46 protein-coding genes (2 of these 46 cut by a window edge) are annotated in these 57,671 nt (G+C 44.9%); 32 read left to right on the forward strand and 14 right to left on the reverse strand.

What is annotated here, in order from left to right; translation table 11 throughout:
- A protein-coding gene (locus MJ612_RS07200; protein ID WP_187032815.1) for a hypothetical protein crosses the window boundary here: on the forward strand, positions 1-109 show its final stretch. The gene continues 326 nt to the left of window position 1, outside the view; only the last 109 of its 435 coding nucleotides appear in the window; its start codon lies beyond the left edge, outside the window; it ends in the stop codon at positions 107-109.
- A 111-nt stretch (positions 110-220) separates the two neighbouring features.
- Positions 221-430 carry a response regulator transcription factor gene (locus MJ612_RS07205; RefSeq protein ID WP_187032818.1) on the forward strand — a complete coding sequence of 70 codons (210 nt, stop codon included), beginning with the start codon at positions 221-223 and terminating at the stop codon, positions 428-430.
- Positions 431-470: 40 nt separating this feature from the next.
- Here the strand turns inward: MJ612_RS07205 and MJ612_RS07210 are convergent, their stop codons facing one another.
- On the reverse strand, positions 471-1,184 hold the full coding sequence (locus MJ612_RS07210; protein WP_187032820.1) for a response regulator transcription factor: 714 nt from the start codon (positions 1,182-1,184) through the stop codon (positions 471-473).
- Between the two features lie 335 nt (positions 1,185-1,519).
- On the opposite strand from MJ612_RS07210, the gene MJ612_RS07215 reads away from it, so the two are divergent.
- The 3 genes from MJ612_RS07215 to MJ612_RS07225 all read left to right on the forward strand — a co-directional run bounded on the left by MJ612_RS07215 (position 1,520) and on the right by MJ612_RS07225 (position 5,848).
- Entirely contained in the window at positions 1,520-2,410 is an 891-nt protein-coding gene (locus MJ612_RS07215) for a DUF3575 domain-containing protein (RefSeq protein WP_250419086.1), read from the forward strand.
- Positions 2,411-2,806: 396 nt separating this feature from the next.
- Positions 2,807-5,245 (forward strand): TonB-dependent receptor domain-containing protein, encoded by a 2,439-nt coding sequence (locus MJ612_RS07220; protein WP_187032822.1) that lies wholly within the window; start codon positions 2,807-2,809, stop codon positions 5,243-5,245.
- A 411-nt stretch (positions 5,246-5,656) separates the two neighbouring features.
- On the forward strand, positions 5,657-5,848 hold the full coding sequence (locus MJ612_RS07225) for a cold-shock protein (RefSeq protein ID WP_187032824.1): 192 nt from the start codon (positions 5,657-5,659) through the stop codon (positions 5,846-5,848).
- Between the two features lie 75 nt (positions 5,849-5,923).
- Here MJ612_RS07225 and MJ612_RS07230 read toward each other — a convergent pair whose 3' ends face one another.
- The 3 genes from MJ612_RS07230 to MJ612_RS07240 all read right to left on the reverse strand — a co-directional run bounded on the left by MJ612_RS07230 (position 5,924) and on the right by MJ612_RS07240 (position 8,230).
- Positions 5,924-6,727 (reverse strand): RHS repeat domain-containing protein, encoded by an 804-nt coding sequence (locus MJ612_RS07230; protein WP_187032826.1) that lies wholly within the window; start codon positions 6,725-6,727, stop codon positions 5,924-5,926.
- Positions 6,728-6,799: 72 nt separating this feature from the next.
- Complete coding sequence (locus MJ612_RS07235; protein ID WP_187032828.1) at positions 6,800-7,213, reverse strand: hypothetical protein; 414 nt, start codon at positions 7,211-7,213, stop codon at positions 6,800-6,802.
- Positions 7,214-7,423: 210 nt separating this feature from the next.
- Positions 7,424-8,230: a M57 family metalloprotease gene (locus tag MJ612_RS07240; RefSeq protein WP_187032830.1), complete on the reverse strand. Its 807-nt coding sequence runs from the start codon at positions 8,228-8,230 to the stop codon at positions 7,424-7,426.
- An 842-nt stretch (positions 8,231-9,072) separates the two neighbouring features.
- Here MJ612_RS07240 and MJ612_RS07245 point away from each other — a divergent pair.
- Entirely contained in the window at positions 9,073-9,984 is a 912-nt protein-coding gene (locus MJ612_RS07245; protein WP_187032832.1) for a polysaccharide deacetylase family protein, read from the forward strand.
- Between the two features lie 37 nt (positions 9,985-10,021).
- On the opposite strand, the gene MJ612_RS07250 is transcribed toward MJ612_RS07245, so the two are convergent.
- Positions 10,022-11,245 carry a glycoside hydrolase family 2 TIM barrel-domain containing protein gene (locus MJ612_RS07250; protein WP_250419087.1) on the reverse strand — a complete coding sequence of 408 codons (1,224 nt, stop codon included), beginning with the start codon at positions 11,243-11,245 and terminating at the stop codon, positions 10,022-10,024.
- A 245-nt stretch (positions 11,246-11,490) separates the two neighbouring features.
- Between MJ612_RS07250 and MJ612_RS07255 the strand changes: the two genes are divergently transcribed.
- Both MJ612_RS07255 and MJ612_RS07260 read left to right on the forward strand, forming a co-directional pair.
- Positions 11,491-13,284 carry a glycosyltransferase family 2 protein gene (locus MJ612_RS07255; RefSeq protein ID WP_187032835.1) on the forward strand — a complete coding sequence of 598 codons (1,794 nt, stop codon included), beginning with the start codon at positions 11,491-11,493 and terminating at the stop codon, positions 13,282-13,284.
- Between the two features lie 168 nt (positions 13,285-13,452).
- Positions 13,453-17,991, forward strand: a complete 4,539-nt coding sequence (locus MJ612_RS07260; protein WP_187032837.1) for a DUF7619 domain-containing protein — start codon at positions 13,453-13,455, stop codon at positions 17,989-17,991.
- 42 nt (positions 17,992-18,033) lie between these two features.
- Here the strand turns inward: MJ612_RS07260 and MJ612_RS07265 are convergent, their stop codons facing one another.
- Both MJ612_RS07265 and MJ612_RS07270 read right to left on the reverse strand, forming a co-directional pair.
- Entirely contained in the window at positions 18,034-18,633 is a 600-nt protein-coding gene (locus MJ612_RS07265) for a hypothetical protein (protein ID WP_187032839.1), read from the reverse strand.
- 155 nt (positions 18,634-18,788) lie between these two features.
- Entirely contained in the window at positions 18,789-20,648 is a 1,860-nt protein-coding gene (locus MJ612_RS07270; protein WP_187032841.1) for a vWA domain-containing protein, read from the reverse strand.
- Positions 20,649-20,766: 118 nt separating this feature from the next.
- Here MJ612_RS07270 and MJ612_RS07275 point away from each other — a divergent pair, with 118 nt between their 5' ends.
- The 6 genes from MJ612_RS07275 to MJ612_RS07300 all read left to right on the forward strand — a co-directional run bounded on the left by MJ612_RS07275 (position 20,767) and on the right by MJ612_RS07300 (position 25,979).
- On the forward strand, positions 20,767-21,354 hold the full coding sequence (locus MJ612_RS07275) for an RNA polymerase sigma factor (protein ID WP_187032843.1): 588 nt from the start codon (positions 20,767-20,769) through the stop codon (positions 21,352-21,354).
- Entirely contained in the window at positions 21,341-22,669 is a 1,329-nt protein-coding gene (locus tag MJ612_RS07280; RefSeq protein ID WP_187032844.1) for a TonB family protein, read from the forward strand. Before MJ612_RS07275 ends, MJ612_RS07280 begins: the two co-directional genes overlap by 14 nt.
- Before the next feature lie 18 nt (positions 22,670-22,687).
- Positions 22,688-23,320: an HD domain-containing protein gene (locus tag MJ612_RS07285; protein ID WP_222619716.1), complete on the forward strand. Its 633-nt coding sequence runs from the start codon at positions 22,688-22,690 to the stop codon at positions 23,318-23,320.
- An 82-nt stretch (positions 23,321-23,402) separates the two neighbouring features.
- Positions 23,403-23,687: a GNAT family N-acetyltransferase gene (locus MJ612_RS07290; RefSeq protein WP_187032845.1), complete on the forward strand. Its 285-nt coding sequence runs from the start codon at positions 23,403-23,405 to the stop codon at positions 23,685-23,687.
- A 121-nt stretch (positions 23,688-23,808) separates the two neighbouring features.
- Positions 23,809-25,272: an aminoacyl-histidine dipeptidase gene (locus MJ612_RS07295; protein WP_187032846.1), complete on the forward strand. Its 1,464-nt coding sequence runs from the start codon at positions 23,809-23,811 to the stop codon at positions 25,270-25,272.
- A 68-nt stretch (positions 25,273-25,340) separates the two neighbouring features.
- Positions 25,341-25,979 carry a YczE/YyaS/YitT family protein gene (locus tag MJ612_RS07300; protein ID WP_187032847.1) on the forward strand — a complete coding sequence of 213 codons (639 nt, stop codon included), beginning with the start codon at positions 25,341-25,343 and terminating at the stop codon, positions 25,977-25,979.
- 62 nt (positions 25,980-26,041) lie between these two features.
- Here MJ612_RS07300 and glgP read toward each other — a convergent pair whose 3' ends face one another.
- Positions 26,042-27,712 (reverse strand): alpha-glucan family phosphorylase, encoded by a 1,671-nt coding sequence (glgP, locus tag MJ612_RS07305; RefSeq protein ID WP_187032848.1) that lies wholly within the window; start codon positions 27,710-27,712, stop codon positions 26,042-26,044.
- Positions 27,713-27,973: 261 nt separating this feature from the next.
- On the opposite strand from glgP, the gene MJ612_RS07310 reads away from it, so the two are divergent.
- The 3 genes from MJ612_RS07310 to namA all read left to right on the forward strand — a co-directional run bounded on the left by MJ612_RS07310 (position 27,974) and on the right by namA (position 32,844).
- Positions 27,974-29,110, forward strand: a complete 1,137-nt coding sequence (locus MJ612_RS07310; protein WP_187032849.1) for a transglutaminase domain-containing protein — start codon at positions 27,974-27,976, stop codon at positions 29,108-29,110.
- A gap of 560 nt (positions 29,111-29,670) precedes the next feature.
- The gene (locus tag MJ612_RS07315; protein WP_250419152.1) at positions 29,671-31,602 is read left to right on the forward strand and encodes a M13 family metallopeptidase; all 1,932 of its coding nucleotides are present in this window, start codon (positions 29,671-29,673) and stop codon (positions 31,600-31,602) included.
- Between the two features lie 168 nt (positions 31,603-31,770).
- The gene (namA, locus tag MJ612_RS07320) at positions 31,771-32,844 is read left to right on the forward strand and encodes an NADPH dehydrogenase NamA (RefSeq protein ID WP_187032850.1); all 1,074 of its coding nucleotides are present in this window, start codon (positions 31,771-31,773) and stop codon (positions 32,842-32,844) included.
- A gap of 60 nt (positions 32,845-32,904) precedes the next feature.
- Here the strand turns inward: namA and ligD are convergent, their stop codons facing one another.
- Genes ligD through MJ612_RS07335 form a run of 3 tightly spaced genes read right to left on the reverse strand, consistent with a single transcriptional unit; the run spans position 32,905 to position 36,617 of the window.
- On the reverse strand, positions 32,905-35,442 hold the full coding sequence (gene ligD, locus MJ612_RS07325; RefSeq protein ID WP_187032851.1) for a DNA ligase D: 2,538 nt from the start codon (positions 35,440-35,442) through the stop codon (positions 32,905-32,907).
- A 26-nt stretch (positions 35,443-35,468) separates the two neighbouring features.
- The gene (ku, locus tag MJ612_RS07330) at positions 35,469-36,254 is read right to left on the reverse strand and encodes a non-homologous end joining protein Ku (RefSeq protein WP_187032852.1); all 786 of its coding nucleotides are present in this window, start codon (positions 36,252-36,254) and stop codon (positions 35,469-35,471) included.
- Positions 36,255-36,281: 27 nt separating this feature from the next.
- Positions 36,282-36,617 (reverse strand): hypothetical protein, encoded by a 336-nt coding sequence (locus MJ612_RS07335; protein WP_187032853.1) that lies wholly within the window; start codon positions 36,615-36,617, stop codon positions 36,282-36,284.
- A gap of 192 nt (positions 36,618-36,809) precedes the next feature.
- Between MJ612_RS07335 and MJ612_RS07340 the strand changes: the two genes are divergently transcribed.
- Entirely contained in the window at positions 36,810-38,108 is a 1,299-nt protein-coding gene (locus MJ612_RS07340; RefSeq protein WP_187032854.1) for an NCS2 family permease, read from the forward strand.
- 4 nt (positions 38,109-38,112) lie between these two features.
- Here MJ612_RS07340 and MJ612_RS07345 read toward each other — a convergent pair whose 3' ends face one another.
- Positions 38,113-38,853, reverse strand: coding sequence for a Mut7-C RNAse domain-containing protein (locus MJ612_RS07345; protein WP_187032855.1), 741 nt, complete (start codon positions 38,851-38,853; stop codon positions 38,113-38,115).
- A 259-nt stretch (positions 38,854-39,112) separates the two neighbouring features.
- Between MJ612_RS07345 and MJ612_RS07350 the strand changes: the two genes are divergently transcribed.
- Positions 39,113-41,584 (forward strand): penicillin-binding protein 1A, encoded by a 2,472-nt coding sequence (locus tag MJ612_RS07350; protein WP_187032856.1) that lies wholly within the window; start codon positions 39,113-39,115, stop codon positions 41,582-41,584.
- A gap of 649 nt (positions 41,585-42,233) precedes the next feature.
- Here MJ612_RS07350 and MJ612_RS07355 read toward each other — a convergent pair.
- Entirely contained in the window at positions 42,234-42,695 is a 462-nt protein-coding gene (locus MJ612_RS07355; protein ID WP_187032857.1) for a DUF4268 domain-containing protein, read from the reverse strand.
- A gap of 56 nt (positions 42,696-42,751) precedes the next feature.
- Positions 42,752-44,926 (reverse strand): glycogen debranching protein GlgX, encoded by a 2,175-nt coding sequence (glgX, locus tag MJ612_RS07360; protein ID WP_187032858.1) that lies wholly within the window; start codon positions 44,924-44,926, stop codon positions 42,752-42,754.
- 444 nt (positions 44,927-45,370) lie between these two features.
- Here glgX and MJ612_RS07365 point away from each other — a divergent pair, with 444 nt between their 5' ends.
- From MJ612_RS07365 to nuoL, 13 genes are all read left to right on the forward strand, one after another.
- Complete coding sequence (locus MJ612_RS07365) at positions 45,371-45,808, forward strand: CBS domain-containing protein (protein WP_187032859.1); 438 nt, start codon at positions 45,371-45,373, stop codon at positions 45,806-45,808.
- Positions 45,809-45,851: 43 nt separating this feature from the next.
- Entirely contained in the window at positions 45,852-46,280 is a 429-nt protein-coding gene (locus MJ612_RS07370; protein WP_187032860.1) for an NADH-quinone oxidoreductase subunit A, read from the forward strand.
- Positions 46,281-46,407: 127 nt separating this feature from the next.
- Positions 46,408-47,046, forward strand: coding sequence for an NADH-quinone oxidoreductase subunit B (locus MJ612_RS07375; protein ID WP_187032861.1), 639 nt, complete (start codon positions 46,408-46,410; stop codon positions 47,044-47,046).
- 94 nt (positions 47,047-47,140) lie between these two features.
- On the forward strand, positions 47,141-47,413 hold the full coding sequence (locus MJ612_RS07380) for a DUF4242 domain-containing protein (protein ID WP_187032862.1): 273 nt from the start codon (positions 47,141-47,143) through the stop codon (positions 47,411-47,413).
- Between the two features lie 95 nt (positions 47,414-47,508).
- Entirely contained in the window at positions 47,509-49,260 is a 1,752-nt protein-coding gene (nuoC, locus tag MJ612_RS07385) for an NADH-quinone oxidoreductase subunit C/D (protein WP_187032863.1), read from the forward strand.
- 221 nt (positions 49,261-49,481) lie between these two features.
- Positions 49,482-49,946 (forward strand): NADH-quinone oxidoreductase subunit NuoE, encoded by a 465-nt coding sequence (gene nuoE / locus MJ612_RS07390; protein ID WP_187032864.1) that lies wholly within the window; start codon positions 49,482-49,484, stop codon positions 49,944-49,946.
- Positions 49,947-49,963: 17 nt separating this feature from the next.
- Positions 49,964-51,265: an NADH-quinone oxidoreductase subunit NuoF gene (gene nuoF / locus MJ612_RS07395; protein ID WP_187032865.1), complete on the forward strand. Its 1,302-nt coding sequence runs from the start codon at positions 49,964-49,966 to the stop codon at positions 51,263-51,265.
- On the forward strand, positions 51,247-53,982 hold the full coding sequence (gene nuoG, locus MJ612_RS07400; protein ID WP_187032866.1) for an NADH-quinone oxidoreductase subunit NuoG: 2,736 nt from the start codon (positions 51,247-51,249) through the stop codon (positions 53,980-53,982). Before nuoF ends, nuoG begins: the two co-directional genes overlap by 19 nt.
- The gene (gene nuoH / locus MJ612_RS07405; RefSeq protein ID WP_187032867.1) at positions 53,952-54,914 is read left to right on the forward strand and encodes an NADH-quinone oxidoreductase subunit NuoH; all 963 of its coding nucleotides are present in this window, start codon (positions 53,952-53,954) and stop codon (positions 54,912-54,914) included. Before nuoG ends, nuoH begins: the two co-directional genes overlap by 31 nt.
- 306 nt (positions 54,915-55,220) lie before the next feature.
- On the forward strand, positions 55,221-55,736 hold the full coding sequence (gene nuoI, locus MJ612_RS07410; RefSeq protein ID WP_187032868.1) for an NADH-quinone oxidoreductase subunit NuoI: 516 nt from the start codon (positions 55,221-55,223) through the stop codon (positions 55,734-55,736).
- A gap of 4 nt (positions 55,737-55,740) precedes the next feature.
- The gene (gene nuoJ, locus MJ612_RS07415) at positions 55,741-56,286 is read left to right on the forward strand and encodes an NADH-quinone oxidoreductase subunit J (RefSeq protein ID WP_187032869.1); all 546 of its coding nucleotides are present in this window, start codon (positions 55,741-55,743) and stop codon (positions 56,284-56,286) included.
- Positions 56,283-56,591, forward strand: a complete 309-nt coding sequence (gene nuoK / locus MJ612_RS07420) for an NADH-quinone oxidoreductase subunit NuoK (RefSeq protein ID WP_187032870.1) — start codon at positions 56,283-56,285, stop codon at positions 56,589-56,591. Before nuoJ ends, nuoK begins: the two co-directional genes overlap by 4 nt.
- Before the next feature lie 6 nt (positions 56,592-56,597).
- Positions 56,598-57,671 carry the 5' portion of an NADH-quinone oxidoreductase subunit L gene (nuoL, locus tag MJ612_RS07425; RefSeq protein ID WP_187032871.1) on the forward strand. Its footprint extends 813 nt past the window's final position, so the window shows 1,074 of its 1,887 coding nt (coding positions 1-1,074); it begins with the start codon at positions 56,598-56,600; the stop codon falls past the right edge of the window.

Genomic DNA, 57,671 nt, shown 5'->3' on the forward strand with positions numbered 1-57,671 from the left:
TTTTGGCAAAACAAAACAAGTAGAATTATTCGAAACAAATGAAGCCGCACTTAAGTGGCTCACACCTCATTTACTATTCTACCGCCTTCCGGCCGCAACTATAAGCTAGCAAAAGGAGCGAAAAATCATTAGAAGTGAGTATTGCGCTTTAGCTGTAGAGTTTACATATTTCCTGCTATACTAAAATAGCCGATGATGTAAACTTTTTACTGCTACTTGTATGTACAAGAACACACCAATTTTAAGCACTCGCGAACGCAGAATTATTGAGCTTATGGCTGAAGGCTGTACAGCTGAAACGATAGGAAACCAGATGAACCTTTCTACCTCTGAAGTGCAGCAACGTATCCAGAAGATGCTTCAAAAACAAGGGTTTGAAAGTACGTATCAGCTTATCAGCTGGGCTTTCCGGGAGGCTATTATTACCTAATCCTGCACTTGCTTGCGGTAAGCTATAGTTTATACTTGAGTTAAATAAGATCAAAAGCCCGTGCGTACTGGCTCAGCTCAAAGAAGGAACTGGTTTCCAGTTTTCTTTTTATGTTACGCCGGTGCGTTTCTACAGTAGTAGCAGAAATACACAACTCATCGGCACTCTCTGCGGCACTCTTTCCTAAAGCAATATGCCGTAACACTTCCCGCTCTCTTCCAGATAACTTACTAAACCGGTTATAGTTCTTCCGCAAAAAATTATTCTCATCCAGTAACCGGGATACTTTTGATGTAACGTGGTGGAGCGGGTCGATCGGGAAAGCAAGGCCTATGGTCAGAAGCGGTTTTCCTTCATCATCCCACATCAGGATCTTTAAAGTTGTGAGGTACCATTTCCAGGGGTGATTCTCTGATGCCCGAACCTGCTGAAAAAGAGAAACAATCATCTCCTTGTTGTTCTGCTCAATTAATTCCGAAGCTTTTGCCAGATAGTCTGGTACATCTTCCTGGTTAAAGAACTTATAATGATACTCTTCTCCCAGGTTGCGGATTTCCTCTAAGGTAAAGCCCAGCAGCTTTGCCCCGTATGGCGACATGTATTCGACAGTAAATCCCTTTTGAAAATTATGAATGATCACTACAGCAGGCAGATCCTGCACCACCGCATCAATTTCTGCTATCTTCTGCTGCATACGCTCCTCCAGCGATCGACGGGCATCTTTTGTAGTTATTTCAGGATCATTTTGATTCATAGCTTTCAGATTATACTTTAAATATATAAAAAAGTATATCTTTGAGAAAGTCGTTAGCTAAATAATCCGCTACGAACACTTAATTTATTAAATACTCAGAAGTAGGTATTCCGATTATCGGATTATGTACTGACCTTTGAATCCTCTCTGGGAGCCATCCCGATGTTAGGAGAAAATAACCAAATCCAGATGTTTTAACCTCTTAGTTTAACTACTAAGCTTTAAAAGCATCTAATAAAATAGCGTTTTTGCTATATAAATTTTTTATTATATTTTTGCAGATACACAGGTTTTAGAACCGCAGACACTTTAAATACACCACATACCCTGACCACATGAAACACCTGTTTACCACTCTTATACTTTGCTGCTCCGTCGGAATTTGTTTAGCCCAGACTGATACTACTGCAGTTCCGGTACTATCTGTTGATTCAACCACTACTATACAAACAACAACACTTCAGACAACAGCACCTGTTACTACAACAGCACCTGTTATGAATGAGGTATTTCGCAGGAACAGTGTTAAAATGAATTTGACTTCTCTAGCATTTAGCAACTATAGCTTCAGCTACGAACGTGCAATTGCTCGCAAAATAACATTGGTTGGTGGTTACAGCTTTACTCCGGAAACGGAAGCCGGCTCTATTCCATTCATCAGCAAAGCACTGGAAATGGGAGAAGCAGCCACAGAAGATGACAGTGAAGAAGCTCAGGAAATAACAGACATTTTAGAGGATGCCACGGTTTCTTCCAATGCTTTTACTGGTGAGATCAGGTTTTATACCGGTAAAAAGCCTGGTGCCAGAGGCTTTTATGCTTCTGTTTACGGTCGTTATGCTACCTTTAATTTATCTCATATGTATGTGTATGAAGATGATTTAGACTTTGAATACGACCTGCCAATAACAGCAAAAATGAGCGGCTTTGGCGGGGGCGTAATGCTTGGTGCACAGTGGCTTATTGCAAAGAGAGTAACTTTTGACTGGTACATAGTGGGAGGCCACTACGGCAAGCTAACCGGAGACTTCTCGGCTAAAACCGACCTGACGATGATGCCGGAAGGAGACAGAGCAGATCTGGAAGCTGATATTGAAGAGGTATTTACAATCGGAGATAAAAAGTACGTGGATGCCACTGTAAAAGATAACGGTATGTTTGGTAAAATGAACGGCCCGTTTGCTGGTATCCGCGGACTTGGATTTAATATTGGTATAGCATTTTAAAGTAGTAAAGGGACCCCAAACTTTTATACTTTAAGGCTATACATTTGCGCTAACCCAAAACTTTAAACCCTGTAAGCTAAAGGCCACCCATAGAGGTGGCCTTTACTTTTTATGCGTTTTTTACGTAGCAAGCTGCTTTTATAAACTGAAGGCAGATCAGCTATACTATACTTCAGTGTTTATTTGTAGCCTAATCAGGCATTAACAGAACACCTGAGCCTTTGGTTTGCCTCCCTCCTTTTATGCAGCTGTTTATCCTGAAACTTTATGGGTTAGCAGTAGAAATAGATAGGTTCATCTAAAAGATAGTGTACAGGCCCAACAGTACCTTGCATAACAAAGTACCTTACTATATATTTGCAGTGTTCATTTAGTACACATTCCTAAAATAAAACTATGAAAAAGATCTACCACCTCCTGCTACTTATACTGTTCAGCAGCTTTACAGTAAAGACTTATGCTCAGTCTGAAGGTATGCTGACTGGCACCATAGCAGATGACAAGAATCTGAATGTTGGCTTTGCCAATGTGGCTGTGCTGGATGCAGTTACCTCTGCTGTTGTTACCGGAGCTATTGCTGATATGGATGGTAACTTTAAGATCAAGACTCCGGCAAAAGGCACTTACCTGCTTAAAGTAAACAGCCTGGGGTACGTTACTTATCAGAGTGCCGTATTCGAAGTATCTGGTCCGTCTGCCTCTAAAGACTTTGGTAAACTACAGCTCAAGTCTGATGCTAAAGTTCTGAAAGAGGTAACCGTACAGGCACTACGGCCAACTATACTTAACGAAGCCGATAAAATGGTAGTAAGTGTTGAAGGCACAGCACTGGCTACAGGAAGTACAGCTTATGAGGTTCTTGAAAAATCGCCTGGTGTTTGGGTCGATCAGGATGGCAATATAACACTGAACGGCAAAGGGGGCGTACAGATTCTGCTCAACGGGAAACCATCTTATCTCACTGGTAAAGACCTTCAGAATCTGCTGCAGGGCATGTCTGCCGAAAACCTGAAGGACCTGGAGATCATAACCAACCCATCCTCTAAGTATGATGCCGAAGGAACATCTGGTATCATCAACATCAACCTGAAAAAGAACCAGCTTTTCGGCCTGAATGGTGGCGTATATGCCGGCTACCAGTATAACCAGTTACACGCTTATACTTCAGGTGGTAACATCAACCTGAAAAACGGGAAATGGAATACATCTGTAAATGCTGATTTTGCGCGCCGACCACGATTCCGTGATGTTGAAACTGCCCGCATTGTTAACAGCAGCACAGGTAAAAAATCACTTACTCAGACAGGCCGTGAAGAGGGCCGCAGAGTCTCTCCATCCTTACGCCTGGCAACAGATTATGATATAAACGACAACCATAGCGTTGGTATGGTAGCAAACCTGCAGTATTCCGACAACTCTAACAGCTTTTATACCAAGGGCTTGTTACGCGATAATACCGCTGCAAACGATACGCTTATAACATCTACAAACACAGCAGGCGGCACTTACTATAACAGCACCATTAACCTGCACTATTCTGGTAAGTTAGGAGCAACTGGAACCACTCTTACAGCCGATGTTGATTATGCTACTATCGCTAATGATGATGAAACAGGGTTTAGCCACAGCTTTGAGCGCATAAACAGCGATGAGCCTACTCAGCTGAACCATTTTGCCACCGAAAATCCGACACATTACGACATTTATTCCGCTAAAACAGACTTCGCTAAACAGATCGGTAAAAACGGAAGACTGGAACTGGGGACCAAAATAAGCCACGTGGTATCGGATAACGAATTACGTTTTTATGAGATCAGCGACGGCGTACGCACAATAGCCCCGGAGCGCAGCAGCCACTTTATTTTTACGGAAGATATACTGGCAGCTTATACAAACTTCTCAACCAGCATCGGCGAAACATGGAAAATTCAGGCAGGGCTACGTGCTGAACAGACACAAGCCGAAGGGGATGCCAAAACCCTGAACCAAATAAACGACAGAAGCTACCTGAACTTTTTCCCAAGTCTGTTTATACAGCAGCAGGTAAGCGAGAACTACCAGATCGGGTATAAGTATAGCCGTCGTATAAACAGGCCACATTATGGTCACCTGAACCCTTTCGTTTTCTACATCGACCCGAATACACTGGCAACAGGCAACCCCCACCTGAAACCACAATATACCAACTCTTTTGAGGTGACACAGATGTTCAGAAAGACATATAACCTGGTGTTAGGTTACGCTGTTACCAAAGACTTTATTGGTGAAGTTCCGGTGTACCACAGAGAGAAGAATCTGACCATCTTCGAGCGCCGCAACATGGATGACTTTACCAATATAAATGCAACATTAGTAGCTCCAATCCGTGTGAAGCCAGGGAAATGGGAAATAAATAACAATGCTACATTGGCATACCAACACTTTACGGTAAAGGTAAACGAGATAACAGAAACTAGCGAGCAGTTAAATTTCAGCGCCCAGAGCAGCCACAACATACTGCTTCCGAAAGGTATGCGCCTTGAACTTACAGGTGCGTACCAAGGGCCAGGGGTTTACGGATTGTTTGAATTTGCTGATCAGTGGTGGTTAGATGCCGGTTTAAAGCGCTCTTTCCTGGAAGATAAGTTAACAGTAACCATGAACGTTACTGACATTTTCAGAAGCCGTGACCTGCGCATAGATACTATGGTTGATGGTAACTCTAATAAAATCAATCAGTACCACGGTATGCAAAGTGTTCGTCTGCACCTGCGCTATAACTTTAACAAAGGCAAAGCTTTCGAAAGTAAGAAACGTAATGTTAATCTCGAAGAACTAAACCGCACAGGTAACTAAAAGTCCGGCTTATATTAAACTTTAAAACCTGACCTTATATGAGAACAAGTATAAGGTCAGTTTTTTTTGCGCCAATAGCTCAGTTTTGTTTCTGAAGTATAAAGCTTTGAACTCTGTTCTCGCTACTAATAAAAAATAAAATTTTAAGAGTATCAGAAATCTGATTGCACTTCGTTCTAATAAACAACTTCCTGTTTAAAGTATAAGCCATTAAAAGATAACCATATTTAATACTAACATTATACTACACCTTTTCAACCTCTATGTAATCAAACTTAGAATGTGGATAAATAAAAAGGCGGTTTAAACATATTTTAGCCCACATTTGTACACTTCAATTAAAATATTTTAAAATTTTGTGAACATTTTGGAAAGACTTGGTGTAGTAGGTGTATAATAACAAATCACAATATGAATAACGGAACAGTAAAATTCTTCAACAACGAGAAAGGTTTTGGTTTTATCAAGGATGAAAATTCAGACAAAGAGTATTTTGTACACGTAACTGGATTAGTTGATGAGGTCAGAGAAAATGACAGAGTAACATTTGAATTGCAGGAAGGTAGAAAAGGACTAAACGCTGTAAATGTAAAGCGTGCTTAGTGTAAAATATAAGTGCAAGCATCAACAAAAAAGGCTTACCAACTGGTAAGCCTTTTTTGTTTTATATGAGTTATGTTATTCGCAACTATAAGTATAGGTGGAGTTCTCGGTTGCGCCGTTTGCATACTCTCTGGTAACAGCTGTTGGGTAACCGGCATCGTTATAAGTTATACTTGCATTAAATGATTTGAAACCTGCCTGAAATTCGCCTTCCGTAACATTAAAACTGGTCAGGTTACCTGTTAGTAAACCCATCATAGGTAATGTTTCGTCGCGGAATAAATAAAGCATATGCATAGCCTGTGTAGGTGTTGGCACTTTTTTGTCGTCTGTAACGAAAGTGGCTTTGTGATGACTCAGGGAATATCCTGATATTTTCTCAACACCGCTCATTTTGCCATTGCTGTAAGAATACCGGAAAGTATAGCCTAAAACATCTCCCTCTTCATTTGGTAAATAATGTCTTGTTTCCTCTAACAGCCCTGTATTGTTATACTGATGAACCAGATAATAAACTTCATACCTGCCCGGCGCAAATTCAAACGTATGGGTCTGTTTTACAACTTGATCTAATGCGTTGTATTCACTGGTCCAGGTAGTTTGGTCTAATCTCTCCGAAATTAGTCTCCCCTGAGCATCGTAAGTAAACCGGATGTTCAAAGAATTGGTGTCAGGAGCTGCTATACTTGCTAAGCGACCATCTTCATTGTAAGTATAATTTAGTTTATAACTAAAAACACTGCCTTCACTGTTTTTAACTGTAGTAGTGCTAGAAGCCAACCTGCAATCTTCTTTCGGTTCGGCATCATCAGAACCGAGCTCTAAACAACTTGTAAGGCAAAGAAACAGGGCAAGCAGGTAAAGTAAATTTATTCTCATGTAAAATAATGGATAAGGCAGAAGCTGATTTCTAAAGTATAGTTTCCGTTATAAATATGTGGCCGAAGAAAATCAATTCTCACAAAGCCATTTATAAGCAGATAGTTCGTCAGAAAAGTTCCGGAATTGATACTGTATACCCAGATTATGGATAGCTTCTTCAGCTGTTTGCACTACTACCGTTTCCCGTGCATTATCTTTAGTTTCGATACGGGCCATTTTTTCGAGCCGGGTACTCATTAGCTTCTTCGCGAAGTTAAAAATTATAGCTTGGTGATCTTCTCTGCTAATGTCAGCTACGCTGCTACCACGAGAGTCTACCATCAATCTCTTGATATCGAAATGGCGTAGCGTGTCGATGAGTTTTTTTAAAGAATAGTTGATCTCAGGCATTGTTGCTCCCGTCAGATCAGGCCAGTTAACTTTTAAGATATCGTGAACAACATCGTAATTCAGTTCAATCAAACCGTCCTTGTGCAGTAACATATAGATGACCTTTATAACAATAGGTGTAAGTAAAGGTATGAAATAGAATTTACCTGTCAGTTATTTCCGCTGTATTTTCGAAGCATTATACGATACGCATTAACATTGTTTAAAGTATAGTTACTACAATTATACTTAGCGTAAAAAACTATAAAATAAAAAGCCCCGGCAAGATAAACCTGCCGGGGCTTTTTCTATACTAATAGTGGATTAGTACAGGTAGTTAAGAGCAGTTCTGTCGTTCGAGTTGAAGTAACGGTTCACACCAGATCCGATACAAGCCAACATCCAAGAGTTAGGATCAGCAGTTGTTGGAGTACCTGGGATATGAATTGCACCTACAGTAGAAGCACCTTCGTTAGTGTAACCACCACCGCAAGAGTAAGAGCGGTCCATGTAGTCAGTGTGACGGAAACCGATGCAGTGACCAAGCTCGTGAGCCAGGATAGTTGCCAGGTAATTGGTACCAGGGTTTGAGCCTAAGTAAGAAGAGTTAACCTGAACTCTGTTGTAAGGGTTACCACCTGATGGGAAACCAGCTGAAGCCAGGTAAGTAGAACCAGCCGGAGCAGCTGTGAACAATATGTTGTAACCTGAAGATACACGCTGGAAACGCAGGCGCAGGTTTTCAGCATTGTAACGACGAACAGCTTCATCCACAGCAGCTACATAAGTTGAAGGAAGGCTTGTAGATACTGCTACATAGATCGTACGTGTAGTAGAACCTACAGTAACAAGGTTTGTTGTACGGTACTGCTCCGACTCACCAACACGTAAAGCCTGTACCATCGTGTTTTCATTCAGGTCTTTGTCAGTTAGTAGGATATCACCCTCCACCAGGTAACCACCGTCTACTTTTTGTACATTGTTTTTGCTGAAACCAAGCTGCGCGATCTGTGCAAGTGTCATTTCTGATACTTCGTTTTTAGCTACAGCTGTTTCTTCTTTCTGCTCGCATGAAGAGAAGAATAAGGTTGCTACCAATGCTGGCAACACGAGTAAATTTTTGATTTTCATAAATGTTTAGGTGTTAAAGTGAAAAAAATATTAAAAGTGAAACAAATTCCGGTCGTCTCACCTTCGGCTAAGCAAGGTGTTTGTTCTAAGCAGAAGCTTAACTGGCTAAAAAGGTGTGCTTAAGTATCTGCAAATTTGTAGGAGCAGCTGCTACAGGTTTACTGGTATAAATGGGCGTAAAACAATAGCTACAGATTTTCTACTAAACAAACTTATAGGTAATGTAATACTCTGGAAAGGAAGGTTTTAATACAAAGGTAACATCGTGTTCGAGGCTCTTATAGAGGGTATTAAAGTAACTTTACAAATAAAGGAATAACACCAATGTTTTAACTTTATAATTCTATAACGTCTAAGTTTTATCCATTCATTAAATGAAAAGGTTTATTTATTCGGCTTTCAGCCAATAAAAGGGCAACAGTATCATAAACCTAAGATGTATTGTTGTTATACCATTGATTCACAGGGCCTAATCTAGAAGCTTACAATTGTTAAGGAAGAATCGCATAGAAAAGTAACATGCTAACATCGGGTATTAAAAAAAATAAATTAAACAGGAGCATAAATTCACTCCAAAAAGTAGCTCCGGCTTCTCTTTGCTGCTAAAATATTATCTAAGCCTATAAGGAGCTAAGTTAATTAGACTACTACCCACCATCAGGCATAGCTAACAGTTGTTTGATAATGCTATCAAAATGTGGTTAAGCTATACTTTCTAACTGAATACTTTAACCTGAAGAAGATGTAAATCAGTGCATAAGCAGATATAAAAAATCTGGGCTCCCTAAGCTTTGGTTATCGAGGGAATTGCGTAATATTAGATAGCTTTTATACTTACCCTTATGCTTACCTTTTTACGCCAGCCACTAGTGCTGTTTACCCTGTTTACAGTTGCAGTCTTATCCATCGTGCTTTTACTTTATTCAGTCGCTGCTTCTGCCCCGGATGCTCCTGATAATCAGTTAAAAGTAACCACCGGCAACTCATTACCAGGTACAGCTGCCCGACTTGCCGAATTAGTTCCTGCCAGAGATACCTCAGCTGCTATACCCGCAGATGCCGCTACTATACTTGCCCGTAAACAAATACCTATACTTTGCTACCACCAGCTCCGTAACTGGCGTACCCGTGACTCTGAAATGGCGAAGACATATATTGTAGAAGAAGAGAATTTCCGAAACCAGATAAAGATGCTCGCCGACAGTGGCTACCATACCATACTACCGGATGAGCTGTACGATTACCTGGTACATAATAAGCCTTTACCTGAGAAACCTGTTATGCTTACTTTTGATGACACTAACCTGGATCATTACAAAGTAGCTGCACCGGTACTGGAACAATATGGTTTTAAAGGTGTCTTTTTTGTGATGACGGTATCGCTGGGGAGACCCAACTACATGAGCAAAGCGCAGGTAAAAGCCCTCTCCGATTCCGGCCACATCATAGGTTCACATACCTGGGATCACCAGAATGTGAAGAAATATGAGCCTAAGGATTGGATTACGCAGATAGAAAATCCTTCGCGGCAACTGCAGGAAATTACTGGTAAGCCTGTGCAGTACTTCGCTTACCCTTTTGGTCTTTGGAATGAGCAGGCTATCCCTGAGCTCAAGAAGCGAAATTTTAAGGCCGCTTTCCAGTTGGCTACTTCCCGTGATGCTTCTGAGCCACTATTTACTATCCGCCGCATTATTGCCAGTGGCTACTGGTCGCCAAGGCAGCTGCATAACAGCATGATAAATAGCTTTTAATGAAAGTATAGCTTGCAGTTTAAAGTCGTATGATAAATTACTTTTTTACAAAGTATGGAAAATTGGCAGTTGCTACATTTCCGTCTCCATCATATAAATACACATACAGCCGATAAGCACCTTCCTGCTGCGGTGTAAGCGTAATTGTATGATCAGCTGGTTTACCCAGTATACCCTTTACCGGTACCGGAGTCTTTTCTTTGTCTGCACTACCATCCTTCATCTCAGTTTCGGGCAGCACTTCCCAGTGCAGACGCAGTGGTTTACCTTCGGGATCGAAAGCGTATACTTTGGCCATTGCAGCCCTGCCGGGTTCTAAGTATACATTATCTTTGGCGTGTTTCTCGTTTAAGGTTAAGTAAGCCACATATGGTGCCTGGTTTATTTTTGTTTCCTTACCAGTCCAAAGTTCATTCATCACTTTTACCAGCTGTGTTTCTTCGCCTTTATCGTTAATCAAACTAAACCAGGTGGGGGTAGTCTCGTGCTTACTGCCCCATAAAAAAACATAACTACCTAAACAACGCCCACTATCTGCAGCCACTGTTAACTTGTAGCGTTCCCGGCTATACTCCGCTTTTTCTGAACTGGTCTGCTCTATGGGAGCCAGCCATTCTGTAAAGAAAGCCTCCCAGTAACCACGTGCCCCAAACTCCGACACAATGTAAGGTCCTTTCCAGTCGCTGCGCGCCAATGCTCCTTTCAGGTCGTGCATTGCGCCAAATGAGTTAATAGACAGTACATCCAATGCCGGGCAGCGCTTGGCTATCAGGTTTACTACTTTTTCCGGCACGTTCATTACTGTAGTTGTGGTAGGATGATTCGAGTCTATCTCATGAATCATTTCAGCAATATCATTTACAGCATTCCATACTTTAATATTGGAGCTCTCAGCATAGAGTTCGTTGCCAATACCCCACATAAGCAATGCAGGATGATCTTTATACTTCTCTACAATTTTACGAATAGCCTCCTTTTGCTGCGCCACCGATTCTTTATCGTAGTAGTTAAAGCCTTCACGCTCCCGACCCAGCCATAAGCCCAATGTTACCGTCAGGCCATTTGCATGGGCTTCATCCAGTATTTGTCCGGCATCTTCTGCATGCCATACGCGCACCGAGTTACCCCCATAAGCTTTAATTTTATCAAAGTGCTCATATCCTGCTGCTCCTTTTATGAAATATGGTTTTCCATGGCGATACAACGTGTAATTTCCATTACTGCCTACTATTTCTACTGTTCGTCCTTTGGCTATATACACGCGCTCACCAGGATTATCAGGCTGGCAACTGCAGCATAAGCACAGTAAAAGAAAGTAACTCAGTATAAGATAAGGGTGCCGAAAAGACATTATGAAGGATTTTTTAGGTACAGGGTAAAGGAAACCCTGCTTTAGTAAAAACATATATCCGAAAATACGAGTATACGATGGTTAGGTTTATTCGTGCATCTGAATATTCTTTTACTGAGCTGATAACTACCACAATACCCTTATTACGTTAATTTATGCTTACGACACCTCTACAGCATACTCCCCCACCCAAACTTAATAAACCAATACAGGAAGATGTAAGAGCTATACGCTTCATGATCGTGCTGGGGCTGTTCTGTATGGTTTCCTTTTTATTCTGGTTCATCGACGAAGATCATATAGGTTACGCTCCTCTGTTCTGGCTGCTTACCACGGCACTTGGCTTTAAACTGCTGCGCACCCTACACGAGTGGTATCATTATTTTGCGGTAAGTGTGCCTAAGCGGCCCGTATTACAAACACCATTTACAGTAGATGTGTTTACAACAGCTTGTCCTGGTGAACCTCACAGCATGATCATCCAGACGTTGGAAGCTATACAGAACATCCGTTACCCGCACACTACTTATTTATGTGATGAAGGCGACGACCCTGTACTTAAAGCTGCCTGTGAGAGATTAGGAGTAAAACATATCACACGAAGTATAAAAGTAAATGCCAAGGCAGGTAACATAAATAATGCCCTGCAGTATGCTACCGGCGATATTTGCCTAATCCTGGACCCTGATCACGTACCAGCCCCCGAGTTTCTGGATGAAGTACTGCCATTTTTTGAGAACCCGGAGATTGGATTTGTGCAGGTAGTGCAGGCCTATAGTAACCGTAAGGAAAGTCTGGTGGCCTATGGCGCTGCCGAGCAAACTTATAGTTTTTATGGCCCTATGATGATGGGGATGAACAGCTATGGCACAGTACAGGCCATTGGCGCGAATTGTACCTTCCGTAGAGAGGCTTTAGATAGCATAGGCGGGCATGCAGCCGGCTTAGCCGAAGACATGCATACAGCTATGCAATTACATGCCAAAGGCTGGAAATCGGTGTATGTCCCTAAAATACTGACACGTGGGTTAGTACCTGCTACAATGTCTGCATACTATAAGCAGCAGATAAAATGGGCACGGGGTACATTTGAGCTTCTTTTTGCTGTGTATCCAAAGCTGTTCAGTAAGTTTACCTGGCGCCAGAAGATCCATTATTTTACACTACCACTTTATTACCTGTTCGGGGTGTTTAACCTCGTAGATTTTGCTATTCCTATACTTGCACTGGTGCTGGCTGAGTTCCCATGGTATGTGCCTCTAGGCGAATTTGTGGTGATGTTTGCTCCATTTTTCTGTATATCTATCTGTATAAGGCATTTTGCGCAGCGCTGGCTACACGAGAAGAATGAAAGCGGTTTCCATATGTTTGGCGGTATTCTCCGCACCGGTACGTGGTGGGTCTTCAGCCTCGGATTGATCTATTCGATATTCAGAATAAAAGTGCCTTACATCCCTACGCCAAAAGACGATAAACCTCAAAACAATTACCTCCTGAACCTGCCGAACATCACGGTTTGCGTTATCAGCATTTGGGCAATTTATTACAGCCAGTTAGAGTACGGGCATTTATACGACAACCCGTATGTACAGATGATGGCGCTCTTCTCGCTGGTAAACGTTTCCATTCTGGGAGGTATCATCCTGATAGGGCAGGAAAAGTGGATGCACTGGATCAGGGTGAACTTTATACAGGCCTCTGTGCTGCAGCCCGTTTTAATGCCGCTCCGCTTACTTATCTGGCGTGCCCGCCATAGCTTTTATGGTAGCATCCGGTACTTTGCACTTACTTTTACAATGCTGGCAGCTATACTATCTTTCAGCTTCATCATCGCAAAGTATAATCAAATCGACTTATTAGATTTTGATCAACAGGTTAAAAAAGAAACTCACCCGCCAGTAAAAGACAAAGACGCAGTGAACGCCCTCATCGGGAAGTTTACACAATAGCGCTATAGTAACTATAGCGTACGTAAGTTTATACTCCTTTTGAAAGCATAGATTATATCTTATTTTATTTTACAAGCTATAGCTCACATTAAGCTTAAGTATAGTTAAATTTTTATAGTTTAATTTATAGATTTACAGTGCGATAGCATGAATCTATACTTTAAGCCTATGAGAACAGCTTTACTCACCTTTATACTTATTCTCTCTTTCTTTTCTTCTTTTGCCCAACCTTCTTTGTATAAATCAAAATCTACTATTGGGGATTTACCCAATCTTAGCGTAGCGAATATGACCATGGACAAAGAAGGTAATGTCTATGTAGTTGACTCATCAAGCGTTTATAAACTGAAGGATGGACAGATCCTGTCTAAAACGACTTTCAACATTACTGACTATGCAGGGAAGAGTGCTAATCCTTCCGATGTCGTCGTTGATAATGATTTAAATATTTATCTCTCTGATGTATTTAAGTCTCAAATTTTAAAATATGATAAGAATGGAAATCTCTCTAAAGTAATAGATATAAAAGATGATACTAGCAATGTAAAGATATTTCCCTTTCAAATACTTGTTGATAGTGAATCCAATTTGTATGCTTTCGATAGTTATAAAAGAAGACTTTATGTATATAATAAAAGTGGAGATCTTACAAGAAAGATCAATATTCTAGATGTTGAACCAACGTACGGTACCTCAGATATTATTTTAGCATTCGATAAGCAGGAAAATTTACATATAGCTGAAAATAAAAGAATTCCTTATTACGGAGATGTACTTACTTCATTACCTGTATATTTCATTCAAAGTAAAGAAAGTGAATTATTAAGGAGATTTAATAAAGAAGTCTTTGATGAAGCAGGGAATCTAGTAGAACCTGTAGATATAGTGTTTGATTCTAGTGGGAATATCTACATTTCTGATTTTGCTTCAGCAGTTAAGGTTTTCTCACCAGATGGGCGCTTCTTACGCCGACTCTCTACCTATACAACATCTTTAGCAAATAGCAGAAGAAGATATAAGTTAGGAATTGATAGTAAAGACAACTTATACCTTGGCAGTTATTCAGAATTTGGTAGTGCTATCAATATTTATAACCAAGCATTTGAACAAATTGGTAATTGGGGCGGTGAACGTCGCCCTCAGGAGCTAGCTTTTGATAATCAGGACAACCTCTATATCCTGGATTTTAATACATATGAAATAATAAAGGTAGACACTCAGGGAAAAGAACTTCTGGTATTTGGAGGCACAGAATCGGGCATTACAGAACCTTTAGCTATTACTGTAGATGATAAAAACTATACTTATGTTTTAAATGCAAAATTCAAAAATTCCTTTATCTTAAAATTTGACCCTAAAGGTAAACTTGTAGCTAAAATCGAAGGAATAAACCTGGAGGTTTCTAAAAGTGATGTTTATATTAACAATGCAGGCTTAGCAGTAGACTTTTGGGGTAATATATATATATCAACGTGGGTTAATCAAAATACTACTTTCCCATTAGCTAAATATGACCCCCAAGGTAAATTTATTATGTCCTTTGCATCAGTTGGAAAAGAGAAAGGACAGCTTTGGAATGTACAGGATGTTACAGTAGATGCTGCAGGTTTTGTATATACAAATGATTTAAACGGTCGCCGGATCCAAAAATTCTCATCAACTGGTAAATTTATACATCAGTATGGTTCTTTTGATACTTCCGAAACACATTGGCCAATGCGAAGCAGATTATCATCCGACGCATTTGGCAATATTGTATTGGCGTATGGTAATAACAGGTATGATTTTGCAGCACAGCATAGTGCCAAAATTTATGATATCAGAGGTAATTTATTGCAGACATTACCTAATGGTACCCCTAGCGTAGCTATTAGTAGAAGTGGTAAATACATTGCTGCAGCCGATAGCAGAAAGGATTTTATTACTATCTATGAAAATACAGCTCTTCCTGAACGTAATGTAATATCAGGTAAAATATATCGTAAAGCAGCTAATGATTGTATCACAGAACCCCAAGAATCCGGACTAGAAGCTATAGTTATAAAAGCAGAACCTGGACCTTTTTATGGAATATCAGACGCTGCTGGTAATTATACTATAACAGTTGAAAAGGGCAGCTATACAATTGAGCCTGTAGTTCAAAACAAGATTGGGATGCATATTAATAATATTTGTTATTCTGGTCCTAATCCACAAGGTATTACATTCGATAACTATGGAATTAACTCCTCAGGAAATGACTTTGGTATTAATGTCACCCTCTCCCCTTACCTAACCACTAATGTATCCTCAACACGCCGTCGTCGCTGTTTTGAGAGTACAACCAAAGTAACTTATTCTAACTCAGGTTTTGCCCCTGCTAACAATGCCAAAGTATACGTTAAGCTACCAAAAGAAGTAGAGCTACTTTCAGCTGATAAAACCTTTACCCGCCTGCCAAATGGCACCTATGTTTTTGAGGTAGGCACTGTAGCTGCTGGCGAGACCAAGACTATTACAATTCAGGATAAAGTTATTTGCGGAGATGAAAGTATACGAGGATTAACGGTATGTACCAAAGCCTGGATGACACACGATGGTCAGACGCAGCCAAAAGGACCAGTTACAACTGTTACTGGCAAATGCGACTATAATACCGGAAAGGTGCGCGTTGTATTGAAAAATACAGGACAGGCCGATATGGAAACCGGTGAAGTTTTCAGGGTATACCTCGACGGGCAACTGGCAACAGTAGAAGAATACAAACTGGCAGCCAGCGACAGCCTGGTGCTTTGGATTCCAGCAAACGGTAAAACAATAAGAGTTGATGCCGTTCAGCCAGATGGTAATGGCGAAAACACGTTAGCCAGCACTACTGTAGAAGCTTGCACAACTTTTGCTACCCGCATGGTTTTCAGTGCCGGCTTTGTTAATGCCCTGCCTCCCGACGATGAAGAGCCCGAGGTAGCAGAAGAGTGTTTACCAATCATCGACTCATTTGACCCGAACGACAAGCAGGTAGTACCAACTGGCTTAACAGAAGAAAAGTATACACCAACCGGAGCAGAGCTAAAGTATAAAATACGATTTCAGAACACTGGCACCGATGTGGCTTACCGTGTGGTGGTGGTAGATACCTTGTCAGAGCACCTAGACTTAAGTACACTGCAGATTGGATCAGCATCACATGCCTACCGTTTTGATGTAAGTGGCAAGGGCAAACCTGTACTTACCTGGACCTTCGATAACATCATGCTGCCAGATAGCAATAGCAACGAGCCGGGCAGCCACGGCTACATCCAGTTCAGCATAAAGCCTAAGACAGACCTGCCTGAGAAAACAGCAGTGGAGAATTTTGCCGATATCTTCTTCGACTATAACTCACCGGTGCGTACAAACCTGACGGTAAACCGCATTTACGACATGCCGCCTGTCATACATGAAACAGAGCGACTAGACCCGGAGCAACTTATTGCTACGCCTGGTATTGAGAGCTTCTCCCCTTCAGCTGGCAAATTCAGTGAAGAAGTTACCATTTCCGGAAAAAAATTCTCTACGGAGGCAGCACAAAACAAAGTATACTTTAATGGCAAGCTTGCAACGGTAGTAGCGGCAACTGAAACCGAGTTAAAAGTACTTGTACCAGCCAATGCAACTGCCGGAAGTATAAAAGTACAGACGCCGGATGGCGTAACTCAAAGTATAACTGGTTTTGAAGTATACCAGCCACCTGTTTTAACTAGTTTTTCACCTGCCGAAGGTATAGCTGGTACCACCGTAACCATACAAGGGCAGCACTTAACAGAACAATGGCTGCAAAGTATAACTTTAGGGAATCAGCCTTGTGAGGTTATAAATATAACAGGGAACAGCGCAGTGGTGAAAGTACCGGCAGGTGCAGTTACAGGCACTTTTGGTGTTACGAGCAAAGGTGGCGAAGCGAGCAGCAACAGTGCTTTTGTAGTATGGCATCAGCCTGAGATCAGCAACCTTAGCAAGCAGTTAGATAAAGTTGGCGCAACCATAACTATTTCAGGAATTAACTTTGCACCTTCCGCAGCCCGAAATAAAGTAATGTTTTCAGGTGTGGTTGCTCAGGTACTTGAGGCTACATCTACCAGGCTTTCAGTGAAAGTACCTGAAGGTGCAAAATCAGGAATAGTTACCGTTGAGACTCCAGGCGGAACAGCTGTCAGCACTACACTCTTTGAAGTGATACCTGCGCCAATAGTTACCAGTTTTACACCTGTTGCCGGCACTGTAGGCACCGACGTAGAACTAACAGGTCAGCATTTCCTGACCTTAGGAGAGCAGGACACCATCTTGTTTAACGGGGAGAAGGCCATAGTTCTGGAAGCAACACCAACCACATTTATAGTACGCGTGCCACGCGGGGCAACTTCGGGCAAAATAAAAGTGGCAGGTGCAGGCGGTCAGGCTATTACAGCTGCTGATTTTACAATAGAAGAACTGACACCTGAGCAAGCAATTGAAGTTTACCCGAACCCAACAACCGGCAATTTTACCATTGGTTTGGTGCACGCCGATTTTGAAGTACAGGAGGTACAACTATTTTCTGCACTAGGTCAAATAGTCTATTCCGGGAAAATAAATAGCCCACGACCTGATAAACTTGATGTAAAGCTTACAACGCCCAAATCCGGTATCTATATATTGCATATTAAAACAGAGCGCGGATTAATTGTTAAAAAGCTGAACATACTATAGTTAAACAAAAGAGCCACCGTTTATAGTGGCTCTTTTGTTTAACTATAGTATGTTCAGCACGTTTTCCTGCAGGTAGTTCTTGTTGTTTTCAGGATGAGCGGGCTTAAGAGAAGTAAATTGCTGTACTTGTTTTGTATAAGTGTTTATTCGCCATATGGCCGGGTATAAGTTCTTATGATCAAACCCCTGTATCAAGCCCACAACTATTATCTCTTCCGGGCTACGCCACCAGCTATCATGAAACTGGCAAACTGTACTGCAAAACATCAATCTGGTTCGTTTCTTTTCTTCCAGATCAACTATGGCTACTTCGTTGTCCGGGAGGGCTGCTGTAAGTTTATCCCTGCGCCCGCGCTTATGCAAAAAGGTATGGCCATAAGTATAGATATCGAGCACTCTTGTATCATCGGGTGCCTCAGTAAAAAGTGTTGGGTGCTCCTTGTATAACAGTTGCCAGTCAGAAGTAACCGGGAAAGTCAACATACTGGTATCCCAGATCTCACAAAGCCTGAAAAGGGTGTCTGCGTCATCATCCAAACCATAGAATTCAAACCAATCATTCAGCTCTTCACGGGTATCGGTAATTAACTGTAGCCTGATATGAGCCTCCTCGGAGAGTTTTGCTACAGTTCCGTTTTCCATAACAGGTTCGTCCCCCTTACAGGACATTAAAGAAACTGATAGCAAACTGATGTAGATTATATTTCTGGCTATACTTATACCTGCCCCCATTTTATAGTTATTTCCTGTAAGTACGCACAGGTTGGGGGCAGGTATAAGAAATTTAAAAGCTATAGTTATTTCTTGCTGGCCCGCATATCCATCAGCTGCACAGCTTTTACAAGCTTCACAAACTCACCGCGGTTACCGTCTTCATCTTTGCCACGGGCCTGTTGAGCCAGCTCCAGCACCTGGTTATAGTTGGCCGAGCCTTTGAATTTAGAGTCGCGGAGCAACATACCATAGGCCGCCACTGCCGCCGAGAATTTATAGTTGTCGGATAGTTTTTCAGGGGCTATGGTTTGGGTGGTAACTATAGTTTGCAGCAGTTTACTCTGGCTGCCAGCCGGTTCTTTGTAGCGCAGTTTCAGAGTCAGCAGTTCGTTAGTAGTGGCAGCTTTCTTGTTCAGTTGCGTTTGCTGGTATTTCAGGTCATCTACTTTCTGCAGTTCTGTCTTATTGTTTTTACTATTAGCAGGCACTATCTCGTAAAGCGCTGTTACGCTATGGCCGCTGCCCATGTCGCCGGCATCTTTCTTGTCGTTATTAAAGTCTTCGTTCTGCAGCGCGCGGTTCTCGTAACCGATCAAACGGTAAGCTTGTACATGAGCCGGGTTAAACTCCAGTTGCAGCTTCACGTCTTTTGCAATGGTAAACAACGTGCCACCAAACTCATTTACAAATACTTTTTTGGCTTCCAGAATATTATCGATGTAGGCATAGTTTCCGTTGCCTTTGTCAGCTAGTTGCTCCATACGCGAGTCTTTCAGGTTGCCTGTTCCGAAGCCAAGTACAGTCAGGAAAACACCGGTTTCCCGTTTCTTCTCGATCAGTCTTTCCAGTTCTCCAGAGCTCGACACGCCCACGTTAAAATCGCCGTCTGTAGCAAGTATTACCCGGTTGTTTCCGCCTTTAATAAAATGTTTTTCCGCTTCTTTGTAAGCCAGGTTTATACCTGCTGCACCGGCTGTACTTCCGCCTGCTTCCAGGGCTTCAATAGCAGTTAGCATTTCAGCTTTTTTATTGGTTGATGGCAGTACCAGTCCGGCGGCCCCGGCATAGACAACTATAGCTACCTTATCCTGAGGACGCAACTGATCTACCAGCATCTTAAATCCTGACTTTACCAATGGCAACTTATCTTCACTCATCATCGAACCCGACACATCTATCAAAAACACGATGTTAGAAGCAGGCAGGTTATCGGTCGGGATTTCTTTGCCCTGTAAGCCAATGTGCAACAGTAAATTCTCTTTGTTCCAGGGGCAGGCAGCCAGCTCTGTCGTTACTGAAAAAGGATGTTCTTTGATTGGTTGCGGATAGTCATAATCAAAGTAATTGATCATTTCTTCGATGCGCACGGCATCAGCAGGCGGTAGTTGCCCATCATTTATAAAGCGGCGCACGTTGCTGTACGAAGCATTGTCCACGTCTATAGAGAAGGTTGAAAGCGGGTTATTTTTGGCCTCCAGGAAAATGCTTTCCTGGATATTCTGATATTCTTCGGTGTTGAAGACTGGGGGCGCGTAACTGAATGTAGCCTGATCAGCAACTGCAGTTACCCCAATAACTTTACCGGCTAGCGCTCTGTTTATTCGTTTACTATAGCCAGTTACCACTACTTCTTCCAATTGTCGTCCATCAACTTCCAGGGCAACGTTGATAACCGAATCTTTTTTTATAGTTACGTCTTTGCTCTTGTACCCTATGTAGCGGAATGTAAGTGTCTTGTCAGAGTTAGAAACCAGCAATTTGTAGTTACCGGTGGCATCGGTTGCTGTGCCTTTGGTCGTTCCTTTTATAGTTATTGTTACTCCAGGTAAACCTTGAGCAGAGGCGGCATCAGTTACTTTACCGGTTATAGTTCTGTCCTGAGCTAAAGTGGTGCAGGCGATCAGCAGGAGGCTGAATAAGAGAATGTAGATGTGCTTTTTCATGGCTGTTTGTGTTTGGTTTCTATGATGATGCAGCACTCCACACGATTCCATAAATAAATATTAAAAATTTTTAATTGATCGATTTTGTGTTTCTTTAAATCAGCAATCCAACTATAGTATGTTCCTCAAATTCTTTAAAAAGGCCGACCCACCCGACGACCTGCAACTGGTGCAACAGTACCGGGCGACAGGCGATATGGATTGCCTTGGCGAGCTTTTTGAGCGACATACCGAAATGGTATACCTGGTTTGCCTGAAGTACCTGCGCGACGAAGAAGAAAGCAAAGACGCTACCATGCAGGTTTTCGAAAGCCTGACCGACCTACTGCTGAAACACGACATCGCTAATTTTAAAAGCTGGCTACACGTAATTACAAAAAACCATTGCCTGATGCAGCTTCGGGCTAAAAAAGGGAAAGAACAGGTAAGCTTAGAAGATGCTTCGCCGCCATTTATGGAAAACAGCGATCTTTTTCATCTTAGTGATGCTGAACGGAAAGACCAGGACGAAAAGCTACTGGCACAAGGGCTGGAAACACTGCCGCCAGAGCAACGGACTTGTGTAGAGCTGTTTTACCTGCAGCAAAAGAGTTATAAAGAGATTGCCGTGCAAACCGGCTGCGACCTGAACAAAGTAAAAAGTTACATACAGAACGGTAAACGGAACCTGAAACTATACATGGAGAAACACCATGAACCACGCTAACTACCCCATACACTTCGGTGCAGACGGGCACCCGACCCTGGAATTGCTGCGGCAGTCCCAGGAAGGCTTACTGTCGCCTGCGCTGAGCCATCAGCTGGAACGCCACCTGCTGGACTGTGAACTATGCGCGGACATAGCCGAAGGCATGACTTTATCAGATGCAACTCAAACTAATGCCGCCATTGCTGACATTAAGCAGCGTATGGCAGCAAAAGAAGAGAAACGCACTGCCGCTTTCTGGTTTTCCGATTGGCGTGCTGTGGCCGCAGTATTTGTGTTGATGTGCTCTGTCGTAATGGTGGTTTATTACCAATATACTAACCTAAAAACTACTTCAGAAACTATAGCTGTTGAAAAAACTGAAACGAAGCAGCCCGAAACTATAGTTAAATTCTCACCGCCAGCACCTATAGTTCATGAGGAAACGATTGAAGAGGCACAAACCATAGTTAAACCAAAGCTAAATGCAGCTAAACCAGTAATTGCTGCTGATAGTTATGCTTATGCTGAGACTGAAGATGAAGTTTTTCTGGATGTAGAAACCTTAACTGAAATAGCAGATGCAGAAATAACTGAATCAGTAGCTTTGGAAGAACTTACACTAGACCTAAAAAAGGACAGCGTGGCAAGTATAGCTACTGCTAAAACAAAAGCCAGGATTGCCGCTGCAGCTCCGCAAATGAGTTTTGAAAGAGCCTTGGAAGGCCGGGTAGCAGGAGTAGCATTACAACGGAAGTCAGGCACATCAAATGTAGTGCAAGGTAAGGTTACTGATGCTACCGGTAATCCGTTGCCGGGCGTAATGGTGCAGGTAAAAGGTACGATGCAAGGTGTATCAACTGATGCTGATGGTAATTTCTCAATTCAAATGCCTGAAGGTAAAAACGTATTGAGCTTCCGCTACATTGGCTATGAAACAAAAGAGCAACCGATTGACAGTGCCACCAATTTATTAGCTATAAACCTGCAGCCAGACAACAGGCAGCTATCGGAAGTTGTAGTTACTGGTTATAGCAAACCTACTGCGGCTCCGATTATCGAAAAACCCAAACCAACTATAGGCACCCGCGCTTACAAACTATACATAAAAAACGAGCAGCGAATATTACCTGTATCAGTCAAAGGTCGAGTTATAGTTGGTTTTACTGTCTCTGAAAAAGGGCAGTTGGAGAATGTGCGTGTGCTGCGAAGCCTGAACCCGGAAGCGGATGCAGAAGCTATGAGATTGATTCAACAAGGTCCGGCCTGGGAGCCTGCTATGCAAAATGAAAATCCTATGGCGCAGCAGGTGAAGGTGGTGGTTAGGTTTAGGTAAAACTATAAATTCATACAAGTGACTTCAACAAATGCTGTAAAATCAATATGGGAAAAACTGGTTTTGAAGTATACTTCAGACTTATTCCTGATTGAAGAACTTTGGCTTGAACTAAAAGAGTCCTATACTTCAGTCGATCGTTATTATCACAATTTTGAGCATATTAACTTGATGCTAGAACTGGCGGAGAAGTATAGCCAACTTATAAGCCAACAGCATCAGTTAATTTTCGCTATCTTTTATCATGATGTAATCTATAAGGCTACCAGGTCAGATAATGAAGAGAAAAGTGCAGCTTTAGCAGTTAAAAGGTTACGGGAGTTAGGCTTCCCTGAAGAAGCGACTGCTGAAGTGCATGAAATGATTTTGGCGACAAAAAAGCATTTACAAAGCAATAAATCTGATACCAACTTAATTTTGGATTTTGACCTGGCTATACTTGGTTCGGATTGGGAAAGCTACCATAATTATACACAGCAGATACGGAAAGAATACAGCTTTTATCCTGATATGCTTTACCGTCCTGGCCGGGCAAAAGTACTGAAGCACTTTCTTCAGCAACCGTGTATCTACAAAACTGCTGTATTCCGTGATGCGCTTGAACTCAAAGCCCGTGAAAATCTAACAAAAGAACTGAATCTTTTAAGATAAAAAGTAAGATTCATACCCCTCACCTAAGTTACTAAACCCCGCACCTACCGTATACCTGCAAGTATAAAACTGACTAAAACCTATGGAACACGAAGTAAAGCATGACCAGGAAGACCTGCGTTTTTATATAGTTATTGGCGACGAAGAAGCGGAACTTACCTATAGTTACACTGAAGAAGAAGATATGGATTTTGACCATACCTTTGTACCTGAAAGTGCCCGCGGTCAAGGTATAGCCCATAAACTGGCTCGTCACGGCCTGGATTTTGCCCGTGAAAACAACTGTAAAGCTATCGCCTCCTGCCCTGCTGTAGAAGCTTTTGTTAAGCGCCATCCCGAGTACAACGACATTATGCTGTGGCCTTAGCCGGTCAACTATAAAACCTGCAATTAATACCGTTTCTGTATTCAAAATTTCAGATATTTGTCTGTAACCAAATGCAAACATGCGCTGCACACTTGCTGGTGCTAGCCGCTAAAACCATACTATGAACGAAGAAATAAGAGAACTTGAGCCAAAAGCGCTCTGGAACTACTTCACCGACCTGAATGCTGTACCGCGCCCGTCTAAAAAAGAAGAACGCGTGATCCAGTTCATGAAAGATTTCGGCAACAGCCTGGGTCTGGAAACAATAGTGGATGAGATTGGCAACGTAATCATTAAAAAGCCAGCCACCCCAGGCATGGAAAACCGCCAGACTGTGCTGCTGCAAAGCCACCTGGACATGGTGCATCAGAAAAACGCTGATACAACTTTTGATTTTGAAACCCAAGGCATTGAGATGTATGTGGAAGAAGATTGGGTAAAGGCAAGAGGCACCACGCTGGGCGCTGATAACGGTATCGGTGTGGCAACCATTATGGCCCTACTGGCATCTAACGACATTCCACACCCGCCACTGGAAGCATTGTTTACCATTGACGAAGAAACCGGTATGACGGGCGCTTTGGGTTTGAAAGGCGGTATGCTGGAAGCCTCCATCATGCTGAACCTGGATACCGAAGACGATACCGAATTAACGATAGGTTGTGCAGGCGGCGTAGACGTAACGGCAACCGGAACTTATACTTCTGAAAATGCTGCTCCCAACACAACTGGCTACCGCTTAAGTATAAAAGGTTTGACAGGCGGTCACTCAGGGATGGACATACACCTGGGCCGTGGTAATGCCAATAAGCTGATAAACCGTGTGCTGGCACAGGCTGCTGAGCAGTTTGGCGTGCAGGTTGCTGAGATTGATGGCGGTAGTTTGCGTAATGCGATCCCTAGAGAGTCATTTGCTATTGTTGCTGTGGCGCAGGATCAGGCAAAGACTTTTGAAGAATTTGTAGCTGCACAAAAAGATATCCTGAAAAAGGAATACAACACCACAGATTCGAACCTGGATATAACTGTTGAAACTATAGCTACCCCTGCGCAGGTGCTGACCAAGGATTTCCAGTATAAGTTGTTGCGCAGCATTTACGCCTGCCCGAACGGCATTTACCGCCTGAGCCCTGATATTGAGAACCTGGTGCAGACATCGAACAACGTGGCGCGCGTGCTGGTGAAAAATGGCGAATACAGCATTCAGTGCTTAACCCGCAGCTCTGTTGACTCAGAGAAAATGGATCTGGCAAATGCGATCAAATCAACTTTCGAACTGGCTGGTGCTGATGTTACTTTTAAAGGCCAATACCCAGGCTGGACACCGCTACCAGGTGCCGCTATAGTTAAAGTTATGAGCGACCTGTACCGCGAGCTGTTTGACGGCGAGCCGCATGTAAACGCCTGCCACGCCGGCCTTGAGTGCGGTATAGTTGGTGGTAATTACCCGGGTATGGAGATGATCTCTTTCGGACCAAACATCCGTGGAGCCCACTCCCCTGACGAGAAAGTACAGATCAGCTCGGTACAGAAATACTGGGGCTTCTTACTTGAAACACTGGAGCGCATTCCTGTTAAAGTATAAAACTTATCTACATAAATTACCTTGAAAGCACCTGCCATAACAGGTGCTTTCTTTTTATCTTTGCCGCCATGAAAAACTGGATCATCCGTTATAGTTTCTTTTTTGCTGGGTTGTTGCTGTTTGGGTTTGCTAACGCGATGGCTGTGAAAGTTAAATACCTGGGCCTGCACCCCTGGGAGGTACTGAATGTGTCGCTTTTCCAGAAATTCGGCTTTAGTATTGGAACCTGGAGCGTGCTCGTTGGTCTGGCGGTGATTGCAGTTGCGTGGTTTGTGAACCGCAAGTATATCAATGTGGGTACTTTCCTGAACACACTGCTCATCGGCCCGTTCATGGACTTCTTCCTTTGGCTTGATTTTATACCTGAAGCTACTAACGGCTGGCAAGACTATGCACAGCTTTTCACGGCTATACTTATCTCCAGTATTGCAGGCGGACTTTATGTAGCAGGCGGTGTTGGTGCGGGTCCGCGGGATGGATTCATGCTTTCGCTGTCAGAGCGTACCCGTTTATCCGTTAGCCAGGCACGGATTGTAGTAGAGTGTATAGTGTTGATTATAGGTTACATGCTGGGTGGCCCGGTTGGTGTTGTTACGTTTCTTTATACTTTCATACAAAGTCCATTATTCCAGGTTACATTGTGCTGGTTCCAGAGATTGCGCATCTTTTTAACAGAAGACACCGCTCAGGTTCCTGTTGAGAAATAATTTGTAGCTAGCTGCTATAAAACAAAAAAGCCGCTCCAGTTATCTGGAGCGGCTTTTTTGTTTTAGTATACCATTACAGTCTGATAACTATACAGCTTCTCGTAATACTCATGTGCCATACGATCAGAACTGAAGAATGGAAGTACATCATACATACCCTGCTTCATGATACTTAACCACTTGCCCCTATCATAGTAATAGGTCGGGATGATCTCATTCTCCAGAATGTCCAGCATATTCTTATGATCTTCTGAGTCCTGAAGTTGGTCTGGCAGAGTAGTATCCACAATCGGAAGTATAAAACTGTTTTCTCCATGGCGGGCAAATTCAGGCAACCAGCCATCCTGCACCGAAAAGTTTACAGAACCGTTCATTGCTGCCGTCATACCACTGGTACCAGATGCTTCACGTGGCCTGCGCGGCGTGTTCAGCCAGATATCAGAACCATGTTTTAACTTACGTGACAGCTCCATCTCATAGCCGGTAAGCACCGCAAAGTTTGGTTGCTTAATAGATAGTTTTACCAGCCTGTTAAAAGTAGCTACAGCACCTTCGTCAAACGGATACGGCTTACCTGCCCAGATTACCTGAACCGGTCTCTCCGAATTATTGATGATTTTCAGGAAGCGTTCATAATCGCGAATCAACAGGTCAGCACGCTTATAGGCAGCAAAACGGCGAGCCCATACTATCGTCAGCACTTCCGGGTTAAATAACTTACCAGTCTGGTCTGCAACTGTGCGGAACAACTGGTGCTTCATTTCTTTTTTACGCTGCACAAAAGCCTGGTCGTTGCCAGATTGCAGCGCACCCCAAAGATATTCATCTGACCAATAACGGGCATGCTGGGCATTCGTGATCGCTTTTATTTCGCAGATGCCTTCGTTTTCGCACCACATCTGGTTAGCTACTTCGCCATGCAACTGTGACACACCATTCGATACTTTAGATAAACGTAAGGCAGCCAGCGTATGGTTAAACATGTGGCCATCCGTCAGGGTCAGCTTTCGCACTTCTTCCAGTGGCGTACCGTTAAAGAAACTCATACGATCCAGGAAGTTGATATCATGCTCTTCGTTACCGGCTTTCTCAGGTGTATGGGTCGTAAATACCATATGCTCACGTACTTCCTCTGCACTTCCGTACTTCTCCAGTAAGTAGAATGCCAGTGGCAGCGCATGGCCTTCATTCAAATGGTAAAGGTCTGCACCACCAAGTGCTTCTACCACTTTACCGCCACCTATACCTAAAACTATACTTTGCGCAATTCGTGTACTTACTTCAGGGTCGTACAAACGATGTGTAATAGTACGGGCCAGGTAATCATTCTCAGGTATATCCGTTGTCAGGAAATACATTGGTATAGTTCCGAAAACCTCCGGCTTTAATACCAGCGCCTTTACTTTTACCGGGTGATTGTTGACTTGTATCGTAACAGTGATGTTGGTTTCTTCCAGAAAAGTGTAGAATTTCTTCTGAAACTGCGCACGCATGGTTTGGTCATCGTTGCGCACCTGGTCGTAGTAGCCATACTTCCAAAGTATACCAATACCGATCATGTTCTGTCGCAGGTCGTGGGCACTGCGCATATGCGATCCTGCCAAAAACCCTAAACCTCCAGAGTATATTTTAAATGCCTGGTCTATGCCATACTCCATGCTGAAGTAGGCTACCCGCTTATTGTATTTTTCGTCAATATCGTAAGGATGATACCACCTGTTATATAGTTCCATATGCTAAAAGTTTTAACCTAAACCGACAAAAAAGTGCTATAGTTTCTTTATGCCAACTAAACCCAAAATGTTACTTTTTAGACTTTATAAAATTCTAAAAGGCATAATTCATTATGTTTTAAGGGGTTGCAAGAATACTACCTCTACAGCACCTATGCAAGTAATTCACAAAATACGTGCCTGTAATTCACTCAGTATCTTTACATTTTAGCAAATGGCTCTCCGAATAGTATACTTTAACATCATATTAACCCGTTATACTTGAACCTAATTAACCTTATTATAATTGTATCTCCGGTAACCCGAACAAAGCTTAACATGCGCCCTACAGTACATCGCCCTAATTTTACGGACCGGCCAAAATTTATGGCCTCCTTCTTAGTATTTCATGTTCTTTTATACCTGGCTTTTGCTTTTCCGGCACTGGCAGGCTCACTTGATAAGACACCTAATCCACAGCGACTACAGGAACTGGATCAGTTTGCTTTTAATACGGATGTTCGCTATACCAAGGATGTAAAAACACTGGCTTCTTACCTTAACACAGGAGCTACTACAGACTATGAGCGCGCCCGTATCATCTTTGCCTGGGTAGCCAGGAATATCCGTTACAATGATTATGGTTACAACTCCGGTAATTTGGGCAACTCTTCAGTAGAACACGTTCTTAAAACACGCCTGTCAGTTTGTGATGGATATGCCCGCTTATACAAAGCCCTGGGCGAAGAAATGGGTCTGAAAGTAGAAAAAGTAAGTGGCTACGCAAAAGGATACGGTTATGCTCCCGGTAAGCGTTTTTACCAGACAAATCATGCCTGGAACAGCGTGTACCTGAACGGTAAATGGCGGCTTGTTGATGCTACCTGGGGGTCGGGAGCAGCAGAAATGGTGAACGGTAAACTGAAAACTAAATTCAGATACTCTCCTTACTGGTTTGATACGGATCCGCATGAATTTCTATTCAGCCACTTGCCAAAGGAACCGAAATGGCAACATATTAATACCCCTATTACGCTGGCACAATATGAGAGATTAACTTCTGTTGATGAGTCACTATTCAGGCTGGGGGCAGATGCTGCAGAACTTTTACAGGATCTTACTAGTGGTAAACTTAAAACGATAGCCACCACCTGGAATACTGACCTGAATGTGCAGATAACCAAAGCACCCTTAGAAGGTAAATTGATGCCCGGAAAACCTTATACTTTATCCTTTAAAGCGACGAATGATGTTGAACTGATTGTACTGAACAACAAGAAGTGGCTATACTTTACTACAGCCGGAGAAACACATACACTTAAAGTAAATCCGTCTCAGGGGAACTTGGCGGTAATGGCCCGTAAAAAAGGCAGCAAAGGAAATTACTCTTATTTTATGGAATATAAAGTCGGAAGTTAGATAACAAGTTCTTCAAAAGTAAGGGGTTACTGATAAAGTAGTCCCTTTTTTGTTATGTCTAGAGACCAGTTTACCATCAGGCTTTAGTGTTGTTAAGCTTTATTATAGTGTAGCATCACTTGTAATGCTTCACTAGTCGGGCTTAAAAGAGCGCAACGCAAAACAAGGCGTTTGATATTCTTAATATATAACAAGAGACTCCGGTTCAATTCATCCTGCTGTTAAACCCTTCAGGCAAGTTCAAGTCAAAGCAAAAGAAAGTTCAGCTGACAACTAAAAAAAGCTGCATTTTAAATCAGAAATACTATTTTTAAGAAGTTTTATGTGGTAGCTCTCACCGGCTATACTTTTAAAACTTAGTTACTATTTTTTCAAAAATTAAAACAATCTAACTAAACACTATGCAATTAAATTACTCTGGAGAGCGCAAGGTTAAACTGAAGGCTCAGTTTAAATACCTTGTACTTGGAGCGGCTTTTATGTTTGCGTTTGATGCTTCTGCACAGCATGGCATCAAAGGTGGCGCTAAAAAAGCTACACCATTCATTAATAAAGCTAACATGGATCTGAGCGTGAAGCCGGGCGATGACTTTTATACTTACGCTAACGGCGCCTGGTTAAAAGCGAATCCGGTTCCAGCCAAAGAAACACGTTGGGGTAGCTTTAACGAGTTGCGTGACTTCAACATTAAAGCCGTTCGTACTATTCTGAACGATGCAGCAGCTGCTAAAAATGCGAAAGCAGGCTCTGTTGAAAAGCGTGTAGGCGATTTCTACGCTGCCGCTATGGACAGCGCCGCTATCGACAAGCTGGGTTATACGCCTATAAAAGGGGATCTGGAGCGAATTAAAGGTATAAAAGATGTAAACGGTATACTTAATGAGGTAGCCTACCTGCGCACAACCGGCGCTGCATCTCCTATGTTCGGTTTCTATGTGGGCCAGGATCGTAAGAACGTAGAGAACATGGTACCGCAACTGAGCCAGGGCGGTACTACACTTCCTGACCGTGACTATTACCTGAAAAACGATGCGCGCAGCACCAAAATCCAGGAGGCTTACAAAACTTACATCACGAAGCTGTTTACCTTAACAGGTGCAGATAAGGCTACGGCAGAGAAAAATGCGGAGACCATCTTCAACCTGGAGAAGAAAATGGCAGAAGCGCAGATGGCACGTGTAGAAATGCGTGACCCGTACAAAACCTACAACAAATTTGCCGTTGCCGATTTCAGCAAGACCACTCCGAACATGGATTGGAAAGTGTTAATGGCAAAAATGAAAGTAACAGGCCAGGATACTGTACTGGTAAGCTCACCTAAGTTCTTTACTGAGCTGAATAGTTTACTAACTAGCACTCCGGTTGCTGACTGGAAAACATACCTGCAGTGGAATGTAATGAAATCGGCTGCTCCATACTTGAGCTCCGATTTTGTGAATGCTAACTTTGCTTACACGCAAGCATTGACCGGCCAGAAAGTTCAGACGCCACGTTGGCAGCGTATGTCTTCTCTGACAGACGGCACGATTGGTGAATTGCTGGGCCAGCTTTATGTTGCCAAGCACTTTAAGCCGGAGGCAAAAGCCCGTATGGACGAGATGATCGCTAATCTGATCAAAGCATACGAGATCCGCATTAAAGGCCTTGACTGGATGAGTGCTGAGACAAAAGAAAAAGCCTTGGCTAAACTTCATGCTTTCAGACCAAAAGTTGGTTATCCGAATAAATGGGAAACTTATGAAGGTCTGGCAATTTCGCGCGATGCTTTCTTCCAGAACGTGCGCAACTCAGGTGAGTGGGGCTACAACAAAATGGTAAGCCAGCTGGGCAAGCCTGTTGACCGCGAGCGTTGGGGTATGACACCTCCGACTGTAAACGCTTACTACAGCCCGGTTATGAACGAGATCGTGTTCCCGGCAGGTATCCTGCAGTTCCCGTTCTTCGATCCGAATGCGGATGATGCGGTTAACTATGGTGGTATAGGTGCCGTAATCGGTCACGAGATATCTCACGGCTTTGATGACTCTGGTAGCCAGTACGACAAAGACGGTACCCTGCGCAACTGGTGGACTGCTGAAGACTTAGCTAAATTTAAAGAGAAAGCAGCTGCTCTTTCCAAGCAATATGATGCTTATACAGTACTGGATACCATACACGTAAATGGTAAACTTACACTTGGTGAAAACATTGGTGACTTGGGTGGCCTGAATGCTGCTTACGAAGCTTTTAAAATGACGAAGCAGGGTAAGTCTAAGAAGAAGATCGATGGGTTTACACCGGACCAGCGTTTCTTCCTGTCGTGGGCACAGGTTTGGAGAGCTAACACGCTTCCTGAAACTGCAGCACAGCTTATCGTAACAGATCCGCACTCTCCTGGCCAGTACCGTACCATCGGTGCTCCGGTTAACATGGATGCCTGGTACAAAGCATTTAACGTGAAGCCTGGCGACAAGCTTTACATTAAACCTGAAGATCGTAACAGAATCTGGTAAGTATAATCGGATAAGTTTTATACTTCTAAAAGCCGCTCAGACTATAGTTTGAGCGGCTTTTATTTTATATTTAATCTGCATTACCCCTTCCAGAAAATGGAGCCTGGTTTAAACCTTCAGTTAAGTTTATAGTTGAAAGATATTGTAACTTTAAAATCAGACCACAACATGGCGAATTTATTTTCCCCGCTAACAATAAAAGGAATCACGCTTAAAAACAGGATTGCTGTATCACCAATGTGCCAGTACTCCAGCCAGGATGGTTTTGCAAACGACTGGCATTTAGTACACTTAGGTAGCCGTGCCGTTGGTGGCGCCGGACTGGTAATTGCCGAAGCTACTGCCGTGTCGCCGGAAGGCAGAATTACACCGGATGATATTGGTCTCTGGAAAGATGAGCATATTCCGATGTGGCAACGCATCAATACTTTTATTGAGGAACATGGTGCTGTTCCGGGCGTGCAACTGGCGCATGCAGGTCGTAAGGCCAGCCACAAAAGTCCGTGGAAAGGGGCAACAGCATTAACGCCAGAGGAAGGAGCCTGGCAAACGGTAGCTCCTAGTGCAATCCCTTTTTCAGAAGCAGAACCTGCCCCACTTGCCTTAGATAAAGAAGGTATACAAAAAGTAATTTCAGATTTCAGAGCTGCGGCGGTAAGAGCTGTAGAGGCCGGATTTAAGGTGATCGAAATTCATGCGGCACATGGGTATCTGTTACACGAATTCTACTCCCCGCTCAGCAACAAACGCACCGATGAATATGGCGGCTCTTTTGAGAACCGCATCCGTCTGCTGCTGGAAGTGACCGAAACTATAAAAGAAGTATGGCCTTCTGACTATCCGCTATTTGTACGCATCTCTGCTACAGACTGGACCGAGGGTGGCTGGACAGGCGAAGACTCTATAGCGCTGGCAAGAATATTAAAAGATAAAGGAATTGACCTGATTGATTGTTCTACAGGCGGAAATGTACCAGCTGCTAAAATTCCGGTTGGCCCGTGCTACCAAGTAGAATTTGCTGAAAGTATAAAAAGAGAAACAGGCATTTTGACGGGCGCCGTAGGCATGATCACAACAGCACAGGAAGCAGAAACTATAGTTACTACCAGTCAAGCTGATATTGTATTACTGGCAAGAGAACTGCTACGAGATCCATACTTCCCGATGCATGCTGCCTTTGAGCTTGGTTATGAACATGCCTGGCCATCGCAGTACGAACGGGCAAAGCCACGTAAAGTATAGGGGCTATACTTTCATATAAATAAAAAGGGCAGACGATGAGCTGCCCTTTTTATTTATACTTCAGCTTAGCTTTTCTAGGCATTTCTCTAAATCAATTCCTTCTCCCAGCACACCTTTAAACAGATCACCTTCTTGCTTGATGCGGTCTGGTACGTTGTGGATAGTAAATGCTTCAGGGGTTAAGCCTGGTTTTACTTCATCCCAGCTTAATGGCGTAGAAACAGTGGCTCCCGGTTTAGGGCGAACAGTATAAGCTGAGGCGATAGTTTGTCCGATAGAGTTCTGCAGAAAATCCAGGTATACTTGTTTGCGACGTTCTTTTGGGCTTCGTTCCAGGCTGGTTAATTTAGGAAGCTTCTCGTGTACCAGTTGCGCAACCAGGTGGGCAAAATCCCGGGCTTGATCAAACGTATACTTAGCACCTAGCGGCATAAAAATATGCATGCCTGTTGCGCCGGATGTTTTACAGAAAGTGGTTGCGCCTGCCTTATCCAGCACTTCTTTGGTTGCCAGCGCCACCTCCACCACATCATCATAAGTGTTCTCTCCCGGGTCAAGATCTATTACCATGTAATCCGGCTTCTCTAAGCTGGCAATGCGGGAGTTCCAGGGGTTAAGCTGAATGCAGCCCAGGTTGTTCATGTAGGCCAGGGTAGCTTGGTTATCACACACCAGGTACTCCACATCTTCACCTGTGCTCTCTGCTCTCAGTTTTATAGTTCTAACCCAATCTGGAGTGTGCGTAATATCTTTCTGAAAAAAACCTGGTTTGGTTATGCCTTCCGGGTTTCGGAATAGCGACTGTGGCCGGTCTTTTAAGTACGGAACTATAACGTCGGCTATACTTTGGTAATAATTGATCAGGTCGCCCTTTGTAATATTTTCTTCAGGCCAGTATAGCTTATCCAGACTGCTGAATGCTACTTCCTGACCATCTATAGTTTGTGTGACGCGGTTTTTATGTTTTGATGCTGAGGCTGATTTCATTATGTTAGCTTTTGTTGCACTGGGTTGATGTTCTGCTTCTTCCACTGCTTCGGTTGTATGGATGGCATTCTCCCGAACCACGTCTGTCACTTTTTTGTCTTCGCGAAGCCCTTCATAAATTGCCTGGCGCATTATTCCTTCATTGGTCCATTCAGCAAAAGAGATCTCGGCAACCAGTTCAGGTTTTACCCAGGTGGCCGGCGCATTGGGTTTTACTTTCCCAGAAAAAGGAGATTCATTCTGTACCAGTTTATCGAGCCTGACTTTAAGTGCATCCAGCGATTTAGTGTTGAAGCCGCTACCACTCTGCCCTACATAAGTCAGCTTTCCGTTCTCATATACCCCTAGCAGCAAAGCGCCAATGTGCTTCCGTTTACCTTTTGGTTCTGTAAATCCGGCTATTACAGCTTCCTGGCGCATATGCGTTTTAATTTTGAGCCACTCGGTGCTGCGCTGGCCGGTGCGGTACGGGCTATCCGCTTTTTTAGCCATAATGCCTTCCACATTGTTGCGCTGCGCTTCCTTAAAGAACGCTATACCGTTACCCACCACATGGTCAGAATAACGCACTGCCGGCAACTCATCAGCCAATAACTCTTCCAGGCGCTTTTTCCGCTCCAGCAAGGGCAGGTCACGCAGGTCTTCACCGTTCAGGTATAGCAAGTCGAACACATAAAAGTATAAATGCTGCGAAGGTGTGTTCTGGTAATTCTGCAACTGCTGAAAAGTAGCATAGCCTTTGTCGTTCAGCACTACAATTTCCCCATCCAGCACTGCATCCTGCCCCAGTTGCTTCAGGCTATCAAGTATAGGCTTATAGGTTTCGCCGTAAGATTTACCGTTTCGGGAGTATAACTCCACCTTTCCATCCTCAACTTCAGCCACAGCCCTGAAACCGTCCCATTTTATCTCATAGATCCAGTCGTCTCCATCAAAAGGGCCATCCGTAAGTTTGGCCATCATAGGCACAATTTTTCGCAGAATTTCTGAAGATTTAGCGCTCGGTTTAGCTTTGGCTGCCTTAGCTTTCGTGCTCTTCTTTACAGTTTTAGTTGATGAGGATTTAGCAATTTTACCCAGGTGCTCTTCACTGTCATAAGGTTCTGAAACAGCAGCTTCATCTTTCTTTTTCACCAGCAACCAGGCTCCTTCCTGACGCCCTTTCATCTTTACAAGCGAGAAAGCGCCCTGCAGTTTTTTCCCATCCAGCACAAAGCTTATACTTCCGTTTTCCAGCCCCTGTAGCAGCAGTTCCTCCCCTTCTTTCGGGTCGTCGGTCTCAACAGAACTATAAAAGCCTTCGTCCCAGATATCGACGTGGCCAGCGCCATAGTTACCCTCCGGGATGTCGCCTTCAAAGGTTCGGTATGAAAAAGGATGGTCTTCTACCTGCATCGCAAGCCGTTTGTCGGTAGGGTTCATGGATGGCCCTTTCGGAACAGCCCAGCTTTTAAGCACCCCTTCCATCTCCAACCTGAAATCGTAATGCAAGGTAGATGCCTGGTGGCGTTGCACCACAAATCGTAACTGTCCTTCGTGTTTCTGCTGCTTTCCTTCCGGCTCAGGTGTTTCGCTGAAGTTGCGTTTCTGGTTATACTTCTGTAAGCCCATATGGTGAAACTATAGTTTATACCTGTTTAGGATGCCCGCATGCGAGGCTGGTTAGAACTTAAACTTGCCTTGAGCTGGGCCATCAGGTCCTTGGTTTTAGTCGGGATGGTTTCCACTTTTTTTGGCGTCGGTTTCTTCTTACCTTTTGCCTTGGCCTCAATGGTTTTCATCAGCTTTTCGGTATAAGTATCGCGGTAATCGTGAATATCAAATTCAGTTGTGAACTGGTTGATCAGCTCTACAGCCATATCTAATTGCGCTCCACCGATATCCACTTTATGCGGTAGTTCCAGATCGTCGGTTTTGTTAACCTCCTCCATAAAGCGTAATTTCTGCAACACCAGCGCATCGCCCATTGGCCTGATCACGGCCAGTTCTTCCTGCCCGCGCATTACTATGGTAGCAATACCAACTTTACCTGTTTTGCGCATCGCATCGCGTAGCAAACCATAACCCGTTTTATTGCCTTTCTCGGGGCTCAGGTAGTAAGGCTTTTTAAAGTATATTTCGTCTATTTCTTCTTCCTCTACAAAAGAGTCGAGTTGTATAATAGTGTTCTTTTCTTCTTCGGCGCGTTCCAGTTCTTCATCAGTCAGCTCCACATACTTGCCTTCATACTTATAAGCTTTCACTATTTCGTTGTAGGGTACTTCTTCACCGGTTTTCTCGTTCACGCGTTTGTTGCGCACGCGGGCATGGTTGCGTCTGTCGATCAGGTCAAAATCCAGACGGCGGTCTTTGGTGGCGCTGTACATTTTTATCGGGATATTCACCAGGCCAAAACCCAGCGATCCTTTCCATATAGTTCTCATAGTTTTATAGTTTATGTCGTATATAGTTTAGCTGTGTCGATCCAGATCTTTACCCAAATCTTCCACTTGTTTCATAAATGCTTCTACAGCTGTGTCTGAGTACGTACCGTAAGCATCTGAGATTGTACCTTTTAAGCCGTTTTTGGTTTCCAGTACATAAAGTATAGCCATATCATCCGGGTTACTTTCACCTTCGAAGCGGTAGAAATTAACGATACGTAACTGATCGGGCGTAAATTTCATTTTACCATCCATCGTGTGCAGCAGACCATCTGCTCCAAGTGTGAAGTCCAGTTTATATCCCTCTTTCCGTACCCCTGCAAGCACTTTAATAAGGGTTGTTAATTCTTCTTTGTCTTCCATAGGTTCAGCATTTTGTAATTGTATAGACTTTAACGCTGAAAGCCGCAGCAGGTATAAACATGAAGTATAAGTTAAGCTTTTAAGCAAGAGTAAATCCGTGTTTATAATTACTGATGTTTTGCTTTTTTAAATAACTTCACGCGTTTCCCGTATCAGGTTTTATACCTGGTTAATCCTATACAACCCGCGCATATGCAGACATACTTTGAGCTGAAGAAAAACAACACAACAGTACATACAGAGGTAATTGCCGGAATCTCGTCTTTTCTGGCTACTTCATATATTATAGTGGTAAACCCAAGTATACTGAGCCAGGCTGGGCTGCCCTTTTCGGGAGTGCTTACAGCTACGGTGTTGGTGTGTTTTTTCAGTAGTGTGATGATGGGGGTTTATGCCCGTAACCCGATATTGGTTGCGCCGGGCATGGGGCTGAATGCTTTCTTTACTTACTCTGCCGTTATTGGTATGCAGGTGCCATGGCCTGTGGCGTTGGGGGCTGTATTCTGGTCGGGTATTATTTTTCTGCTGCTTTCCGTGTTCAACATCCGGACCTACATTGTAAAGGCTATCCCTAAGCCGTTGCGTTATGCCATTGCAGCTGGTATAGGTCTGTTTATCACGCTTATCGGTTTGGCCAATGCTAAGTTTATAGTGCAGGCACAGGGTACTATAGTTGGTGTAAATCAGCTGACCCCGGCTATACTTACTTTTATTGCTGGTTTATTACTTACAGCTATACTTCTGGTGCGCAATGTAAAAGGAGCCATTTTAATAGGCATAGTTGTGACAACGCTGCTGGCTTACCCACTGGGTCGCTGGTGGGGCACTGAAGCTATTGTAAACTGGCAAGGCGTTTTTTCTGCACCCGACTTCAGCCTGCTTTTTAAACTGGACTTGATAAACTCGCTGCAGTTTGCTGTCTGGCCGGTTATTTTTGCTTTTGTATTTACCGACCTTTTCGATAGCCTTTCTACGCTGGTAGGTCTGGCCGAAGCGGCTGAACTTTTAGATGAGCATGGCGAACCACGAAACATTAAACGCTCTTTACTGACTGATGCCGTGGCTACAACTATGGCTGGTTTGGTAGGCTCAAGCCCAGGCACCGCTTATATCGAATCAGCGGTTGGGATTGATGCCGGTGGACGTACGGGTTTGACTGCTGTAGTAGGTGGATTGCTTTTTCTGCCTTTCCTTTTCCTGGCACCGCTGCTATCTGTAGTTCCTGCCATTGCTACTGCCCCGGCGCTGGTATTGGTTGGCGCATTTATGATCCGGCCTGTTATCCGGGTAAACTGGCTTGCGCTGGATGACGCTATACCTGCATTTCTGGCAATGGTACTTATTCCCTTCACTTACTCTATCACGCAAGGTATTATCTGGGGTTTCCTGAGCTATACTTTATTAAAGGTGGTAAGTGGCAAGTATAAAAAGATAACTCCAGCGCTCTGGATCATCGATATCTTCTGTATACTGGCGCTGTTCATGCATTAAGCCTTTACTGGAGTAGTTTGGAGATAAATTCCTGCATCCGTTCGTAATGGGAGCCTTTCCAGTACACGCGCTGGCAGCTCTGGCATTGGTAGAATTCGTGGAAGTATAATCTCGTTTTGGGAGGGAGTAATTCCCAGATCTGCTCTTTTGGCACAGCTTTTATGTTACCGTTGCAAACCATGCAGCGCGAAAACAGCTTAAATTCCGGGGCAAGTTTATAGTAGCTGACCACTTCCTGTACCTGCATTTCAGGGTGTTGCGAACGTAGCCAATAGTCTCGGGTTATGCTCTTCAGTTTCAGCAGACCTACACTACGGGTCAGTAATATGCGATTCTCTGATACACTTATACCTGCAATTTCCTTGTCTGTTAACCCCGCATCAAAAATAGTATCGAAACCCAGCAAACGGAGCAGCCTTGCCAATTTACCCAGGTGCACATCCAGCACAAACCTATAAGGCAAGGTACTTTTCGGGATGAGCTTTGCCTTTTCAGGCCACATGGTATAAGGGCTCGCCGGGTATACTTCCACCTGGTCATTAGGCTGTAGTTTATAATTAAAATCAACTATGGCACAGTTCACAACAATGATATCTACTTCCGGATGTGGCACTCCCAACGCCTCAATGGCATCTTTTACAGCGGGTTCATCCCTGAAACTATACTTTACCCAAGCATTACGATCTGCCAGAGCCAGAAAGTCGTTGAGCGTGAAGTGAAACCGGAAGGTGGCCGTAATAAGCATAGCAGTTAAATCCTAAACTATAACCTACGCAAACTAAAACGCCTGAGTAAAATCAGAATTAATTAAGTATAAACGCACAAAAATGTAACAGAATACGTTACAGGTCGGGTCGGGAAGTGGCGCAATATTTGTGCAATGCCCGGCAACTACATACTTTTACTTTAACTATTACAGATACCGTGCAACCACCCGCTGCAAATGCAGGTAAAGCAGCTAATCGGATCGGAAACGCTGCTCAGGCCGCGTACTTACTTTATACATGAAGCGAGCGCTTTTAAAATTAATCAGACTTATAGTTTACGGCATACTGGAGCCACTTTTCAACTTCATGAAGGCGGAGTTATCTGCCTTTTACAGAAGCCAGAAACCAAAACTTACCTCAGCTTACTGGAATCAGAAATGGGCCAGGCTGCGCACCTTTAACTGGAGCCGCGACCGCAAATCTGTGCTGCGAATTGCTTACCGTTCCAGCTTATACTTTATTCTGATCTGTACTATTTTTTACTTGCTGGTATACATGGGCGCTATGGGTAGCATGCCATCCCATAGCGAGTTGAAATCGGTGCAGAACAATACTGCGTCGGAAGTATATTCTGCTGATGGTGAGTTGCTGGGCCGTTATTTTATACAGGACCGTACCAATGTAAAGTATAATGACATTGCTCCTGCCGCCATTCAGGCGCTGATTGCGACCGAAGATGCCCGTTTTTATGAACATGCTGGTGTGGATGTGCGAAGCCTGGGTCGGGTTATAGTTAAGTCTATCCTAATGCAGGACCAGAGCGCCGGTGGCGGTAGTACGTTAAGTCAGCAGTTGGCCAAAAACCTGTACCCGCGCCGCCATTACTGGTTCTGGGATATGCCCGTTAACAAGCTTCGCGAGATCATCATCGCCCGAAAGCTGGAAGGCATCTATAGCAAAGAAGAGTTGCTGGAACTATACTTAAATACGGTGCCAATGGGTGGCAACCTGTATGGTATCGAGCGCTCGGCACAACGTTTCTTTAACAAACCAGCTGCAGATTTAAAGACTGAAGAGGCCGCTGTGCTGATTGGAATGTTGAAGGCTACTACAACCTATAACCCACGCCTAAACCCGGAGCGCTCAAAACAACGGCGTAATGTGGTACTAAACCAGATGGTAAAGTATGGCTACCTTTCAGAGGCTAAAGCAAATGATCTTAAAAAGCGACCTCTGAAACTGGATTACCATGTTACCAACCATAACGATGGCATGGCACCTTACTTTCGGGAGCAGCTTCGCCTGGAGCTGGTAGAATGGGCGGCATCTAAAAAGAAAGACAACGGCGAGCCTTACAACCTGTATACCGACGGTCTAAAAATTTATACAACTATAGATGCTGGCATGCAGGCACATGCCGAGAAAGCCATGCGGAATAAAATGGCTGCGCTGCAGCGCAAATTTGATGCACACTGGAGTGGCCGCTCCCCCTGGGGCAGAGATGCCAGCGTACTACAGGAAGCCATGCAACGATCCGACAGATATAAAAAAGCAAAAGCAAACGGCAAAACCGACACTGAGATTACAGAAGCCTTCCGTAAGAAAAGAAAAATGAATGTGTTCAGCTGGCAAGGCAGCAGAGAGCGCACTATGTCACCAATGGACTCACTGGCTTATTACCAGAAATTCCTGAATGCCGGCTTACTTTCTATGGACCCTTACACCGGTGAGATTAAAGCATGGGTTGGCGGTATCAATCATCATGTTTTTAAGTATGACCATGTGCGCTCTAAAAGGCAGGTTGGTTCTACGTTTAAGCCTATAGTTTATGCTGCTGCTCTGGAGCGCGGAGTAGCTCCCTGTACTTGGTTCCCGAACGAGCGCGTAACCTACCCTGAGTATGACGACTGGTCGCCAAGAAATGCTACCGAACAGTACGGCGGTGAGTACACCATGCGTGGTGGACTGGCACACTCTGTTAACACAGTATCGGCACAGGTAATGATGAAGGCAGGTGTAAACAAGACTGTTGATCTGGCGCACCGCTTAGGTATAGAAAGCGAAATACCTGAAGTGCCTGCACTGGCTTTGGGTGTAGCTGACCTGTCTTTGTATGAGATGGTAAATGCTTATGCAACTATAGCCAACCAAGGGTATAAAATAGAACCTATTTACATCAGCAAAATCACTAACAGAAGTGGTGAAGTACTCCTTAAAAATGATCTTGACAGACCAGTGCGAAAAGCAATTTCGGAATCTAATGCTGCTATTATGCTATACTTAATGCAGGGCGTGGTGGAAGAAGGCAGCGCTGCCAAACTACGGTCACAGTTTGGCTTGCAGATGGACATAGCCGGCAAAACAGGTACTACCCAGGACAATGCCGATGGTTGGTTTATAGGTATTACGCCTAACTTGGTAACGGGTGTTTGGGTTGGTGCTGAAAGCCCGAAAGTCCGTTTCCGTACCTTAGAATTAGGTCAGGGCTCTAATACAGCGTTGCCAATCTGGGGAGATTTTACCAGAAGGGTTGCCATAGATCCTGCTTACGTTGGGTATTATAACAGCCGGTTTTCACAGTTATCGCCATACCTGCAAAACCTTGTCAATTGCGAGTCATTCAGGGAAGAGCCACCACACGAGACTTTCTTTGAAAGACTTGTCGATAATGTAGGTACCAGGGTAAAAGACACCTTTAAAGGCTGGAAGGAAGAGCGGAAAAAACGCCGCGAAGAGCGCAAACGCGAACGAAAGGAAAGAGGCTGGTAAGATTCGGCTGCTAGCTAATTTTAAGGACTTTAGGTATCTGGTGTAGTTGCTGTTGCAGCTTCATAGTTGGTGTGTTCCAACCACCCCAACCCCTCTCCCGAACCAAGTCCGGGATCTTCGACTTGTCTAAGGAGGGGAGCTTTTCTCCTTTACTATAATTGAATTTATCGTTTTATAGTTGCTGATTTTACACCCCTGTAGCCCCCTTAAGGGGACAGCTTCTGCAACTGCAAATTCACCTGCTATAGTTTTATAGTTACAGCCTGTTGAGCGGACAGGTCGCGACCTGTCCCTACGAAACTACAACCACGAGAAAAGCTGAGCGCTACAGCTTCTCAAGCTCACTATAAATCTACTATCGAACTGATTACAGTCTTTGGGTGGAGCGCCTTGTAAATATCTGGTGCCGTAAGGCATTGCGAGGTACGAGCAAAAGAGATTTGCACCGCGCGATGCCCAAAGACGGGGCCCCGCGGCCGTGAGCGCACCAAAGTATAAAATGAAACTATAGGTTAGTAAAGCTTTCAGGAAAACAGGCATCTATGAAAGTATAGCTTGGTTCAAGCAAGTATAAAGTATAGCTTGGTTCAAACAAGTATAAACTATAACTAAGATAGATTTCTTGACTTCACTCGAAATGACAATAGCGTTATTTCAACGCTTCAAAACTATACTTTGCATCACTCCAAAATTCATCTAAAGCAATAATGCGTGGTTTAAAGAACGAAATAAGCGCTGGCCAGTCTTCCTGGTTAAAAACATTTACAGAAGGTAGCTCTTTATAAATCCTGCTGATGGTACGGCCCTCTTCATCCACACTATGCAATTCCCACTCCCATTCCTCACCGAGGGTTTCATGCAGCAAAGTCTTTAGTTCCTCAAACTGCTCGAAGTATAGCTCCTGAATTCCTGGGTCAGGGTGCGTAAGTTCTATACTTATAGTTGCAAATTTCTTTTCGGCACGCATCCTAAAGTATACATGCTTAAAGCCGGTTTTATAGTTAGACCAGTTGGTACGGTATCCTTCCGCCGACAGCTGTGGGGCAATGTACTGCCCGAAAGCTGTCCAGAAGGCCTGCCGTAATTGTGAAGCTTGTTCGCGTGTATACATGCAGCAAAATTGGCGATTACTCCCGACAATCCGAAATACCTGTTGCAACTATAGCGTTAGATGGCAGCACCTTCTTTTCGCGCCAAGGCTGCTACTTTAGGCTTTTTAACGGTTTCAGAATGTAACAATACTACTGATCGGGCTCCAACTTCTATCATTCTGCCTGCACTATAAAGCTTGCCATTTTCATTAAAATGGCCGGTAACAGTATCGATTACTTTGCTCCACTGTGCTCCATATTTTTTAGGTGGCAGTTTAAATTTAATCGGATCATGGTGGGCATTAAAGATAATGAAGAAATCATCGTCCATGATGTGCTCCCCTTTCGGGCCAACGCTTCGCAACCCATGTCCATTCATGTATACAGCCAAAGACTTTGCAAAATCATGATTCCAATGCTCCTCTGTCATTTCGCTACCGTCTGGTAAAAACCATTCAATATCTTCTACCCCAAGCCCTTTTATAGGTACCCCCTGAAACCAGCGGCGGCGGCAGAAAACCGGGTGGTCTTTCCGAAACTGTATCAGTTGGCGCGTAAATTCAAGCAGATCCTTATCTGCTTTCTCCCAGTTCAGCCACGAAATTTCATTATCCTGGCAGTAGGCGTTGTTGTTACCCTGCTGGGTGCGGCTTATTTCATCTCCGGCAACAAGCATAGGTACCCCCTGAGATAAAAACAGTGTTGTTAAGAAATTACGTTTCTGGCGTTGTCTCAATTCCAGTATAGCCTTGTCGTTGGTTGGGCCTTCTGCGCCACAGTTCCAGGAACGGTTATGGCTTTCACCATCCTGGTTATTTTCACCGTTTGCTTCGTTGTGCTTCTCATTATAAGATACAAGGTCGTGCAACGTAAATCCATCGTGGGCTGTAATAAAATTTATACTTGCCGTAGGTCTTCTGTAATCGTCCTGGTAAAGGTCGGAGCTACCGGTAAAGCGTTCCGCAAATTCAGCCAGCATGCTATTTTCGCCTCGCCAGTAGTCGCGCATACAGTCCCGGTATTTACCATTCCATTCCGTCCAGCCAGGCGGAAAGTTACCAACCTGGTAGCCGCCTTCGCCAATATCCCAGGGTTCGGCAATTAACTTAACCTGTGATATAACCGGGTCCTGGTGAATAATGTCGAAGAAGGAACCCAGCCTGTCAACCTCGTGCAGTTCACGGGCCAATGTTGAAGCCAGATCAAAACGGAAGCCGTCAACGTGCATTTCCAGTATCCAGTAGCGCAGGCTGTCCATTATCAGGCGAAGCACACTAGGCAGGCTTGAGTTTAGTGTATTACCGGTCCCGGTATAGTCCATGTAATACCGTGAGTCCTCGGCCAAACGGTAATAAGAGGCATTATCTATACCTTTAAAAGACAAGGTAGGCCCCATATGATTCCCTTCAGCCGTATGGTTATATACTACATCCAGAATCACTTCTATACCTGCTTTGTGGAACTCTTTTACCATGTTCTTGAATTCCACTACCTGCTCACCCAAAGTGCCACTACTAGTGTAGCGTACATCTGGGGCAAAGAAACCTATAGAATTATAACCCCAGTAATTTGTTAATCCTTTTTCAGCCAGGTGACGGTCTTTTATAAAATGATGTACCGGCATCAGCTCAATGGCAGTTACACCTAAATTCTTAAGGTAATCTATAGTTACCGGGTGTGCTAGACCTGCATAGGTGCCACGTATGTTTTCCGGTATCTCAGGGTGCAGATAAGTAAAGCCTTTTACATGTGTTTCGTAAATAATCGATTTATGATAAGGAGTTTTAGGAGGTTTGTCTCCCTGCCAGTCAAAATTCGGATCTATTACAACAGCTTTAGGTATATAAGGAGCGCTGTCGGTTTCGCTGAAACTTAGATCTTCGGCAGGATCTCCAACCTTATAACCAAATAAAGAGTCGTGCCACTCTACAGCACCTGAAATAGCTTTTGCATAAGGGTCTAGCAGTAATTTATTTTCATTAAAGCGATGCCCTTGTGTTGGCTCATATGGTCCTTGTACTCTGTATCCATAGAGCTGCCCTGGCCCTACATCTGGCAGGTAGGTATGCCAGATCTGGTGCGTGCGCTCTACCATTTTTATCTTTACCGATTCCTGCTCGCTGGTCACGTCATCAAACAGGCACAATTCCACGCCAGTGGCGTTATCGGCATAAAGTGCAAAATTTACTCCTTCACCATCCCAGGTAGCACCAAGCGGATATGGGTTTCCCGGATATATCTGTATACTCATACAAGTTTGTTTATAGTAGGTAATAGTGCTGTAGCAGTTTCTTTAGAACCTGAGTTATATGTTCAGGTGCACCTATTATACTTCATTACAACTAAATAGTTAAGCCAGGAATTAACTGATAAGGCAGGTATACTTTTATAGTTCTTTATTTCAGGAAATAGGACTTTGTAACTATGGGCTGATCATGATTACAATCAGCTTGTTGATTCATTTTTGATTTTTATTCCCATATACATTTAATATACCACTCATTTATTGCATTTATCATCAAAAATAAGGCGCTTATAACTAACTATCAGTTAGTTATATCTAGCAAAGCAAAAATTACGAAAATTATATTTTTTTCATAAAACATAACGCAACCCATAATTTTTTTACTTTTTTCAACTAGACTCGTATATAGGTTAAAATATTCAGATTAACTTATTAACAGAAGGGGGAAGTATGGGAACCGTTCGATGCATTCTACAAAAAAAACATGGCGATGTCATTTCTGTAAGTCCTGAAACCACCGTTTACAGCGCACTGGAGTTGATGGAAGAAAATCATATAGGATCGCTGGTAGTGTTAGATAATGGTCGTTTTGTAGGCATCCTGACCGAACGTGACTATGCCCGGAAAGTGATCCTGAAAGGCAGGGCCTCTAAAGAAACGCTTGTAAAGGAGATTATGAGCGAACACCCTGTAACTGTTACCCCAGATACGACCATGGAGCAATGCATGGCCCTCATGACTAGCAAGTATATCCGGCACCTGCCGGTTTTTGATAATAACAACCTGGTTGGTATCGTCTCTATCGGTGATATTGTAAGATACATGATAGAAGAACAGAAATTCATTATTGAAGAGCTTGAACACTACATTACCGGCCACCAGGAGTAATAAGCGCTTAAAAGCAAGCGTGTAGTATTAAAAAGGAAACGCTATGGACGCTTCAGGAGAAAATATTGTGCCTATGTGGCCCCTGCTGGTATATGGTGCTATTGTGCTGAGCCTGGTAGGAGTTATACTTGGCTTGTCGTATGTGCTGGGCCAGCATGGCAAGGGCCGCGCCATGACAGAGCCTTACGAAGGCGGTATAGTCAGCGAAGGCTCAGCGCGTATCCGTTTCTCCTCTCAGTTTTATATGGTAGCCATGCTCTTCGTGATATTTGATGTGGAGACGGTATTTATACTTTCCTGGGCCATCGCTTTCCGGGAACTGGGCTGGTATGGCTATGCCGGTGTGGCTGTGTTTATGGTGATGCTGGTGGTGGTGCTGGTTTACGAGTGGCGCATGGGCGCACTGGATTTCGGACCGGATGGCAAAAAGATACTGGCAGCCTATAAGCGCATGCAAAAACCGGCTGTATAGTTTGATATAAGATATTAGACAACAGACATAAGACTTCTTTAAGTCAATTAACGAGCAACGACTAACTACCAACGACACTCTCACCCTGATGCACTGACGAAACGATAAACACCAAACCTCTACGCCTATGAAATGGTGGCTTAGTAAACCAGATGAACCTGCCAACGCGGTGAAGGGCACCAGCTCTTACGAAGAAACCGTGCAGCAAAGTATCATGCTCACCACCTTGCAGGACCTGATAGCCTGGGGACGCAAAAACTCCATGTGGCCTTTCCATTTTGGTTTAAGTTGTTGTTTTGTAGAGATGGCTACTTCCATGACTCCCAAGTATGACGTAGCGCGTTTTGGTGCAGAAGTTATCCGTGGTACTCCCCGCGAAGCCGATGTGATGATCATTGCCGGAACTGTTTTCATTAAAATGGCCCCGATCATCAAGCGCCTGCATGAGCAGATGATGGAACCGAAATGGGTGATCTCGATGGGCTCCTGTGCCAACTCCGGCGGCATGTACGACATTTATAGTGTGGTACAGGGCGTAGATAAATTCCTGCCAGTAGATGTGTATGTACCCGGCTGCCCTCCCCGCCCCGATGCGTTTATGGAAGGCCTGATGTTGCTTGCAGAAAGTGTTGGCAAAGAGCGAAGACCTCTTAGCTGGACCATTGGCGAACAAGGCGTAATCAAACCTGACAAGATAGAAGTGAAGGCACGCAAGCGTGAGCGCTGGGACCAGATGACAGAGTTTAAATCTCCGGATGAACTATAAAAGTTAAAGAGTTTAGGAGTTTGAGAGTTACAGATTTCTAACCTCAGAACGTCCGCCAAACAATGTCTTGCTTAACCATAAAAAGTATAAAGCTATGCCTAAGTATGTAATCGAGCGCTCAATTCTGGGAGCAGGTAAGTTATCCGCCGAAGAATTAAAAGTTATTTCTCAAACTTCCTGTGGGGTGCTAAGCAATATGGGACCACAGATACAATGGGTACACAGCTATGTAACAGGCGATAAGATCTATTGTATTTACAATGCCCCTAACGAGGAAATGGTGCGCGAACATGCCAGAAAAGGCGGTTTCCCGGCAGATTCAGTAAGTGAAGTAAAAGCAATTATTGATCCGGTAACAGCTGAATAGTCATACTAACTATAAATTATACTTACCATAATAAAGCAACTATAGCATAGCATGAAATAACATTTTTTTGGTCCCCTCAATTAAAGAACCTGGCCATGGAAAACAACAGCAGCACATTACTACAGCTACAGGCACGCTTTGGCGAAGATACCTTTACGCAGCAGGCTACCAAAGACGAAATGCTCACGCTTTGGACGCCGATGGATAAAATTGTGGATGTGCTGACCTTCCTGAAAAAAGAAGTGGCCGAGCCTTTTAAGCTACTATTTGACCTGACAGGCATTGATGAACGGACCAAAAACCGTGGTGCCAACCATGTTCCAAAATCCAGTTTTACGCTGGTTTATCACCTGTTCTCCTTCCCCCGCAACGAGTTTATCCGCTTAAAAGTAGCCTTGGTTGGCGACTTCCCGACGGCGCCAAGTATAAGCAGCCTGTGGGCCAATGCTAACTGGTACGAGCGTGAAGTATACGACATGTTTGGCATCCGTTTCTCGGGCCATCCGCACCTTTCGCGAATACTTATGCCCCGCACTTGGGTTGGGCACCCGCTCCGCAAAGAGCACCCGGCCCGCGCCACCGAAATGGGACCTTTCCAGTTGTATGACGATAAAGTAGACCTGGAGCAGGCAGCGCTAAAATTTAACCCTGAAGAATGGGGACTGCAACGCCAAAGCGACGACAGCGATTTTATGTTTTTGAATATTGGTCCGCAGCACCCCGGCACGCACGGTGTTCTAAGAATTATACTTCAATTGGATGGTGAAGACATCGTAGATGCCATTCCTGATATCGGTTTTCACCACCGTGGGGCTGAGAAAATGGGCGAGCGCCAGTCGTGGCATACATACATTCCTTATACCGATAGAGTGGATTACTTGGGCGGTGTGATGAACAACCTGGCTTACCTGCAGGGTGTAGAAAAACTGGCAGGCATTGAAGTGCCGGAACGGGTAAAGTATATCCGCGTGATGCTCTGCGAACTCTTCCGGATAGCCAGCCACCTGGTTTGGTACGGCACATTTGCCCAGGACGTAGGTCAGCTCTCCCCTGTTTTCTACATGTTCTCCGATCGCGAAAAGATATTCGATATTATAGAAGGCATCTGTGGCGGACGAATGCACCCGAACTGGTTCAGGATTGGTGGCGTAGCACAGGACCTGCCAAAAGGCTGGGAAGCATTGGTGCAAAGCTTTATAGACTATTTCCCGAAACGGCTGAAAGAGTACGATGCGATGGTAATGAAGAACAGCATCTTCAAAGCCCGCACGGTTGGCATTGGCATTTTTACAGCCGAAGAAGCCATAGAATGGGGCGTTACCGGACCAAACCTGCGCGCCTGCGGCATGGATTGGGATTTCCGTAAAAAACGCCCATACTCCGGCTACGAGATGTTTGATTTTGAAATACCAACTGCCAGCAACGGCGACTGCTACGACAGAGCTATAGTTCGCGTAGCTGAGATGCGTCAGAGTTTGCGCATTGTAGAGCAATGCTTGAAAAACATGCCAGCCGGTCCGTTCAAATCAGATCATCCGCTTACTACGCCCCCTGTCAAGAAAAACACCATGCATGATATTGAAACGCTGATCACGCACTTTTTAGGCGTAACGTGGGGACCGGTTATACCTGCCGGCGAAGCAATGAGCTGCATAGAAGCTACCAAAGGAGCCAACGGCTACTACCTGACCAGCGATGGAAACACATCGCCGTACCGGGTACGCATTCGCACTCCATCGTTCCCGCACATGCAAATGCTCCCTTACATCAGCAAAGGCTATACCGTAGCCGACCTGCTGTCTATACTCGGAGCCATGGACTACGTGCTGGCAGACATTGACAGGTAAAAGTTAGAAAGTTAGAAAGTTAGAAAGTTTGGAAGTTAGAAAAGTAAAAGGCTGCAAGTACAAATTGTCCCCTTGAGGGGACTATAGGGGTGTTAAGAACGTCTACAACCCCAGCAACTTTAACTATAAAACAGATTCGCAGGTGTAAACACCCCTGTGGTCCCCTCAAGGGGACAGTTAAAACAACAATTTAACAATCAACAATTCAACAATTAAAACCCATGCTTACCGCTGAAGAGAAACATCAGATAGACCATGAAATAAGCCTGGTGCCGGCACCTAAAAATGCCTGCATCGAAGCGCTGAAGATCGTGCAGCACAGCCATGGCTGGATCTCGGATGAAAGCCTGAAAGATGTGGCTGATTATGTGGGTATGTCGCCGGCGGAGCTCGACAGCGTGGCTACTTTCTATAACCTGATCTTCCGTAGGCCGGTTGGCCGGCATGTGATCCTGCTCTGCGACAGCATCAGCTGTTATGTAATGGGCTATGAAACTATAAAAGAAGCTTTACACGAAAAACTAAACATACAGTATGGCCAGACCACAGCAGATGGCCGCTTTACTTTGCTCCCGAACTGCTGCCTTGGCACCTGCGACTGTGCCCCAGCCCTTATGATTGACAACGACCTGTACCGTAACCTGACGGTGGAACAACTGGATGAGATTCTGAACAAGTATACCTAACCCAAACAAGCGGGCCTATGGAGAAGCCGCTTACCCAACACATTGTACCCGGTCGCGCACCGCTCAGCTTAAAGGAGTATGAGCAGGTGGGCGGATACCAGTCTGTGCGCAAAATCCTGAAGGAAATGACACCCCAGGAAGTACAGGCACTGGTAAAGGAATCAGACCTCAAAGGCCGTGGCGGAGCTGGTTTTAACACCGGCTTAAAGTGGAGCTTTGTGCCCATGGGCCCTGATGCTGCCACACCCAAATACCTGGTTGCTAACGCCGACGAAATGGAACCTGGTACTTTTAAAGACCGCGTGCTGCTGGAAGGAAATCCGCACCAGCTGATTGAAGGAATGATCGTGGCGGCCTATGCCATACAGGCAAGTATAAGCTACGTGTTCCTCCGCTGGGCTTATAAAGTGGCTGCCCGGGAAATAACCAAAGCTATACAGGAAGCCTACGATGCAGGCTATTTGGGCCAAAATATACTTGGCTCCGGCTTTAACCTGGACATGCACCTGCACACCGGGGTTGGTCGCTATATGTGCGGCGAAGAAACTGCTTTATTAAATGCGCTGGAAGGCAAACGGGCCAACCCACGAGCAAAGCCGCCTTTCCCGCAGGTAAGTGGTTTGTTTGGGAAGCCAACTATAGTTAACAACGTCGAGACACTTTGCTGCCTGCCACACATTGTAAACAACGGAGCTGAATGGTTTAAAAAACTGGGCTTAACTGCAGATGCCGGAACTAAGCTTTTTGGAGTAAGCGGCCGCGTGAAAACACCAGGTTGCTGGGAGCTGCCGATGGGCACCACCATACGTGAGATCTTGGAAGACTATGCCGGTGGCATGCAGGATGGTTACCTGTTCCGTGGGCTTTTACCAGGAGGCGCATCTACAGACTTTTTAGTGGAAGAACACCTGGACCTGCCGATGGATTATCCTTCTATTCAGGCTGCTGGTAGTCGTATGGGTACAGGCACCATGATCATTATGGACGACCAGACCTGCCCGGTTGGCTTTACCCTGAATCTGCAGCATTTCTTTGCCCAGGAATCGTGCGGTTTCTGTACGCCTTGCCGCGAAGGGCTTCCTTGGGTAGAGAAAATACTCTTAGCTATAGACAAAGGCGAAGGCAAACCCGAACACCTGCTTACTCTCGATTTTCATACGAAATACCTTGGCCCCGGCAACACGTTTTGTGCGTTGGCACCCGGCGCCATGGAACCCCTGCAGAGCGCTCTGAAATATTTCAGAGAAGATTTTGAACGGCACATTCACGAACACCACTGTCCCTGGAGCAAAGCAAAAGCATGGCAACCATCTATATAGATAACACCCCCTTCGAAGTACCGACCGGAAAGAACCTATTGGAGACTTGCCTGACGCTGGGCCAGGACCTGCCCTACTTCTGCTGGCACCCGGCCATGGGCTCTATCGGGGCCTGTCGCCAGTGTGCGGTAAAGGTGTATAAAGATGAGAACGATACCAAGGGCAAGCTCTTTATGTCGTGTATGGAGCAGGTGCGCGATGGCATGCGGATCTCTATTGCTGACCCCGAAGCCAAAGAGTTCAGGGCACATATTATCGGCTGGCTCATGACCAACCACCCCCACGATTGCGCTGTGTGCGACGAAGGCGGCTCCTGCCATTTACAGGACATGACCGTAATGACCGGCCACAACTATAGAAGCTATAGTTTCCAGAAACGAACCTATAAAAACCAGTATCTGGGCCCGTTCCTGAACCACGAAATGAACCGCTGCATACAGTGCTATCGCTGCGTGCGCTACTATAAAGACTATGCAGGCGGCAAAGACCTGGACGTATTTGCAGCGCATAACAATTTATATTTTGGCCGTGTCGAAGATGGCGTGCTGGAAAGCGAGTTCAGCGGAAACCTGGCAGAAGTTTGCCCAACCGGCGTGTTTACCGACAATACTCTAAAGCAACACTATACCCGCAAATGGGACCTGACGATGGCGCCATCTGTTTGCCACCATTGCAGTCTGGGATGTAACACCACAGCCGGCGAACGTTATGGCACTTTGCGCAATATAACCAACCGCTACAACGGTGAAGTGAACGGCTACTTCCTGTGTGATCGCGGTCGTTTTGGTTATGAGCACGTGAACAGCATAAGTCGCATCCGAAAATCGTTAGTCCGAAGCAATTTGCCTGAAGCTACCGACAAGTATACCGCACTACAGGCAGCAGCACAGGCTATGCGACAAGGCAGGGTAATCGGTATTGGTTCGGCTCGCGCATCACTGGAGTCTAACTATATGCTGAAGACGTTAGTAGGAGAAGATAATTTCCATCATGGGGTATCGGATGCAGAGCATGATCTGACTGAACTTTCGCTGAAGATATTAAAGGAAAGCAGCGCCCGAACCCCAAGTATGCAGGAAGTGGAAAAAGCCGATGCCGTATTTATACTTGGCGAAGATCTGACTAACACTGCTCCGATGCTGGCACTGGCCGTGCGGCAGGCAGTACGACAGGAGCCGATACTGGAACAGGTATCAAAAGCGAACATACCAGTCTGGCAGGATGCAGCCGTGCGAGAGTTGGTGCAACATGATAACGGGCCGCTTTTCATTGCTACGCCTACCACTACCAAGCTCGACGAATTGGCAACCCAAACGTACTTTGCTGACCCAGATTCTATCGCCCGCTTAGGCTTTGCTGTGGCTAATATCATTTATCCTGAATCTCCGGGAGTGCGCGGGTTAAAGAACGACGACATGCACTTGGCGCAGCAGATCGCTGATGCATTGATGAAAGCAAAGAATCCGGTAGTAATTTCCGGCACATCTACAGGCAGCGAAGCTATACTTAAAGCTGCAGCTAACATTACCAATGCACTGGTAGCTAAAGAGAAAACGGCAGGTATAGTTCTAACCTCACCAACCAGCAACAGCATGGGTCTGGCAATGCTCGGCGGCCACAGGTTACAATCTGCTTTTGAAGCCATTGAGAACGGCTATGCAGATACGGCTATCATCCTGGAGAACGATTTGTACCGGCAGGCTGGTGAAGGCGCAGTAACCAACTTCCTGAAGTCGTGCAAAAAAGTGATCGTGCTGGATTACCTGCATAACCAGACTACCGAACATGCAGATGTACTATTAGCTACCGGGGCTTTTTCTGAAGCAGACGGAACACTCATCAACAACGAAGGGCGTGCGCAACGTTTTTACCAGATATACCCCACCACCGAAGACATACAGGAAAGCTGGCGATGGCTGGGCGAACTCGGAACTATAGTTGCCCACGACCAGATCAGCTGGTGGCATGGCTATGACGATATCCTGGGTGCTATAGTTAAAGAATATCCTGAAATGAAGGGAATTGAGATGGTTACCCCGCCATCTGATTTCCGCATAGCCGGACAGAAGATACCACGTGCCCCGCACCGTTTCAGTGGACGTACCGCCATGCGTGCCAACATTAATGTAAGCGAACCCAAACCTGCCGAAGATCCGGACTCACCACTATCCTACACTATGGAAGGCTACTGCGGCCAGCCACCTTCAGCTATGATCCCGTTTTTCTGGGCGCCGGGCTGGAACTCTAACCAGTCGGTAAATAAATACCAGGAAGAAGTAGGCGGACACCTGAAAGGCGGAGACCCTGGCATCAGATTGATCGAGCCTGACCCGGAACACAAAGTGTCGTTCTCGGTAGCTGTTCCGGAAAAGTTTGAACCGATGGATGGTCACCTGTTTATACTTCCGTTGCACCACATTTTTGGATCTGAAGAATTAAGTAACCAGTCGCCACCAATACAGGAGCGCATACCAGAACCTTACATTGCTATCAATGCCGACGATGCATTGCGCATGAAGCTGGATGAAGGCCAGCTGATGCCATTTGCCATAGACGGACAGCTCTACCAGTTGCCAGTGAAGCTTAGCACAACTATAGCCAGCGGCACCGCCGGCTTACCTGTTGGCTTGCCTGGAGTACCTTTTGCCGAATTACCTGCCTGGGCCATCCTAAACCGAGAACTGCAATGGAAACCGCAGCACCAAACTACTTACTGATCATCGGCGGCGTACTGTTCGTGATGCTGAACGTGGCAGCTGCCCTTATTTGGGTAGAGCGTCGTATGCTGGCCCTATGGCAGGACCGATATGGCCCGAATCGTGCCGGTCCGTTTGGTTTGCTTATAGTTGCTGCCGACTCTATAAAGCTTTTTTTTAAGCAGGACTGGATTCCGCCTTTTTCTGATAAGCCGGTGTTTGTGCTGGCGCCAGCTATAGTTGTAATCAGTGTACTGCTCAGCTTTGTAGTGATACCGTTTGCCCCCGGAATTATAGTTGCCGACCTGAACATTGGCCTGCTGTTTTTCCTGGCAATGTCGTCAATGGGAGCTTATAGTATCATCTTAGGTGGCTGGGCATCTAACAACAAGTATAGTTTGCTGGGTGCCATGCGCGGGGCGGCGCAGATGATTTCCTATGAAGTTTTTATGGGTCTGGCCCTGATGGGCGTGGTACTGATGGCTGGCTCCTTTAACCTGCGTGAGATTGTGGAAGCACAACAGGGTTTATGGTTCTTCATTCCGCAGATACTTGGTTTTATTATCTTCTTTATCGCCGGTATTGCTGAAACGCACCGCCTGCCTTTTGACATTCCGGAAGCAGAAAGTGAGCTGATAGCGGGCTTCCACTCAGAGTACTCGGGTATGAAGTTCGGGATGTTCTTTATAGGCGAATACATGGGTATTACGCTCATTTCCTGCATGCTGGTAACGCTATACTTCGGCGGCTGGCTTGGCCCTGATTTTCTGCCGCCTATCGTGTGGTTCATTATAAAAGTAGTAGCCTTCCTAATGATCTTCATCCTTCTCCGCGCATCCATGCCACGACCAAGATATGACCAACTGATGGAGTATGGCTGGAAGATTTTACTGCCGCTGACTTTGGTGAATCTGATGATTACTGCTGCGGTGGTGCTGTGGCTGGAAGGGTAAGATAATTACGAAATAAGAATGAGTGAATAATCCAGCCACCCCTGCCCCTCCTTATCCAAGGAGGGGAGCTCTGAGTTACTGATTGAAAAGGTGATCAGAATAGTAAATGACTAGAAGTATAAGAAGATAAAGCTTGTGCTAAAGAATAATTCAGAATAAGAAGTAGGTAAAAGCTCCCCTCCCTGGATAAGGAGGGGTTAGGGGTGGTTTGACCACTCCAACCAAGTATAAATCCGCAGGAGTCGACACCCCTGTAGTCTCCTCAAGGGGACAGTTAGATAGAGCACTTAAAAGAAAGGAGCAGCTATGTTTAGTTTGTTGCGCAGTATGTGGCTCACATTTCTGCATGCGTTTCATAAGCGGGACACCATACAGTACCCCGAGCAGAAAGCTATACTTCCTACCCGTTGGCGCGGCCGCATTATACTTTCCCGTGACCCGGACGGTGGAGAGCGTTGTGTTGCCTGTAACCTGTGCGCTGCTGCCTGCCCTGTGGATTGTATTTCACTCCAATCCACCGAGGACGAGCATGGCCGCCGTTACCCGGAATTTTTCCGCATCAACTTTTCGCGCTGCATATTCTGTGGCTACTGCGAAGAAGCTTGCCCTACCTACGCCATCCAGCTTATACCTGATTTTGAGATGGGGGAATACAACCGCCAGAACCTGGTGTATGAGAAAAAAGACCTGCTGATAAACGGCCAGGGCAAGTACCACGGCTACAACTACTACAAAGTAGCAGGCATGGCCATCGGCGGGAAAGACAAAGGCGAAGCAGAAAATGAGCTTCCGCCGGTAGATGTTAAAAGCTTAATCCCCTAAGGCCATGGAACTGACATTTTACATCGCGGCAGCCGTTGCCACACTGGCTACCATCATGACCATAACCCGCTACAACATCATCCATGCACTGCTATACTTAGTGGTGTCTTTCCTGGCGGTGGCAGTGGTGTTCTTTACATTGGGTGCCCCGTTTATGGCTGCGCTGGAAATCATTATTTACGCCGGGGCTATAGTTGTGCTTATCATTTTCGTGATCATGATGCTGAACCTGACGCACGAAGATGTGGATAAAGAAAAAGAATGGCTTACGCCAAAGGTTTGGGTTGGTCCGGCTATACTTTCGGTAGTGCTGCTGGCAGAGCTGGCTTACATCATTTTAGTCCCTAACACTCAACCTACTGAAGCTTTGGTAGCCGTTGATGCCAGATTAGTGGGCATGTCGTTGTACGGGCCTTATATGCTAGGCGTGCAGCTGTGCGGTATACTATTAATGGCCGGTATAGTTGGAGCATACCACCTGGGCCGCCAGAAGAAAAAAGTGGTGCACCGGTTCTTGCAACCAAAAGAAGAAAGGAGCGCCGCCATATGACACCTGCACACATGGAAGCCGCTTTGCTGCTGGCCGGCGTACTTTTTATGCTCGGCCTGATCAGTGTACTCATTCGCCGTAACATCATTTTCATGCTTATTTCTGTGGAGATCATGCTTAACGCTGCCGGGCTGGCTTTTATAGTTGCCGGCACCAAATGGGTGCAGCCCGACGGGCAGGTGATGTTCATATTTATACTTACCATGGCCGCTGCCGAAGTATCGGTGGGGCTTGCGCTTATACTTCAGATCTACCACCAGCTCAAAACCCTGGACAGTGATGCCGCTAATTTAATGAAAGGATAACCAACTATGGAAAATCTACTCTGGCTTATACCTGCGCTGCCGTTTCTGGGAGCACTGTTGCTGATCCTTTTTGGCACACGTTTATCGCGCGCCTTGGTAGCTATACTTGGTGTAGGAAGTGTGGCAGTTTCAGCACTCATTACTATACTGTTAGGAATAGAATTTCTGAGCAACCGGCCGGAGTTTTACCACCAGGAAGTATGGCAGTGGTTTAATGTGGCGGGCTTCTCTCCTTCCATTGCTTTTCACCTGGATGCACTTTCGCTGGTCTTTGTTTTCGTGATCACATTTGTAGGGGCCCTCATTCATTTTTACGCCACCGCCTACATGGCCGACGACCAGGATTACTCCCGCTTCTTTGCCTGCATGAACCTGTTTGTTGGCTCTATGCTGATGCTGGTAATAGCCGATAACCTTCTGCTTCTATACTTAGGCTGGGAAGGTGTGGGCCTGTGCTCATACCTGCTCATCGGGTTCTGGTACAAAGAACCGGAAAACGGGTACGCTGCCCGTAAAGCTTTTATCATTACACGTGTAGGCGATACTGCCATGGCCATTGGTTTGTTCATGCTGTTCCAGGCTTTCGGTACGCTGCACATCCAAACTATACTTACCGAAGCCCCTGAAGCCTGGAGTGTTGGCTCCCAGATTGCCGTTATAGTTGCGTTGCTGCTGCTAGGTGGTGCTGTGGGTAAATCCGGTCAGTTGCCGCTGCAAACCTGGCTACCCGATGCCATGGCTGGTCCTACTCCGGTTTCGGCGCTGATACACGCGGCTACCATGGTAACGGCCGGTGTATACCTGATTGCGCGTATGTACGTGATCTTTGAACTGGCTCCGCTGGCTCAAACCATAGTAGCTATAGTTGGCGCTGTTACCTTGCTATTAGCCGGTTTCTCTGCCCTTACCCAATACGACCTGAAACGGGTGCTCGCCTACTCTACTATCAGTCAGATCGGCTACATGTTCTTAGCCTTAGGCGTAGGAGCCTGGTCGGTGGGTATTTTCCATTTCATGATTCACGGGTTCTTTAAGGCGCTACTCTTCCTGTGTGCCGGGGCTATTATTATGGCGCTGCAC

It is taken from the genome of Pontibacter deserti (assembly GCF_023630255.1).
Taxonomy (GTDB): Bacteria; Bacteroidota; Bacteroidia; order Cytophagales; family Hymenobacteraceae; genus Pontibacter; species Pontibacter deserti.

Excerpts from the sequence above, each read along its gene's own strand:
- MJ612_RS07205 (WP_187032818.1), top strand. The coding sequence starts at position 221 with ATGTACAAGAACACACCAATTTTAAGCACTCGCGAACGCAGAATTATT.
- MJ612_RS07210 (WP_187032820.1), bottom strand. The coding sequence starts at position 1,184 with ATGAATCAAAATGATCCTGAAATAACTACAAAAGATGCCCGTCGATCG.
- MJ612_RS07215 (WP_250419086.1), top strand. The coding sequence starts at position 1,520 with ATGAAACACCTGTTTACCACTCTTATACTTTGCTGCTCCGTCGGAATT.
- MJ612_RS07220 (WP_187032822.1), top strand. The coding sequence starts at position 2,807 with ATGAAAAAGATCTACCACCTCCTGCTACTTATACTGTTCAGCAGCTTT.
- MJ612_RS07225 (WP_187032824.1), top strand. The coding sequence starts at position 5,657 with ATGAATAACGGAACAGTAAAATTCTTCAACAACGAGAAAGGTTTTGGT.
- MJ612_RS07230 (WP_187032826.1), bottom strand. The coding sequence starts at position 6,727 with ATGAGAATAAATTTACTTTACCTGCTTGCCCTGTTTCTTTGCCTTACA.
- MJ612_RS07235 (WP_187032828.1), bottom strand. The coding sequence starts at position 7,213 with ATGTTACTGCACAAGGACGGTTTGATTGAACTGAATTACGATGTTGTT.
- MJ612_RS07240 (WP_187032830.1), bottom strand. The coding sequence starts at position 8,230 with ATGAAAATCAAAAATTTACTCGTGTTGCCAGCATTGGTAGCAACCTTA.
- MJ612_RS07245 (WP_187032832.1), top strand. The coding sequence starts at position 9,073 with ATGCTTACCTTTTTACGCCAGCCACTAGTGCTGTTTACCCTGTTTACA.
- MJ612_RS07255 (WP_187032835.1), top strand. The coding sequence starts at position 11,491 with ATGCTTACGACACCTCTACAGCATACTCCCCCACCCAAACTTAATAAA.
- MJ612_RS07260 (WP_187032837.1), top strand. The coding sequence starts at position 13,453 with ATGAGAACAGCTTTACTCACCTTTATACTTATTCTCTCTTTCTTTTCT.
- MJ612_RS07265 (WP_187032839.1), bottom strand. The coding sequence starts at position 18,633 with ATGGAAAACGGAACTGTAGCAAAACTCTCCGAGGAGGCTCATATCAGG.
- MJ612_RS07270 (WP_187032841.1), bottom strand. The coding sequence starts at position 20,648 with ATGAAAAAGCACATCTACATTCTCTTATTCAGCCTCCTGCTGATCGCC.
- MJ612_RS07275 (WP_187032843.1), top strand. The coding sequence starts at position 20,767 with ATGTTCCTCAAATTCTTTAAAAAGGCCGACCCACCCGACGACCTGCAA.
- MJ612_RS07280 (WP_187032844.1), top strand. The coding sequence starts at position 21,341 with ATGAACCACGCTAACTACCCCATACACTTCGGTGCAGACGGGCACCCG.
- MJ612_RS07290 (WP_187032845.1), top strand. The coding sequence starts at position 23,403 with ATGGAACACGAAGTAAAGCATGACCAGGAAGACCTGCGTTTTTATATA.
- MJ612_RS07295 (WP_187032846.1), top strand. The coding sequence starts at position 23,809 with ATGAACGAAGAAATAAGAGAACTTGAGCCAAAAGCGCTCTGGAACTAC.
- MJ612_RS07300 (WP_187032847.1), top strand. The coding sequence starts at position 25,341 with ATGAAAAACTGGATCATCCGTTATAGTTTCTTTTTTGCTGGGTTGTTG.
- glgP (WP_187032848.1), bottom strand. The coding sequence starts at position 27,712 with ATGGAACTATATAACAGGTGGTATCATCCTTACGATATTGACGAAAAA.
- MJ612_RS07315 (WP_250419152.1), top strand. The coding sequence starts at position 29,671 with ATGGATCTGAGCGTGAAGCCGGGCGATGACTTTTATACTTACGCTAAC.
- namA (WP_187032850.1), top strand. The coding sequence starts at position 31,771 with ATGGCGAATTTATTTTCCCCGCTAACAATAAAAGGAATCACGCTTAAA.
- ligD (WP_187032851.1), bottom strand. The coding sequence starts at position 35,442 with ATGGGCTTACAGAAGTATAACCAGAAACGCAACTTCAGCGAAACACCT.
- ku (WP_187032852.1), bottom strand. The coding sequence starts at position 36,254 with ATGAGAACTATATGGAAAGGATCGCTGGGTTTTGGCCTGGTGAATATC.
- MJ612_RS07335 (WP_187032853.1), bottom strand. The coding sequence starts at position 36,617 with ATGGAAGACAAAGAAGAATTAACAACCCTTATTAAAGTGCTTGCAGGG.
- MJ612_RS07340 (WP_187032854.1), top strand. The coding sequence starts at position 36,810 with ATGCAGACATACTTTGAGCTGAAGAAAAACAACACAACAGTACATACA.
- MJ612_RS07345 (WP_187032855.1), bottom strand. The coding sequence starts at position 38,853 with ATGCTTATTACGGCCACCTTCCGGTTTCACTTCACGCTCAACGACTTT.
- MJ612_RS07350 (WP_187032856.1), top strand. The coding sequence starts at position 39,113 with ATGAAGCGAGCGCTTTTAAAATTAATCAGACTTATAGTTTACGGCATA.
- MJ612_RS07355 (WP_187032857.1), bottom strand. The coding sequence starts at position 42,695 with ATGTATACACGCGAACAAGCTTCACAATTACGGCAGGCCTTCTGGACA.
- glgX (WP_187032858.1), bottom strand. The coding sequence starts at position 44,926 with ATGAGTATACAGATATATCCGGGAAACCCATATCCGCTTGGTGCTACC.
- MJ612_RS07365 (WP_187032859.1), top strand. The coding sequence starts at position 45,371 with ATGGGAACCGTTCGATGCATTCTACAAAAAAAACATGGCGATGTCATT.
- MJ612_RS07370 (WP_187032860.1), top strand. The coding sequence starts at position 45,852 with ATGGACGCTTCAGGAGAAAATATTGTGCCTATGTGGCCCCTGCTGGTA.
- MJ612_RS07375 (WP_187032861.1), top strand. The coding sequence starts at position 46,408 with ATGAAATGGTGGCTTAGTAAACCAGATGAACCTGCCAACGCGGTGAAG.
- MJ612_RS07380 (WP_187032862.1), top strand. The coding sequence starts at position 47,141 with ATGCCTAAGTATGTAATCGAGCGCTCAATTCTGGGAGCAGGTAAGTTA.
- nuoC (WP_187032863.1), top strand. The coding sequence starts at position 47,509 with ATGGAAAACAACAGCAGCACATTACTACAGCTACAGGCACGCTTTGGC.
- nuoE (WP_187032864.1), top strand. The coding sequence starts at position 49,482 with ATGCTTACCGCTGAAGAGAAACATCAGATAGACCATGAAATAAGCCTG.
- nuoF (WP_187032865.1), top strand. The coding sequence starts at position 49,964 with ATGGAGAAGCCGCTTACCCAACACATTGTACCCGGTCGCGCACCGCTC.
- nuoG (WP_187032866.1), top strand. The coding sequence starts at position 51,247 with ATGGCAACCATCTATATAGATAACACCCCCTTCGAAGTACCGACCGGA.
- nuoH (WP_187032867.1), top strand. The coding sequence starts at position 53,952 with ATGGAAACCGCAGCACCAAACTACTTACTGATCATCGGCGGCGTACTG.
- nuoI (WP_187032868.1), top strand. The coding sequence starts at position 55,221 with ATGTTTAGTTTGTTGCGCAGTATGTGGCTCACATTTCTGCATGCGTTT.
- nuoJ (WP_187032869.1), top strand. The coding sequence starts at position 55,741 with ATGGAACTGACATTTTACATCGCGGCAGCCGTTGCCACACTGGCTACC.
- nuoK (WP_187032870.1), top strand. The coding sequence starts at position 56,283 with ATGACACCTGCACACATGGAAGCCGCTTTGCTGCTGGCCGGCGTACTT.